This is a genomic window from Variovorax sp. Root434 (assembly GCF_001426595.1).
Lineage (GTDB): Bacteria > Pseudomonadota > Gammaproteobacteria > Burkholderiales > Burkholderiaceae_C > Variovorax.
The window spans coordinates 1-57,112 of the sequence record NZ_LMEK01000003.1; the positions used below are offsets into that span (position 1 = coordinate 1).

The 57,112-nt window shown below is 68.4% G+C and carries 46 protein-coding genes (1 of these 46 cut by a window edge); 22 read left to right on the forward strand and 24 right to left on the reverse strand.

Translation table 11 applies throughout. The features are described 5' to 3' along the window. Positions 1 to 191: 191 nt before the first annotated feature. From atpE to ASD05_RS04775, 7 genes are all read right to left on the reverse strand, one after another. Positions 192 to 431 (reverse strand): F0F1 ATP synthase subunit C, encoded by a 240-nt coding sequence (gene atpE, locus ASD05_RS04745; RefSeq protein ID WP_007835387.1) that lies wholly within the window; start codon positions 429 to 431, stop codon positions 192 to 194. 148 nt (positions 432 to 579) lie between these two features. Continuing rightward, positions 580 to 5,289 (reverse strand): Ig-like domain-containing protein, encoded by a 4,710-nt coding sequence (locus tag ASD05_RS04750; RefSeq protein ID WP_056588446.1) that lies wholly within the window; start codon positions 5,287 to 5,289, stop codon positions 580 to 582. Between the two features lie 120 nt (positions 5,290 to 5,409). After that, a complete protein-coding gene (locus ASD05_RS04755) occupies positions 5,410 to 6,264 on the reverse strand; it encodes a class I fructose-bisphosphate aldolase (protein WP_056588449.1) in 855 nt (284 codons plus the stop codon). Positions 6,265 to 6,298: 34 nt separating this feature from the next. Continuing rightward, complete coding sequence (locus ASD05_RS04760; RefSeq protein WP_082571956.1) at positions 6,299 to 7,306, reverse strand: aldo/keto reductase; 1,008 nt, start codon at positions 7,304 to 7,306, stop codon at positions 6,299 to 6,301. After that, positions 7,303 to 8,319 carry an ABC transporter permease gene (locus ASD05_RS04765; RefSeq protein ID WP_056588451.1) on the reverse strand — a complete coding sequence of 339 codons (1,017 nt, stop codon included), beginning with the start codon at positions 8,317 to 8,319 and terminating at the stop codon, positions 7,303 to 7,305. The genes ASD05_RS04760 and ASD05_RS04765 overlap by 4 nt, the downstream gene beginning before the upstream one ends. 309 nt (positions 8,320 to 8,628) lie before the next feature. Next, positions 8,629 to 10,140 carry a sugar ABC transporter ATP-binding protein gene (locus ASD05_RS04770; RefSeq protein ID WP_056588454.1) on the reverse strand — a complete coding sequence of 504 codons (1,512 nt, stop codon included), beginning with the start codon at positions 10,138 to 10,140 and terminating at the stop codon, positions 8,629 to 8,631. Further along, entirely contained in the window at positions 10,137 to 11,183 is a 1,047-nt protein-coding gene (locus tag ASD05_RS04775) for a substrate-binding domain-containing protein (protein ID WP_007836735.1), read from the reverse strand. The genes ASD05_RS04770 and ASD05_RS04775 overlap by 4 nt, the downstream gene beginning before the upstream one ends. A gap of 179 nt (positions 11,184 to 11,362) precedes the next feature. On the opposite strand from ASD05_RS04775, the gene ASD05_RS04780 reads away from it, so the two are divergent. From ASD05_RS04780 to ASD05_RS04790, 3 genes are all read left to right on the forward strand, one after another. Next, complete coding sequence (locus ASD05_RS04780) at positions 11,363 to 12,850, forward strand: FGGY family carbohydrate kinase (RefSeq protein WP_056588457.1); 1,488 nt, start codon at positions 11,363 to 11,365, stop codon at positions 12,848 to 12,850. Next, the gene (locus ASD05_RS04785) at positions 12,847 to 14,595 is read left to right on the forward strand and encodes a glycerol-3-phosphate dehydrogenase/oxidase (RefSeq protein WP_056588460.1); all 1,749 of its coding nucleotides are present in this window, start codon (positions 12,847 to 12,849) and stop codon (positions 14,593 to 14,595) included. Before ASD05_RS04780 ends, ASD05_RS04785 begins: the two co-directional genes overlap by 4 nt. A gap of 369 nt (positions 14,596 to 14,964) precedes the next feature. Further along, a complete protein-coding gene (locus ASD05_RS04790; protein WP_056588463.1) occupies positions 14,965 to 15,720 on the forward strand; it encodes a GntR family transcriptional regulator in 756 nt (251 codons plus the stop codon). Positions 15,721 to 15,737: 17 nt separating this feature from the next. On the opposite strand, the gene ASD05_RS04795 is transcribed toward ASD05_RS04790, so the two are convergent. Genes ASD05_RS04795 through ASD05_RS04805 form a run of 3 tightly spaced genes read right to left on the reverse strand, consistent with a single transcriptional unit; the run spans position 15,738 to position 21,135 of the window. Further along, a complete protein-coding gene (locus tag ASD05_RS04795; RefSeq protein ID WP_056588466.1) occupies positions 15,738 to 16,628 on the reverse strand; it encodes a DMT family transporter in 891 nt (296 codons plus the stop codon). A 12-nt stretch (positions 16,629 to 16,640) separates the two neighbouring features. Then, positions 16,641 to 19,727 (reverse strand): excinuclease ABC subunit UvrA, encoded by a 3,087-nt coding sequence (uvrA, locus tag ASD05_RS04800; RefSeq protein WP_056588470.1) that lies wholly within the window; start codon positions 19,725 to 19,727, stop codon positions 16,641 to 16,643. A 49-nt stretch (positions 19,728 to 19,776) separates the two neighbouring features. Further along, entirely contained in the window at positions 19,777 to 21,135 is a 1,359-nt protein-coding gene (locus tag ASD05_RS04805) for a chloride channel protein (RefSeq protein ID WP_056588473.1), read from the reverse strand. A gap of 108 nt (positions 21,136 to 21,243) precedes the next feature. On the opposite strand from ASD05_RS04805, the gene ssb reads away from it, so the two are divergent. The 4 genes from ssb to ASD05_RS04825 all read left to right on the forward strand — a co-directional run bounded on the left by ssb (position 21,244) and on the right by ASD05_RS04825 (position 28,729). After that, entirely contained in the window at positions 21,244 to 21,795 is a 552-nt protein-coding gene (gene ssb, locus ASD05_RS04810; RefSeq protein WP_056515253.1) for a single-stranded DNA-binding protein, read from the forward strand. A gap of 91 nt (positions 21,796 to 21,886) precedes the next feature. Next, positions 21,887 to 25,351 carry an EAL domain-containing protein gene (locus tag ASD05_RS04815; protein ID WP_235507849.1) on the forward strand — a complete coding sequence of 1,155 codons (3,465 nt, stop codon included), beginning with the start codon at positions 21,887 to 21,889 and terminating at the stop codon, positions 25,349 to 25,351. A 69-nt stretch (positions 25,352 to 25,420) separates the two neighbouring features. Next, positions 25,421 to 26,239, forward strand: coding sequence for a glycine-rich domain-containing protein (locus tag ASD05_RS04820; protein ID WP_235507850.1), 819 nt, complete (start codon positions 25,421 to 25,423; stop codon positions 26,237 to 26,239). 231 nt (positions 26,240 to 26,470) lie between these two features. Then, positions 26,471 to 28,729 carry a LamG-like jellyroll fold domain-containing protein gene (locus ASD05_RS04825; protein ID WP_082571957.1) on the forward strand — a complete coding sequence of 753 codons (2,259 nt, stop codon included), beginning with the start codon at positions 26,471 to 26,473 and terminating at the stop codon, positions 28,727 to 28,729. A gap of 10 nt (positions 28,730 to 28,739) precedes the next feature. Here ASD05_RS04825 and ASD05_RS04830 read toward each other — a convergent pair whose 3' ends face one another. The 8 genes from ASD05_RS04830 to ASD05_RS29905 all read right to left on the reverse strand — a co-directional run bounded on the left by ASD05_RS04830 (position 28,740) and on the right by ASD05_RS29905 (position 38,349). After that, the gene (locus ASD05_RS04830; protein WP_056588482.1) at positions 28,740 to 30,230 is read right to left on the reverse strand and encodes an NAD-dependent succinate-semialdehyde dehydrogenase; all 1,491 of its coding nucleotides are present in this window, start codon (positions 30,228 to 30,230) and stop codon (positions 28,740 to 28,742) included. Between the two features lie 23 nt (positions 30,231 to 30,253). Beyond that, positions 30,254 to 31,342, reverse strand: a complete 1,089-nt coding sequence (locus ASD05_RS04835) for a tartrate dehydrogenase (protein ID WP_056588485.1) — start codon at positions 31,340 to 31,342, stop codon at positions 30,254 to 30,256. An 11-nt stretch (positions 31,343 to 31,353) separates the two neighbouring features. Continuing rightward, entirely contained in the window at positions 31,354 to 32,979 is a 1,626-nt protein-coding gene (locus ASD05_RS04840) for an ABC transporter ATP-binding protein (RefSeq protein WP_056588487.1), read from the reverse strand. 117 nt (positions 32,980 to 33,096) lie between these two features. Further along, positions 33,097 to 34,011 (reverse strand): ABC transporter permease, encoded by a 915-nt coding sequence (locus ASD05_RS04845; RefSeq protein ID WP_056588490.1) that lies wholly within the window; start codon positions 34,009 to 34,011, stop codon positions 33,097 to 33,099. A gap of 10 nt (positions 34,012 to 34,021) precedes the next feature. Next, positions 34,022 to 34,978, reverse strand: a complete 957-nt coding sequence (locus ASD05_RS04850) for an ABC transporter permease (protein ID WP_056588493.1) — start codon at positions 34,976 to 34,978, stop codon at positions 34,022 to 34,024. A gap of 22 nt (positions 34,979 to 35,000) precedes the next feature. Then, positions 35,001 to 36,623 (reverse strand): ABC transporter substrate-binding protein, encoded by a 1,623-nt coding sequence (locus ASD05_RS04855; RefSeq protein WP_056588495.1) that lies wholly within the window; start codon positions 36,621 to 36,623, stop codon positions 35,001 to 35,003. 64 nt (positions 36,624 to 36,687) lie between these two features. After that, positions 36,688 to 37,980, reverse strand: a complete 1,293-nt coding sequence (locus ASD05_RS04860; RefSeq protein ID WP_056588497.1) for an NAD(P)/FAD-dependent oxidoreductase — start codon at positions 37,978 to 37,980, stop codon at positions 36,688 to 36,690. Positions 37,981 to 38,058: 78 nt separating this feature from the next. After that, entirely contained in the window at positions 38,059 to 38,349 is a 291-nt protein-coding gene (locus ASD05_RS29905; RefSeq protein WP_157609950.1) for a hypothetical protein, read from the reverse strand. A 231-nt stretch (positions 38,350 to 38,580) separates the two neighbouring features. On the opposite strand from ASD05_RS29905, the gene ASD05_RS04865 reads away from it, so the two are divergent. From ASD05_RS04865 to ASD05_RS04895, 7 genes are all read left to right on the forward strand, one after another. Next, a complete protein-coding gene (locus ASD05_RS04865; RefSeq protein WP_056588504.1) occupies positions 38,581 to 39,456 on the forward strand; it encodes a GNAT family N-acetyltransferase in 876 nt (291 codons plus the stop codon). A 298-nt stretch (positions 39,457 to 39,754) separates the two neighbouring features. Continuing rightward, positions 39,755 to 40,687 (forward strand): 2-hydroxyacid dehydrogenase, encoded by a 933-nt coding sequence (locus ASD05_RS04870; protein WP_056588514.1) that lies wholly within the window; start codon positions 39,755 to 39,757, stop codon positions 40,685 to 40,687. Between the two features lie 176 nt (positions 40,688 to 40,863). Next, the gene (locus tag ASD05_RS04875; RefSeq protein ID WP_056588517.1) at positions 40,864 to 42,267 is read left to right on the forward strand and encodes an aspartate aminotransferase family protein; all 1,404 of its coding nucleotides are present in this window, start codon (positions 40,864 to 40,866) and stop codon (positions 42,265 to 42,267) included. 76 nt (positions 42,268 to 42,343) lie between these two features. After that, positions 42,344 to 42,838 carry an Lrp/AsnC family transcriptional regulator gene (locus ASD05_RS04880; RefSeq protein ID WP_007828485.1) on the forward strand — a complete coding sequence of 165 codons (495 nt, stop codon included), beginning with the start codon at positions 42,344 to 42,346 and terminating at the stop codon, positions 42,836 to 42,838. A gap of 19 nt (positions 42,839 to 42,857) precedes the next feature. Then, the gene (locus tag ASD05_RS04885; RefSeq protein ID WP_056588520.1) at positions 42,858 to 43,238 is read left to right on the forward strand and encodes a (2Fe-2S)-binding protein; all 381 of its coding nucleotides are present in this window, start codon (positions 42,858 to 42,860) and stop codon (positions 43,236 to 43,238) included. A gap of 5 nt (positions 43,239 to 43,243) precedes the next feature. Next, entirely contained in the window at positions 43,244 to 44,644 is a 1,401-nt protein-coding gene (locus ASD05_RS04890) for an NAD(P)/FAD-dependent oxidoreductase (RefSeq protein WP_056588800.1), read from the forward strand. Continuing rightward, on the forward strand, positions 44,641 to 45,795 hold the full coding sequence (locus ASD05_RS04895) for an NAD(P)/FAD-dependent oxidoreductase (RefSeq protein ID WP_056588523.1): 1,155 nt from the start codon (positions 44,641 to 44,643) through the stop codon (positions 45,793 to 45,795). The genes ASD05_RS04890 and ASD05_RS04895 overlap by 4 nt, the downstream gene beginning before the upstream one ends. Positions 45,796 to 45,834: 39 nt before the next feature. Here ASD05_RS04895 and ASD05_RS04900 read toward each other — a convergent pair whose 3' ends face one another. From ASD05_RS04900 to ASD05_RS04915, 4 genes are all read right to left on the reverse strand, one after another. After that, the gene (locus ASD05_RS04900) at positions 45,835 to 46,506 is read right to left on the reverse strand and encodes a haloacid dehalogenase type II (RefSeq protein WP_056588526.1); all 672 of its coding nucleotides are present in this window, start codon (positions 46,504 to 46,506) and stop codon (positions 45,835 to 45,837) included. A gap of 112 nt (positions 46,507 to 46,618) precedes the next feature. After that, positions 46,619 to 47,317 (reverse strand): HAD-IA family hydrolase, encoded by a 699-nt coding sequence (locus ASD05_RS04905; protein WP_056588532.1) that lies wholly within the window; start codon positions 47,315 to 47,317, stop codon positions 46,619 to 46,621. Between the two features lie 136 nt (positions 47,318 to 47,453). Then, a complete protein-coding gene (locus ASD05_RS04910; RefSeq protein WP_056588534.1) occupies positions 47,454 to 47,852 on the reverse strand; it encodes a GFA family protein in 399 nt (132 codons plus the stop codon). 14 nt (positions 47,853 to 47,866) lie between these two features. Beyond that, on the reverse strand, positions 47,867 to 48,580 hold the full coding sequence (locus ASD05_RS04915) for a YebC/PmpR family DNA-binding transcriptional regulator (RefSeq protein ID WP_056588537.1): 714 nt from the start codon (positions 48,578 to 48,580) through the stop codon (positions 47,867 to 47,869). 108 nt (positions 48,581 to 48,688) lie between these two features. Between ASD05_RS04915 and ASD05_RS04920 the strand changes: the two genes are divergently transcribed. The 5 genes from ASD05_RS04920 (at position 48,689) to ASD05_RS04940 (ending at position 53,333) form a co-directional block, all read left to right on the forward strand. Beyond that, positions 48,689 to 50,398 (forward strand): M14 family zinc carboxypeptidase, encoded by a 1,710-nt coding sequence (locus ASD05_RS04920; RefSeq protein WP_056588541.1) that lies wholly within the window; start codon positions 48,689 to 48,691, stop codon positions 50,396 to 50,398. A 95-nt stretch (positions 50,399 to 50,493) separates the two neighbouring features. After that, on the forward strand, positions 50,494 to 51,333 hold the full coding sequence (locus ASD05_RS04925; protein WP_056588544.1) for an isocitrate lyase/PEP mutase family protein: 840 nt from the start codon (positions 50,494 to 50,496) through the stop codon (positions 51,331 to 51,333). A 42-nt stretch (positions 51,334 to 51,375) separates the two neighbouring features. After that, positions 51,376 to 52,122, forward strand: a complete 747-nt coding sequence (locus ASD05_RS04930) for an energy-coupling factor ABC transporter ATP-binding protein (protein WP_007828457.1) — start codon at positions 51,376 to 51,378, stop codon at positions 52,120 to 52,122. After that, a complete protein-coding gene (locus ASD05_RS04935; protein ID WP_056588546.1) occupies positions 52,115 to 52,708 on the forward strand; it encodes an energy-coupling factor transporter transmembrane component T family protein in 594 nt (197 codons plus the stop codon). The genes ASD05_RS04930 and ASD05_RS04935 overlap by 8 nt, the downstream gene beginning before the upstream one ends. Before the next feature lie 34 nt (positions 52,709 to 52,742). Continuing rightward, positions 52,743 to 53,333: a biotin transporter BioY gene (locus ASD05_RS04940; protein WP_056588549.1), complete on the forward strand. Its 591-nt coding sequence runs from the start codon at positions 52,743 to 52,745 to the stop codon at positions 53,331 to 53,333. 9 nt (positions 53,334 to 53,342) lie between these two features. Here the strand turns inward: ASD05_RS04940 and ASD05_RS04945 are convergent, their stop codons facing one another. Further along, entirely contained in the window at positions 53,343 to 53,828 is a 486-nt protein-coding gene (locus ASD05_RS04945; RefSeq protein WP_056588552.1) for a DUF6314 family protein, read from the reverse strand. A gap of 259 nt (positions 53,829 to 54,087) precedes the next feature. Between ASD05_RS04945 and ASD05_RS04950 the strand changes: the two genes are divergently transcribed. Next, positions 54,088 to 54,468, forward strand: coding sequence for a hypothetical protein (locus ASD05_RS04950; RefSeq protein WP_056588556.1), 381 nt, complete (start codon positions 54,088 to 54,090; stop codon positions 54,466 to 54,468). Positions 54,469 to 54,546: 78 nt separating this feature from the next. Here the strand turns inward: ASD05_RS04950 and ASD05_RS04955 are convergent, their stop codons facing one another. Further along, positions 54,547 to 55,269 carry a hypothetical protein gene (locus ASD05_RS04955; RefSeq protein WP_056588562.1) on the reverse strand — a complete coding sequence of 241 codons (723 nt, stop codon included), beginning with the start codon at positions 55,267 to 55,269 and terminating at the stop codon, positions 54,547 to 54,549. 217 nt (positions 55,270 to 55,486) lie between these two features. On the opposite strand from ASD05_RS04955, the gene ASD05_RS04960 reads away from it, so the two are divergent. Both ASD05_RS04960 and ASD05_RS04965 read left to right on the forward strand, forming a co-directional pair. Beyond that, positions 55,487 to 56,092 carry a DUF6891 domain-containing protein gene (locus ASD05_RS04960; protein ID WP_056588563.1) on the forward strand — a complete coding sequence of 202 codons (606 nt, stop codon included), beginning with the start codon at positions 55,487 to 55,489 and terminating at the stop codon, positions 56,090 to 56,092. A 72-nt stretch (positions 56,093 to 56,164) separates the two neighbouring features. Then, a protein-coding gene (locus ASD05_RS04965; RefSeq protein WP_056588565.1) for an LLM class flavin-dependent oxidoreductase crosses the window boundary here: on the forward strand, positions 56,165 to 57,112 show its 5' portion. It continues 45 nt past the right edge of the window; 948 of the gene's 993 nt are visible here — the first part of the coding sequence; it begins with the start codon at positions 56,165 to 56,167; its stop codon lies off the right edge, out of view.

The following is a 57,112-nucleotide window of genomic DNA, read 5'->3' on the forward strand; positions in this document are numbered from 1 at the left end:
CCAGCTCATCGAGCATCAGCGGAAACAGCGTCGCCTGCTCCCGGTCCTGTCCGTGCCGATGTCCCATTGATCGCTCTCCAATGAAAAATGCCCTCCAGACCAACGTCTGAAGGGCATTCAAGGCAGACTCAACGCCGACTATTTACACAGACTGCGGGGCGCCGCTTTGTGTTCGTGGCCGATCGGGCCGATCAGCCGAAGGGGTTGGCGGTCGCGAACCAGAGGGCGATGCCCGTCGCGATGATGAATGCGCCGTCGGTCACGCCCGCGATCAGGAAGAACTTGGTCTGCAGCGTGTCGACCAACTCGGGCTGGCGCGCGGTGCTTTCCAGGAACTTCTGGCCGACCAGTCCGATGCCGAGGCACGAGCCGAGCGCGGCGATGCCGATCAGCAGGGCGACTGCGAGGGGAAGGATGTTGAAGCCGGTCATGGTGTTTTCTCCTGGTGGTTGATTGATGGATCGATGGAGGTACTTTCCCAGAGCGGGTGCGCACGGTCCATGACGTGGGAGGTCATGGGCGGCATGAAAAAAGGCCGGCCGCATGAAGCGGCCGGCCTTTCATGGAACGCTGCTGGCGCTACGGAAGCTGTGTCCAGTTCTGGTTGTTCCCACCGTTGCAGGTCCAGGTGATCAGCGCCGTGTCCTGCGCCGTCGAGCTGTTCGGCACGTCCAGGCACGAACCCGAGGCGCGGTTGCGGATGCTCCCGCCGACCATGCTCCACTGCGCCGTGTTGCCCGCCGTGCACGCCAGCTGCACCACCGGCGCGTTCGTCGTCGCCGTGCCGTTCTGCGCCAGGCACAGCCCGCTGTGCTCGGCCACGAACTGCACGTAGCCGCCGGTGAGGCTCGTCACGGTGAACTTCTCGTTGCCTGCCGTACCGCACGGCCATTGCACCGCCGTCGCGCCGCTGGTGGTCGCCGCACCCTTGATGTTCACGCACAGGGTGGGGTTGAGGTCCGAGCGGATGCGCGAGATGACGGCCGGGGCCGTGTCCTGCGAACGCACGTACTCGCGGATCGCCACCACGTCGGCGGCCGGCAGGCTGTTGGCATTGCCGTGGCCGCTGCCGAGCACGTCCTGCAGCGTGGCCGCCTGGCCATTGTGGAAGAAGGCGGCGGTGTTCCAGGTGCCCGACAGCGTCGGCGTGTCGAAGCCGACGCCCGCGAGCGGCTGGTTCATGCCCTTGCCCGACGAGGCCTGGATCGTGCCCACGTCGTGCCGGATGCCGTCGCGGAAGGTGCCGCCCGCGTGGCAGGTCACGCACTGCGCCGAGGTGAACAGTGCCTGGCCCCGCGCCGCATCGACGCTCAGGCTGCCGTCGGCGTTGCGCGCCGGGCTGCGCATGTATTTGTTCAGCGAGCTCAGGTAGGCCGCGAGGTCGTCGAGCTGCGCGTTCTTGCCGGCCTTGGGCGCGCCGAGCGGGTCGGAGGTGGCCGCGAAGTCCGCATTCGTCAGGAAGCCGGTGCCGCCGAACTCGTTGCGGATGTCGTTCTCGAAGTCCTGCACCTCGTCGAAGTTGGCCGTCCAGTGCAGCTTGCCGTGGCCCAGCCCGCGCCGCCCCTGCAGGCTGATGGTGCGGCGCAGGCCTTCGCCGCGCTGGGTGAAGTCCCACACCATGCCGTCGTCGCCGGCGTCTGCGTGGCAGCTCGCGCAGGAGATGTAGTTGTCCTTGCTCATGCGCCGGTCGGAGGCGTTGTAGAACACCTGCTTGCCGCGCAGCGCCGCGGCCGCCATCGGTTCCTGCGCCACCGTCGCCACGTTCTGCAGGAAGATCGCGGCCGCCGTCTCGGACGACAGCACCGAAGCCACGTCGTGCACGGACACCGAGCGCGCCAGGAAGTTGTTGACGAACAGGCGCTTGCGCGTCGCGTCCAGGTACAGGCCATGCGGCGCGCTGCTGGTGTTGATCTCGCCGCGCACCGCGCGGCTGTACGGATCGACGATGGCCACGCGGTTGCCTTCCATCTGTGCCACGAAGAGGTAGTCGCCCGACGGCGAGAACAGTGCGGCGCGCGCCGGTGCGCGGTCGTCGAAGTCGATCTGCTCGGCGAACACTTCCGCGGCCGTCTGCAGGTTGACCTGCGAGAGGATGGAACGCACCGTCTTGTCGTGCTCCAGCGCAAGGCCGTCCCTGAACTTGCCGCGCACGATGTTGTCCTTCTTCGAGGGCAGCACCGCCCGCGTTCCGTCCGGCGAGATCACCACCTGGCTCAGGTAGTTGGCCACGCCGCGCGCGTGGCTCTCGGTGTCCACCGTGGTGGTGTCCACCGGCAGCGCGATGGTGGTCATGGCGCTCATGCTCTGCAGGTTGACCTTGTGCAATTGGCCGCCGGTCATCTTCGATTTGAAGCGCGTGACATAAGCCACCTGCGAGTCGGCGTTGACCGCGATGCCGCGCAGGTTGCCTTCGAGCGCGACCGCGCCGGTGGTGCTGCCGTTGCTCGGATCGAAGCTCATCAACACCGACTTGCTTTCCAGCGTGAGCAGGCCTTTCGCACCGTCCGGCGTGAAGGCCACGCCGTAGGGGCCGCTGCCGTAGGCCAGTGGCACGGTGGTCGAGAGGCTGCCGTCGGCCGCGCTCAGCGCGACCAGCTTGTCCTCGCCCTGCACCGTGACCCAGATGCGTCCGTCGGGGCCCACGGCCAGCGTCTTCGGCTCGTCGCCCACGCGCGTTTCCCAGCGCTTGGCCAGGGTCTGCGCATCGATGGCGGCGACGGTGCCGCTGTCGGGGTTCACCGAGTACACCGAATTCGCATCGCCCGCGATGTTGGTGGTGTGCGTCGGTGCCCGCGCCGTGACGGGGGCGATCACGGTGAGGTTGTAGGTGTAGAAGGTCTCGCGGCCGTTCACGTCCTTCACCGTCAGCGTCACCGTGAAGTGGCCGGGGCGGTTGTAGGTGTAGGTGTAGTTCGGCTGGTTCGAGTACGCCGTCTGCGTGCCGTCGCCGAAGTTCCAGCGGAACTGTGCGCCGCTGCTGCCGAGCGTGCCCGGGTTGAACACCAGCTGGCCGTTGACCAGCTTCGGACCGCCGCCGATGCCGGGGTCGCCGATGATGGCCTGGCCGCGCAGCGTGTTGACCTCGGTGTCGCTCAGCACGCGGCTGTAGACGCGCACCTCTGCCAGCGTGCCCTTGAAGAGTGCGGCATTGCCCTGGATCTGCCCCAGCACGCTGAACTTGTTCGCGAGGCCCTTGTTGCCCGTGGGGCCGGTGGAGGTGGTCTTCACGCCGTCCACGTACACGGCCTGGGCGCCGGAGGCCGCGTCGCGCGTCAGCACCACGTGGTGCCAGGTGCCGTCGTTCACTGCCGCGGTGGAGGTGGTGCCGGCGTCGTTGCCAGCCGACAGCTTGATGCGCCCGCCGTTGTCGAGCCAGCCCCAGAACACGTCGTCCGTGCCGCTCGCCTGGTCGCGCCCGAAGATGCCGGGCGCGGTCCACGAGTTCGCACCGCCCGTCTGCGTGGTCTTCATGTAGAAGCTCAGCGACGCGGTGCCGCCGAGCACGGTGGCCACGAAGTCGTTCTTCAGCGGCACACCGGCGGTGCGGTTCGCGAAGTTCAGGCCGATGCTCTCGAACGCGTCGCCCGAGACCGGCGTGCCGTTGTTGCTGCCGATCTGGTCGGACAGGTTGCCCGCCAGCGTCCAGTAGTGCATCAGGTTGATGTCGGTCGCGTTGCCGGTGTTGAAGGTCGACTTGTAGTCGACCCCAATGGCATTGCCCGCATAGTCCTTCACGCCGTTGGCCGGCAGGAACACTTCATAGCTGGTGCCGGGTTGCAGCGGCTGGTCGGGCGAGAAGTTGATGATGCCCAGCTGCACGCTGTAGGTGCCCGCCAGCGTGTTGCCGCCCACCGGCCGCACGATGAAGGTGTTGGAGTTCACGCTCTCGGGCCGGATGTTGTCCGTCATGCCCAGGCCGATGCGCGAGGTCAGCGCCTGCTGCTTCGCGCCGCTGGCCGGCGAGACCTGCTTGACTTCAGGCTTGGTGGTGTCGGGGTCCACTGCATGCACGATGAAGCCGCTGCCCGAGCCGTGGTCGTTGCCCACGAAGACCAGGTTGCCGAACATCGCGACCTGGCCGTTGTCCGAATGCGAGAAGTTCGGGTCGTCCTCGCGCAGGATGCTGCCGCGGCCCACCTCCACGTGATTGAGCGGATTGCTCACGTCCACCTTGTGGATGCGCGTTTGCGCGCCCTGGATCACGTAGTTGTCCTGCGTGGCGCAGTACAGCTGTTCGTCGATGACGAGCCGGTTGTCCTCGGCTACGAAGCGCGAGCGGTCGCTCAGGTCGTAGCTGTACATCCTGGCGCCGCTGTTGCGCGCGGAGGCGTGCAGGTTCCTGCCGTCGAAGCAGGTGGCGTAGTAGAAGGGCGTGGTGCCCACGATGGAATCGAGCACCTTGGGGTTGAGCGGATCGGAGATGTCCAGGCTCGCGAAGCCGCCGTTGCTTTCCATCGCGGTCAGCACCATGTGGTTGCCCATCGTGAAGATCGGGCCAATGCGGAAACCGCCGAGCTCGCCGGTGGGCACCGGATTGGGCTTGCCCGCACCGCGGTTCGCGATCACGGCGTTCGCGGGGTCCCTGGCATCGACGATGAAGATGCCCCGGCCGGCCGACGCCACGTACAGATAGGGCGCCTGCCACCAGAGCTGCCAGGCGACGTCCTCGTAGTCGCCTCCGTTGACGCCTGGCAGTGCCAGCTTCTTCACCTGCTTGATGTCGTTGATGTCGGTGAAGTCCCAGAACTCGATGCCGTTGATGCTGGGCAGGACGACATACGTCTTGCCGCCGATCTTCGCGGTGCCGAAGGAATGGGTCTCGCGGAACTCCTTGGTGCGGGCCTCGGGCTCGTAGATCTTCTTGACGAGCTGGATCTGGCGCGGGTTCGACACGTCGTACAGCAGGAAGCCGCCCGGCCCGAGGCCGCTGTCCGGCGCGAAGGAGGTGAGGAAGTAGCCGTTGATCATGATGCCCGCGTTCATGCCGTAGTCCTTGCGGCCCGGGTAGGTGGCGGGCACCTCGCGCGACTCGTAGGCGCTGCTGTGCGCCGGATCGAGCGGGTGCGCCGCGCTGGTGATCATGGACACCGGCTTGAACAGTTCCGCCGAGGTGTAGGTGAGGTTGCCCAGGCCCGGACCCTGCAACGGGAGCGGGTCGGCGACAGCTTCGGAAACCGCCGCCGCCATGTTGCCCAGGGTCGTCATCGGACTGACCCCGGTGATTGCCGCGTGCGTCAGCAGTGTGACGAACGGCACCATCAAAGCCATCAGGTAATACCGGATCTTCATCGTCGCCTCCAAGTTGTGGTGTTCACTCGCGAAAGCGCGCGCGCAGGGCGCACCCCGGCCGGCGACGAGTGCGCCGCCTGCCGTACAGCCTCTCCCTCTCTTTTTTTCGACGGCGCAGCGTTACTTCTTCGTGCCGCCCGATTCGTAGATGCCCCACGCCTCCTCGGCGCTTGCGCCGCGGTGGATCATGGCCATCAACGCATTCACCACCGCCGACGGGTTGGCATGCTGGTACACGTTGCGCCCGTACACCATGCCGACCGCGCCCTGGTCCAGCAGCACGCGCGAGCGCGCGAACACCTGTTGCAGGTCTTCGCGCCCGCCGCCGCGCACGAGCACGGGACAGCGCGCGGCCTGCACCACGCGGTGGAACTCGGCGGGATCGGTGGTGGGGTCGGCCTTGACGATGTCGGCGCCCATCTCGCGTGCCAGGCGCACCAGCGTGACGATTTTTTCGGCGTCGCCATCGACCATGTAGCCGCCCTGCTCGCTGTGCGGGCGCATCACCAGCGGCTCGATCATCAGTGGCATGCCGTAGCGGTCGCAGTCGGCGCGCACACGCGCGATGTTCTGCACGCACTGGCGGAACAGGTCGGGCTCGTTCGGCAGCATGAACAGATTGACGACCACGCAGGCAGCGTCGCGCTGCACTGCCGGCAGTACCGGGTCGTGCTCGTTCTGCAGCACGGCCCACATCACGCGATGGGCGGTGGCGTTGTAGGGGTTGCCCATGTCGATGCGCTGCACCAGCGCGGGCTTGTCTCGGCCCGGGCGGTCCTGCAGCAGATCGGCCTGGCCGTAGTTGAGCTGGATGGCGTCGGGACCGGCGGCCACGAGCTTGTCGATCACCTGCGGCATGTCTTCCAGCCCGTTGAGGAAGGAGGGCTCGTTGCACACGCCGTGGTCGAGCGCGATGTCCAGGCAGCGCCCGTTGTTCAGCAGCCGGTTCAGGCGTGCGGTCTTGTCCTTCGACATACGAAAGAGGTCCTTGTATTGAAAGTGGAGAGGGTCAGGCCAGCGCGTTCAGGTGCTTGGCCGCAACGGCGTCGATGAGTTGCAGTGCGTCGTCGCGCAGGCGCACCGAGCCGGCCGCCGCGTTCTCGACCGCCTGCTTGCTCACGCGCGCGCCGCACAGCGCCACCGAGACGCTGCCGCGCGCCAGCGTCCACGCGATCATCAATTGGCCGAACGAGCATTCGAGCTGCTTGCGCAGCGGCTCCAGCTCGTCGAAGAAGGCCTTGAGCTTCGCGCGGTTCTGCGCACTGAAACGCGGGTTGCTCGCGCGCTGGTCGTCGCCGGTGAACTTGCGCCTGGGGTCGATCGGGCCGGCCAGCAGGCCCAGCGCCAGCGACGAATAGCCCAGCACCGCCACGTCGTGCTCGCTGCACAGTGGCACGAGCGCCTGCTCGATCTCGCGGTCGATCAGGCTGTAGCGTTCCTGCGCCGCATCGACCGGGCCATGGCGCAGGTATTCGGCGAGCGTTTCGGGGCTCACGTTGCTCACGCCGATGGCGCGGATCTTTCCCTGCTTCTTGAGCTCCAGCAGCGCGTCCATCGTTTCCTCGACCGGCGTGGTGCTGTCCTGCCAGTGCGTGATGTAGAGATCGATGTAGTCGGTCTGCAGGCGCTTGAGGCTCTCTTCGCACTCATGGACGATCGACTCGCGCCCGAGGTAGCGATGCACCGGGTGGCCGTCTTCTTCGAAGAAGTGCGTTCCCTTTTGCGTGTGCCATACCAGCCCGCATTTGGTGGCGATGACGGCCTCGTGGCGGCGGCCCTTCAGCGCGGTGCCCACGATGCTCTCGGAGCGGCCGAGCCCGTACGCCGGCGCGGTGTCGATCAGATTCACGCCCGCGTCGAGCGAGGCCTGGATGGCCAGCACGGCGGCTGCGTTGTCCCCGCCGCCCCACATCCAGCCGCCCATCGCCCAGGTGCCCAGGCCGATGGCCGAGCATTCGATGCCCGAGGGGCCGAGGGTGGTCTTCTTCATCATCGATGCGTTGTTGCTGCTGTTCATCGCTTGGTCTTTCTCGTGTTCAGGATGTGGTCGATGGTCACGGCCGCGAGCAGGATCAGGCCCTTGATCACGTCCTGCCAGTAGGGCGACACGTCGAGCAGGATCAGTGAGCTGGTCACCACCGACAGCAGCGCAAGCCCGAGCACCGCGCCCAGCACGGTGCCCGAGCCGCCTTTGAGGCTGGCGCCGCCGATCACCGCCGCGGCGATCACGTTGAGCTCCATGCCCATGCCGAAGGTCGGCGTGGCGGCGCCGAAGCGCGCGGTGTAGATCACGCCCGCCAGGCCCGCCGAGGCCGCGCACAGCACCGTGACCCAGAACTTCACGCGGCCCACGCGGATGCCGGAGTAGAGCGCGGCCTTCTCGTTGCTGCCGGTGTAGAACACGCGGCGCAGCAGGGTGGAGCGGCGCAGCAGGAAGTCGCTCACCACCACGATCGCCAGGAAGATCAGGATCACGGCCGGAATGCCGAACAGCGTGCCCTGGCCGATGAACTTGAACTCCGCCGGCAGCGAGAACAGCGACTGCGGCGTGCCCTGCGTGAGCGCGAGGCACAGGCCGCGCACGATGACCATGAAGGCCAGCGAGGCGATGAAGTGGTTCAGGCCGATGCGCGTGACGCAGCCGCCGATCATCGCGCCGATCATGGCGCTCGCCGCAATGGCGATGAGTCCGGCGGTCCACGGGTCGAAGCCCATGAGGAAGAGCTTGCCCGTGATCACCATGGCGAAGCACACCACCGAGCCCACCGACAGGTCGATGCCGCCGACGATCAGCAGGATCGTCATGCCGACGACCACGATGCCTTCGATGGAGAACGACAGCAGCATGGCGCGCACGTTGTCCCAGGTCAGGAAGTAGGGCGACGCGAAGCTCATGCCCACGCACAGCGCGGCGATGATGAGCAGCAAGCCCATCTCGCGCATGCTGCCGAGCTTGCTGGCGGGTTTTGCGGGGGGTCTTCCTTGCTGTCTTGGTGGAAGGCCTGCGTCGAGTTGGGCCGGGTAGTTCATGTCGGATGCTCCACTGCGCGTTGTCTTGCTTGTCGGGTGTGTTCTTGATGTTTGTGTTCTTGGCGCTCTTGCCGCCTTCGGCTCCTCCTTTATTTCGCTGCGGGGAGCACCCGGTGCCCTGTGCACAACGAGCGCTGCTCTTGTGCTGGCCGATCAACAAGTGCTCTGAACGATCACGCTGGCGGGGTGCCTTGCGCAGCGAAATAAAGGAGGAGGCCGCAGGCCGGGGGACATTCGCGGAGCAAGGCACCCCGTCGGCGTGATCGCCCCCCGAACCGACCGAGCCGCCGCACGAACCCCGTAGGTCTTTCATGCCGCTTCCTGTTCGCAGAGTCCGGAGGCGAGCCGCAACAGTGCTTCCTCCGTCATCTCGTTCGATGCCAGTTCGCCCGCGAGCCGGCCATCGCGGATCACCAGCGCGCGGTCGCACAGTCCGATGATCTCGGGCAGCTCCGACGAGATCACGATCACGCCCACGCCCTGGCCGGCCAGCTCGCGCAGGATGTGGTGGATCTCCGACTTGGCGCCGACGTCCACGCCGCGCGTGGGCTCGTCCATCAGTAGCACCGACGGGTTGGTGGCCAGCAGCTTGGCGATGGCCACCTTCTGCTGGTTGCCGCCCGACAGGCTCGCCACCTCGATGGCCACGCCGTCGGACTTGAGCTTGAGCTTGGCACCGAGGTCGACCGCCAGCCTGTGCTCGGCCGCGCGCTGCAGCAGCCCGAAGCGCGAGCTGACGCGCGCGAGCGCCATCGAGGCGATGTTCTGCGCAATGGGCAAGTCGAGGTACACGCCAGCCGCCTTGCGGTCTTCGCTGAGGTAGGCGATGCCTTCGCGCAGCGCGTCCCCGTACTTGCGGATCGCCAGCGCCTTGCCACGCAGGCGCACGGTGCCGCTGCGCGCGGGGCGCAGGCCGCACACGGTCTCTGCGAGTTCGCTGCGGCCGGCGCCCATCAGGCCCGCGATGCCGAGGATCTCCCCGCGCTTCAGCGTGAAGGACACGCCGTGCACGCGCTCGCCGTCGGCGATGTCGGTCACTTCGAGCACGTGTTCCTCCGATGCAGGCGCTTGCTGCTTCGGCGGGTAGTAGTTGCCCAGGTCGCGCCCGACCATGCGGCGCACCAGCCCGTCGGCGTCCAGTTCGGCCAGCGGCCCGCAATGCACGTTGCGCCCGTCGCGCAGCACGGTGACGCGGTCGCAGTGCGCAAAGATCTCGGCCATGCGGTGGCTGATGTAGACGATGCCGATGCCCTGTGCCTTCAGGTCGTGCAGCACCCTGAAGAGCGCGGCCGATTCGTTGTCGGTGAGCGCGGCGGTGGGCTCGTCGAGGATCAGCACCTTGCAGTCCAGCGTGAGCGCCTTGGCGATCTCGATCAGCTGCTGCGTGGAAATGCTCAGGTCCTTCACCAGCGCAGCCGGGTCGACGTCCTGCCCCAGCCGCTGCAGCACCTTGGCGGCACGCTCGTCGAGGCTCGCGTAGTCCATCCACGCGTGCCTGCCGGCGTTGATCTCCGGCATGAAGATGTTCTCGGCCACGGTGGCGTCGGCGCACAGGGCGATCTCCTGGTGCACCAGGCCGATGCCCAGGCGCATGGCGTGCGCGGGGCCGTCGATGACCACCTTCCGGCCATCGAGCGAGATCTCGCCCTCGTCCGGCTGGTGGATGCCGTCGATGATGTTCATTAGCGTGGACTTGCCCGCGCCGTTCTCGCCGCACAGGGCGTGGATCTCGCCGCGATGCAGCGAGAAGTCCACGCCCGAGAGCGCGCGCGAAGCGCCGAAGCGCTTGCCGATGCCGCGCAGTTCGAGCAGGTGGCTCACTCGCCGATTCCCTTGGTGCCGCGGCGGGCGAGGTACTTGTCCCAGTAGAAGTCGTCGGCGTTGGCCTTGCTGACCACCGCCAGGCCGTTGTCCAGGAAGGGCACGGCCATCGGGTTGGTGCCGTTGCGTTTGGCGTCGTTCATCGGGTCGATGAGCGTGGGGTTCCTGGCCAGGAACAGCATCATCATGCCCATGTAGCCCTGCATGCCCTGGTTCGGGTTGATGGCGCCGAACACGTCGCCCGACTTGATCATGTCGAGGATCTTGGCGTTCACGTCGCAGCACATCACCTTGATGTTCTTCTTGGTCTCCACCTTGGCCTGCGCCGCGCCGAGGGCCGAGTTGGCCTCGGGCATGAACAGCGCGCCCAGGTTCGGGTTGGCCTGCGCGAGGCTCAGCACCGCTTGGTAGGCCTTGTTCGGGTCCTGGTTGCTGGCCGCGCGGCCCACCAGCTTCATGCCCGGGTGCTTGGCCTTCATGCGGTTCACGAAGGCGGCGATGCGGCGGTCGTGGTTGTCCTGGCCCGGGTTCTCCAGCACGGCGTATTCGCCCTTGCCGTTGAGCGAGGCCGCGATGGCGTCGGCGGCCTGCGTGCCTTCGCGGTCGTTGTCGGACGTGACGAACGATGTGCGCTTGGAGTTCGGCGAGTCGGCCGCGAAGGTGACGACCGGGATGCCCATCGCCGCGGCGCGGTTGATCGGCTCGATGAACGGGTCGGGGTTCATCGGGTGCAGCAGGATGCCCGCAGGCTTGCGCGCCAGCTCCTGCTCGAAGGACGCGAGCTGCTTGTTCACGTCGTACTCCGGCGTGCCGGTGTAGCGCGTGCGCACGCCCAGCGTGCGGCCGAGCTGCTTCATCATTTCGTAGACCGGAAACCAGTACTCCACGCCCGACACCATCACGTTCATCACGTAGACGTCGCTCGGGTTGCCGCGCAGTCCGCCACCCGCAGCGGGGGCCGCTGCCTGCTGCTGCGCCAATGCGCTGGCGCCGGCCAGGCCGATGCCGGCTGCCGCGGCGGACTTCAGGAAATTACGCCTCATTTTTGTCTCCTCACGTTGGGGGGGCACAGCTTGCGATGCTGCTTTTCAGGGCAGCGTCTTGACCTTCGGTGTCACGTCACTTGTTATGACAGGTAGAATGTACGCGCTGGACGTTTGACGGGATAACTAGGGGAAACGCTACTGGCAAGGCGCTTTTATTCCACCGAAGCTGTTATGACATGAAGCCAAACATACTGATCGGTATCGACATGGGATCGAGCAGCCTGAAGGCCCTGGCCCTCGAAGCCGGGAGCGGCCGCTCCATCGCCCTGTCACGCATGCCGCTGCCGCACGACCGGCTGCCCGCAGGGGGATGCGAAGTGGGCGCGACTGCGATCCGCGCGGCACTGACCCACGTGCTGCGCGATGTCGCCCACCAGCTCGGCGAGCGCGTGACCGAGGTTCGCGCCATCGGCTGCACGGGCCATGGCGCGGGGCTCTATGCGCTCGATGCGCGCAACGAACTCGTGGGCGGAAGGGCGGTTGCCTCGACCGACCAGCGCGCCGATGCACGGGCGCGCTCGCTGTCGCTCGGCCATGGCGAGGCGCTGTTCGCTGACGTCGGCTGTAGGCCGTGGCCGGGGCAGCCCACCGTGATCGCCGCCGAGCTGCTCGGCACCGATGCCGTGCAGCGCGGCGCGGTGCACCGGCTGCTGTTCGCGAAGGACTACCTCGGCTTTCTGCTGACCGGCGAGATCGCCACCGACGCGAGCGATGCGAGCACCGCGGGCCTGGTGTCGATCGCCACGGGCACGTGGTCGCAGGCGGCCTTCGATGCCTCGGGCATCGCGGAGCTCGGGCCGCACGTCTTCGGGCCGCTGGTGCCGAGCGGCGAAGTGATCGGCAGGCTGCGGCCTTCCGAGGCCGCGCTGTGCGGCCTGCCTGCCGGCATTCCGGTTGCGATGGGCGCGATCGACCTGCTCGCCTCGATGACTGCGATCTGCGCGGAAGGGCGCGGGCGCGCGGTGTCGGTCTTCGGCACGTGGTGCGTGAACGCGGTGATCGGCCCGGTGATCGAGCCCAGGCCCGCCGTGGCGGCCGTCGTGAACTTCGGCCGCGACGACAAGCGGCTCTACATGGAGAACAGCCCCTCGTCGATGGCCAACATCGCGTGGCTGGCCGGCGTGCTCGGCCTGCCCGATGCGCGCGCGGTGGTCGATCTGGCGATGTCGGTGCCGCTGGGTGCGGGCGGCCTGCGCTTCCTGCCGTTCGTCAATGGCGGTGGCGGCGTGACGGCGGGCTTCGTCGGCCTCAAGAGCCATCACACGCGGGGCGACATGGCACGCGCGGTGGTCGATGCGGTCGCGGCTTTGCATGCGCGACACACAGCACGCCTCGCAGCCTGCGGCCTGCCTGTGTCCGCATCGACCGTGCTCGGCGGGGGTGCGAGCGATACGCGCCTCGTACGCCTGCTCGCCTCCTTCCTCGGTCATCCGGTCGAACGCTGCGCCGACGACGAAACCGGCGCGCGCGGCGCCGCGATCTACGCCGCCATGTCGCAGGGCATCGGCCACGCCGGGCAGGGCAGCGCCTTGCTCGCGCCCTGCGACACGGTCGAGCCCGATGCCGCGCAGGCCCGTGCCCATGCCGACTTCAACGCCGGCTTCAACGAACTGATCGACACCATGTCTCCTGTGCTTTCCCATCTGTCGGGAGGCTCGAGATGAGCGCCTGGCAGCTGCCCTTCGTGCGTCCGGCCTCGCTGGCCGATCGTCATTTCTCTACCGTGATCGTCGGCGCCGGCATCAACGGCGTGGGCGTGTTCCGCGATCTCTGCCTGCAGCGCGTCGACTGCCTCATCGTCGACAAGGGCGACTTCAGCGCGGGCGCCAGCAGCGCGCCGTCGCGCATGATCCACGGCGGCCTGCGCTACCTGGAGAACGGCAGCTTCTCTCTGGTGGCCGAGGCCACGCGCGAACGCAACCTGCTGCTGCGCAACGCGCCGCACCTGGTGCAGCCGCTGAAGACGGTGGTGCCGCTGTCGAGCTTCTTCGGCGGCCTGATGAGCAGCGCGCTCAAGTTCTTCGGCCGCACGCCACCGCAGCGCACGCGCGGGCTGCTTGCCGTGGCCGCGGGCCTGCGCCTGTACGACCTGCTGGGCCGCCGCCAGCGCGTGATGCCCAACCACCGAATCAGCCGCGTGCCGCAGAACGACCGCCGCTTGTTCCGCGCCGCCGTGCGCTGGACCGCCACCTTCTTCGACGCGTGGATCAGCCACCCCGAATGGCTGATCCTCGAACTGATCGGCGACGCCTGCCGCGACCAGCCGCGCTCGGCCGCGGCCAACTACTGCCGCGTGACGGGCTGCGCGGGCAACATCCTCACGCTGCGCGACGAGATCACCGGCGCGCTGGTGCGCGTGACCGCCGACACCGTGGTGAACGCGAGCGGCGCGTGGCTCGACCGCAGCACGGCCGTGCTCGGCGGCGCGGGCTCGCGCGTGATGGGCACCAAGGGTTCGCACCTCGTGCTCGACCATCCCGCGCTGCGCGATGCGCTCGAGTGCCGCATGGCCTACTTCGAGGCGGTCGATGGGCGCGTGTGCATCGTCTATCCCTTTCTCGACCGCGTGCTGGTGGGCTCCACCGACATCCCGGTGGACGACCCCGACCAGATCGGCACCGAGCCGGCCGAGGTCGACTACCTGCTCGACGTGCTGGCCGAGGTGTTCCCCAACCTGCGCTTCGGCCGCGGCGACGTGGTCTACACCTACGTCGGCGTGCGGCCGCTCGCGCGCTCCGACGCCGACAAGCCGGGGCAGATCTCGCGCGACCACTCGGTGGTGCTCGACCCACCCAACGCCACGCGCGACATTCCCATCGTCGGCCTCGTGGGCGGCAAGTGGACGACCTTCCGCGCGCTCGCGCAAGAAGCGGCCGACGCGGTGCTGAAGCAGCTGGGCCGCCCGCGCACCGCATCCACCGAACTGCTGCCCATCGGCGGCGGCGCTGAGCTGCCGACCGATGCACAGGCGACGGAGCGCTTTCTCGATCGCATGGTCACGGCCTCCGGCCTGGGTCGTCCACGTGCGCATGCATTGCTGCGCCGCTATGGCTCGAAGGCGCTGCCGCTGGCGCAGCGCCTCGCCGCCTCGGGCGACGTGCCGCTGCGGCACGCACCCGACTACTCGGCCGCCGAACTCTCGTACCTGTGCCTCGAAACCGGCGTGGTCCATCTCGACGACCTCGTGATCCGCCGCACGCTGCTGGCCATCCGCGGGCTGGTCACCGATGCCGCGCTGGCCGAGATGGCGGGCATCGCGGCCGAGGCGCTGGGCTGGGACGCTGCTCACGCGCACAGGGAACTGCAAGCCTGCGCCACGGCCTTGCGCGAGCGGCATGGCGTGCGCTTGTCTCCGGTGGCGCCTGAAGCTGCATCCCCTTTCGATGCATCATTGACGACCCTGTCTTGAAATGAAAACTTGCCTTGCTGTTTGCTGCGTTGCGTTTGGGGGGCGTCAATCGGGGCGCGCTCACGCCGACGGGGTACCTTGCTCCGCGAATGTCCCCCGGCCTGCGGCCTCCTCCTTTATTTCGCTGCGCAAGGCACCCCGCCGGCGTGATCGATCAGAGCATTTGTTGATCGGCCAGCACGACGGCAGCGCCCATCGTGCACAGGGCACCGGGTGCTCCCCGCAGCGAAATAAAGGAGGAGCCGAAGGCGGGGGACATTCGCGGAGGGGAGCACCCGGTGGCCTGTGCACGCACCCCGAACAGCACCGCCAGAAAAAAACTCCATGGTGCGCCCCAATAAATCCACGACAGCGTGGTGAAGCATTGACATGAACTCTCCGACCGAAATCTCGACCGTCCTCGACCGCGACTCCGAGTCGCCCCTGTGGGCCCAGTTCCGCGACGCGCTTCGCATGCAGATCCTGCAGGGCGTGCTGCCCATCGGCGCCAAGCTGCCGTCCGAGGCCGAGCTCGGCGAGCAGTTCGGCATCTCGCGCATCGTGGTGCGCGAGGCGCTGGCCGACCTCGTGCGCAACAACCTCATCTACAAGATCAAGGGCCGCGGCGCCTTCGTGTCGGCCCGCGAGCGCGACGAGGATTTCGTCTCCACCGTGCTCGGCTTTTCCGACGAGATGGAGCGCAAGGGCCGCTCGGTGCGCACGCAGATCCTCACGCAGGAACTGCGCGCGCCCACCGAGCAGGAAGCCGCTTCGCTGGGGCTCACCGACGACACCCAGGTGGTCGCGCTCAAGCGCCTGCGCAGCGTCGACGGCGAGCTGCGCCTGCTGGTGGAAACCGTGGTGCCCGCCGACCTCGCGCCGGGTTTGCACCGCACGCGCCTGGACGATCGATCGCTGTACGACGTGCTGCGCCGCCAGTACGGGCTGCGCCTCGTGCGCGCCGAACGCTGGATCGACGCGGTGCTGCCCGACGCCGAGACCTGCCAACTGCTCAACCTGCCGCAGCCCGAGCCGCTGCTGCGCATCGAGTCGATCGCCTACGGCGCGAACGGCAGGCCGCTGGAGCACTATCGTGCGCTGCACCGCTGCAAGAGCAGTCGGCTGCATGTACAGACGACGACCTGAAAAAGAAGAAGGCGCGCTCAGGCCTTCGCTGCGTTGCGCGAGGGCCAGAGCACAGAGGCGATGGCGACCATCATCAGCGCCACCGCCACCCAGTCCTGCCAGTGCACGACTTCGCCCAGCCACACCGCGCCGCTGAAAACGCCGAGCACCGGGATGAACATCACGCTCAGTGTCGATGCAATGGGCGGCAGGCCGCGCGCGAGGTAGAACCAGGCGGCGTGCGCGAAGCCGAAGATCAGCACGGCGTTGTAGCCGATCGAAGCCCAGGTCACGCGGCCCGGCCAGTACATCTGGCCGCGCTCGAACAGCAGCGAGAGCACCGTCATCACCACCGCGGCCAGCGCCGTCATCCAGAACGACAGCGTGAGCGTCGGCAGCCCGATGCGCGTGTGCCGCAGCAACTGCGTGCCCAGCGCCCATGTGGCGGCCGCCACCAGCGCCAGCGCCACGTAGCCGGGCCGCCCCGCGAAGTCGGTGAGCTCATGCCACAGCAGCAGCCCCACGCCGACCGCGCAGGCGCCCACGCCCAGCCACGCGCGCCGCGTGAGCACCGCGGAAAACAGAACCGCGCCGATGACGGCGGAGAACACCGGCATCGTGTAGCCCAGGATCGCCGCGCGCCCGCCCGAGAGCGCCTTCACCGCGAGGATGATGCAGGCGTGCCAGACGAACATGTTGGTCGCGCCCAGCCACAGCAGCTCGGGCCACGCGCTGCGCGGCACGCGGAACGGCACCTTCATCCATACCAGCGCGAGGGCCAGCACCGGCACGCCGAGCCAGATCGAGATCGCGCGAAAGGCGAGAGGTGGATAGTCTGCGACGCCCAGTTTCATCACGGGCCAGTTGAACCCCCATGCAAGGGTCAGGAGAACGAGCAGTACGAGCTGGCGCGGGGTGAAGGAAGGCATGGGCCGCGCCGGCTACAGCAGCCGCTTCAGATACCGCCCCGTGTGGCTCGCCTCGTTCGCCGCGATGTCTTCAGGCGTGCCTTCGCCCACCACCGTGCCGCCGCCCGCACCGCCCTCAGGGCCCATGTCGATCAGCCAGTCGGCCGTCTTGATGACGTCCAGGTTGTGCTCGATCACGACGATGGTGTTGCCCGCGTCGCGCAGCTGGTGCAGCACCTTCAGCAGCAGCTCGATGTCGGCGAAGTGCAGGCCGGTGGTCGGCTCGTCGAGGATGTAGAGCGTGCGGCCGGTGTCGCGCTTGCTGAGCTCCAGCGCGAGCTTCACGCGCTGCGCCTCGCCGCCCGACAGCGTGGTGGCCGACTGGCCCAGCTTGATGTAGCTCAGGCCCACGTCGAGCAGCGTGCGCAGCTTGCGCTCGATGGTCGGCACGGCCTTCAGGAACTCGTGTGCGGTCTCGACCGTCATCTCGAGGATCTGCGCGATGTTCCTGCCCTTGTAGAGCACCTCGAGCGTTTCGCGGTTGTAGCGTTGGCCGTGGCAGACCTCGCAGGGCACGTACACGTCGGGCAGGAAGTGCATCTCGACCTTCACCACGCCGTCGCCCTGGCAGGCCTCGCAGCGACCACCAGCCACGTTGAAGCTGAAGCGGCCGGGGCCGTAGCCGCGTTCGCGCGCGGTGTTGGTCTCGGCCATCAGTTCGCGGATCGGCGTGAACAGGCCCGTGTAGGTGGCCGGATTGCTGCGCGGCGTGCGGCCGATGGGGCTCTGATCGACGTTGATGACCTTGTCGAAATACTCGATGCCCTCGACCGATTCATGCGCGGCCGGCTCTTCGTGCGCGCGGTACAGCGTGCGCGCCACGGCGGTGTAGAGCGTGTCGTTCACCAGCGTCGACTTGCCCGAGCCCGAGACGCCGGTCACGCAGGTCAGCAGGCCGACCGGGAAGGCGACGCTCACGTTCTTCAGGTTGTTGCCGGTGGCGCCGACCACGCGAATTTCCTGCAGGTCGGTCTGCGTGGCGAGGTGGGCCGCCTCGCGCGCGGCGCGGCGTTCGGCCGCGGGGCTCTGCGGAAAGCGCGAGGGCTTCTTGCCCTCGTTGAAGGCCGGCTTCTTCACGACCGGCAGCCACGCGGTGCGGTGCTTCGGCACTTCGATCTTCCTGGTGCCCGAGAGGTACTGGCCCGTGAGCGAATCGGGGTTGGACGACACCTCGGCATACGTGCCCTGCGCCATCACGCGCCCGCCGTGCACACCGGCGCCGGGGCCCATGTCGATCACGTGGTCGGCGGCGTGGATCATGTCCTCGTCGTGCTCCACCACGATCACGCTGTTGCCGATGTCGCGCAGATGCTTCAGCGTGCCGATCAGGCGGTCGTTGTCGCGCTGGTGCAGGCCGATGCTGGGCTCGTCGAGCACGTACATCACGCCGGTGAGGCCCGAACCGATCTGCGAGGCCAGGCGAATGCGCTGCGCCTCGCCGCCCGAGAGCGTCTCGGCGCTGCGGTCCAGGCTCAGGTAGTTGAGGCCCACGTCGTTCAGGAACTTCAGCCGCAGGCCGATCTCGCGCACCACCTTGTCGGCGATGTCGGCCTTGGCGCCGCGCAGCTTGAGCGTCTGGAACCACGCGAGCGAGTCGCGCAGCGTGAGATGGCTCAGTTCGAAGATCGCCATGCGCGGCGGCTCGCTGCCGTCGGCCGGGCGGTTCGATTCGTCCACCAGGAACACATTGCGCGCTTCGGGCCGCAGCCGCGAGCCGCCGCAGTCGGGGCAGGGCTGCAGGTTGCGAAAGCGCGCGAGGTCTTCGCGCACCATCACCGAATCGGTCTCGCGGTAGCGCCGCGCCATGTTCGGGATGATCCCCTCGAAGGGATGCTTCTTCGTGAGCTTCTTGCCCGCGAAGTTGCCCGACTCCATGGTGTAGTTGAACTTGATCTCCTCGGCCGCCGAGCCGTTCAGCAGCACTTGTTGCACCGAGGCGGGCAGCGACTCGAAGGGCGCATCGACGTCGAACTTGTAGTGCTTCGCGACGCTCTCGATCATGCTGAAGTAGTAGCCGTTGCGGCGGTCCCAGCCCTTGATGGCGCCGCTGGCGAGCGAGAGCGAGGGGAAGGCCACCACGCGCGCCGGGTCGAACACCTCGCGGTGGCCCAGCCCGTCGCAGCTCGGGCAGGCGCCCACGGGCGAGTTGAACGAGAACAGGCGCGGCTCCAGCTCCGACAGCGAGTAGTGGCAGATCGGGCAGGCGAACTTGGCGTTGAACAGGTGTTCCTTGTCGGGCGCACCTTCGACGCCCAGCTCCAGCGCGATGGCGCGGCCCTCGGCCAGGCGCAGCGCGGCCTCGAAGCTCTCGGCCAGGCGCTGCTGCATGTCGGGGCGCGCGCGCAGGCGGTCGATCACCACGTCGATGTCGTGCTTCTCGGTCTTCTTGAGCTTGGGCAGGTCGTTGTATTCGTAGGTCTGGCCGTCGACGCGAAAGCGCACGTAGCCGGCCGCCTGCATCTCGGCGAAGAGCTCGAGGAACTCGCCCTTCTTCTCGCGCGCCACGGGTGCCAGGATCATGAGGCGCGGTTCGTCGGGAATCGCGAGCGTCGCATCGACCATCTGCGACACCGTCTGCGCCTGCAGCGGCAGGTGGTGGTCGGGGCAGTAGGGCGTGCCGGCGCGGGCGTACAGCAGGCGCAGGTAGTCATGGATCTCGGTCACCGTGCCCACGGTGGAGCGCGGGTTGTGGCTGGTGGCCTTCTGCTCGATGCTGATCGCAGGCGAGAGCCCTTCGATCACGTCGACGTCGGGCTTGTCCATGAGCTGCAGGAACTGCCGCGCATAGGCCGACAGGCTCTCGACGTAGCGCCGCTGCCCTTCGGCATACAGCGTGTCGAAGGCCAGGCTCGACTTGCCCGAGCCCGACAGGCCGGTGATGACCACCAGCTTGTTGCGCGGGATGTCGAGATCGACGTTCTTCAGGTTGTGGGTGCGCGCACCGCGGATGCTAATGCGCTGCTGCGCCAGCACGGCGCCGAGGTAGGTGTTTCGCTCGAGTTCCGCGTCGCGTGCGCTTTCCTCGTCGGCGGCGGCGTATTCAGTGGCTTTTGAATTCAAAGGGGGCGATCGTCCGAGGGCAACCGGACATGATAGACCGCCGCGCATTTCATGGCGAGGTGCCGGGTTGCGGCGCAGATGGATGCACCGGCTCCGAACTGCCGATGGCCCGTCCCACCATATGCTCGGCCAGCGTGTCGTACAGCGGGCGGCTGATCATCCGCGAGACCAGGCTGGCCAGCATGGCCGCGGCCATCAGGCTCAGCACCATCGAGTGGCCGTCGACCATCTCCATCACGATGATGAAGGCGGTGAGCGGTGCCTGCGTCACCGCGGCCAGGAAGCCCGCCATGCCCATGGCAATGAGCGCGGGGCCGAGGTCGCTGCCGGCCAGCCGCGCCACCGCGTTGCCGATGCCCGCGCCGATGGACAGCGACGGCGCGAAGATGCCGCCCGGCACGCCGCACCAGGCCGTCAGCCAGGTGGCGATGAACTTGAGCACGGTGTAGATCGGCGTCAATTCGTCATGCCCCTGCAGCATCTGCTTGACCGCCTCGGAGCCCGCGCCGAAGGTGACGCCGCCCGTCACCAGCCCGATGACGGCCACCGCCAGTGCGCCGCAGGCCGCGAAACGCACCGGAAAGCGCGCCCGCCATCGGTTGAGGCGCCCCGGCGCGCCGGTGAGCGAGGCGGTCAGCAGCCGCGCGAACAGCCCGCCGGCCGCGCCGCTCAGCAGGGTGACCAGCAGCCCCGGCCCGAGTGCGTCCCAGCCCAGCCGGGGCACGCGGATCACGCCGAAGTAACTGGTATTGCCGAAGGCCGACACCGCCACCAGGCCCGCCAGCACGATGGCCGTGATGATCAGGCCGCTGGAGCGCGCCTCGAGCCGGCCCGACAGCTCCTCGATGGCGAACACCACGCCCGCCAGCGGCGCATTGAAGGCCGCCGCGATGCCGGCCGCGCCGCCCGCCACCAGCAGCGCGCGTCCGTCGATGGCCGTGTTGGGCGACAGCCAGCGGCGCGCATGCTGCATCACCCCGGCCGCCACCTGCACCGAAGGCCCCTCGCGCCCGATCGACAGCCCGGCCGCGAAGCCTGCTGCGCCCAGCCCGATCTTGGCGAGCGTGAGCCGCAGCGAGGCGAAGGCGAAGCGCCGCTCTTCGGGCAGGGCCGGATGCAGCGCCGCCTTGATCTGCGGAATGCCCGAGCCGCCCGCGCCGGGAAAGAAACGCAACGTGAACCAGACGATGCCGGCCGTGATTAGCGGCGTCGTCAGCAGCACCGCCCAGGGCCAGCTGCGGTAGAAACTGTGGAACTGGCCGAAGACCCAGTCGCTTGCCATGGTGAAGCCCACCACGAAGAGACCGGCCGCAATGGCGTAGCCGAGCACGATCGCCCGGTCGAGCCAGATGCGGCCGCCGCGCAATTCAGCGCGCAGATGCTCGAAAAAGTCGGGTTCTCTGTTCATCGGGAAGGCCCATTCTGGCATCCCCCGGGCATGCCGCCGACAGCCTTGGGGCACAATCGAGGGTTCCTCTCAACCTTCTCCTCCATCTACTTATCAGGGGCAGTGCATATGGCATCGGTCAATAAAGTCATCGTCGTCGGCAACCTGGGGCGCGACCCCGAAATGCGGACCTTCCCGAGCGGCGATCAGGTCGCGAACGTCACCGTGGCCACCACCGATCGCTGGAAAGACAAGCAAAGCGGCGAAATGCGCGAAGCCACCGAATGGCACCGCATCGTCTTCAACGGCCGCCTGGCCGAAATCGCCGGCCAGTACCTGCGCAAGGGCTCGCAGGTGTACGTCGAAGGCAGCCTGCGCACGCGCAAGTGGACCGACAAGGACGGCATCGAAAAGTACACCACCGAAATCCGCGCCGACCAGATGCAGATGCTCGGCAGCCGCCAGGGCCAGGGCGGCCCGTCGGGTGGCCCCGGCGATGACGACGGCGGCTACTCGCAAGGCGGTGGCGGCGGTGGTTATTCGCAGGGTGGTGGCGGTGGCGGCGGGTACGCCCCGCGTGCGCCCGCGGCGGCACCGCGCGCTCCGGCGCCGGCTCCGCGCCAGGCTCCGGCCAAGTCGTCCTCGGGCTTCGACGACATGGATGACGACATTCCGTTCTGAACGGGACTTTTTTCCTTTGTGAACAAGAGCCAGGCGTTGCGAAACGCCTGGCTCTTTGCAATTGGGGGGATGACAGGGCCGGGCTAATACTTTGATTTTCAAAATTAGGCAAAAATCATTTGTAACGCCCTTACATCCCCTGTATGTTGTTCCAAAATGCAACCGTTGCCCTCTCTGCCGTGCCACACTGTTACCCACGGAGCTACCCGGCTCGTACAAGCGACAGGATCAACCCATGTCTTTGTCCGTCTGGGCCAGGATTCGCCTGCCGCTGGTAATTTTGATCCTCGGCGCGGCGCTATCGATCGCCCTCAGCATTTCGGCGCGCCAGGAGATCGGGCGCAGCGCCCAGGCGCGCTTCGACGCAACCGCGTTCGATCTGGCACGCAAGGTCGAGGCTCGCTTCGACGATTACATTGCCGTCCTCATCGGCCTGCGTGCGCGATTCAACACCTCCGAGGCCGTGACGCGAAGCGATTTCAGGGACTACGTCGCGGGGCTGAACCTGGCGACCGCGTACCCCGGTTTCCAGGCCGTCACCTATGCGCCCCGCGTTGCGGCGGGCGACAAGCAGTTCTTCGAGGCACGGGTCCGCGGCGATGCCAGTCTCGACGCCAGCGTTGCCTCCCGCTTCGCCATCAAGCCGCCCGGCGAGCGCGACACCTACTACCCGCTGGTCTACATCGAGCCGCAGGCCGGCAACGAGAAGCTGCTCGGCAACGACCTGGGCGCGATGCCCGACAGGGGAGACGCGCTCGAGCAGGGGCGTGACACCGGCGGGCTCGTCTCGTCCGGGCGCAAGGTGCGCATCCCGGGCCGCGAGTCCGACATCGGATTGGCGATGCGGCTGCCGGTCTATCGCGTGGGGCAGCCGCTCGATACGCTCGAGCAGCGGCGCAGCGCCTACATGGGTTCGGTCGGCGCGGGCTTCAGCATTGCAGGCATGCTGCGCGACATGGTGGGCGACGATGCCTCAAGGACGCTGCGGCTGCGCCTGATCGATGCCGGGCCGGGCCAGGGTGCGGTCGGCACGCGCGTCGAGACCCGGTTCGTGAAGCCGACCCCCTTCGGCGAGCGGCAACTGCTGTTCGATAGCGCGGCCTTGTCGAAGTCGGCCGTCGCACCGGCACGCAGCCTCGAGCGTGTGCTCGGCTTCGAGCTGGGCGGCCACTCCTGGCTGGTCGAGGTCGGCCAGGACGAGAGCCAGGTCTTCGGTCCGCTCGACAAGGCCATTCCCTGGTACATCATCCTCGGCGGCCTGGCCACCAGCATGCTGATTGCCGGCATCGTCTTTTCGCTGACCACTTCACGCAGCCGAGCCCAGGTCCTGGCGACCGAGATGACCAGCCACCTGCGCACCAGCGAACGACAGTTGGAGGACGCGCAGCACCTGGCGAGCCTGGGCAGCTGGATCCTCGATCCCGAAACCGGAGCCCTGCAATGCTCCGAGGAAGCCCGGCGCATCCTGGGTTTCGAGGCCGACCTCTTGCGGCCAGACCTGCCGGCGCTGCTCTCGCGAATTCCGGACTCGGAACGCTCCGAGGTCGAACGACAGATCGCGCAGGCCTCCCGGTCCCTGGAACGCAGCGAATTCGAGCACCGCCTGTGCCTGCCCGATGGCACAGAACGTTGGCTCCATGTCATCGCGCAGTCGGCCGAGGAAGACGGAAAGACGCTGGTGCGCGGCACCGTGCGCGATGCCACGCGGCGCCGCAAGGATGCGTTGCGCCAGAAGCTCGAGTACGAGATCGCCCGGCTGCTTGCCGGCGATGGCCCGGCCGAGACGGTGATCACGCAGGCGCTGGAGGCGGTATGCACCGAGTTGCGCTGGGACTGCGGCATGTTGTGGCGCGTCGGCGACGACGGCCTGGTTCGCTGCGCCGCCGCCTGGCATGCCGACAGCAGCCCGGCGGTGCGGCAATTCGTCAGCGACAGCCGCTCGCTCGAATACCGGCCTGGCGAAGGCTCGCTGGGCCGCGCCTGGGGGACGGGTGGCGTCGTGCAGATCGACACGCGGGCAGCCCCAAGCGACTTTGCGCGCGATGCGATGGCGGGGCAGGCCGGACTGGCTGGTGGCCTCGTCGTGCCGATGGTCACCACCGGTGTGACCACCGCGCTGGAGCTTTTTGCCCGCAATCCGTACGTGGACGACGCCGAGACGCTGGAGTCGCTGCGTGTGATCGCCTTGCAGATTGCCCAGTACGAGCAACGCAAGCTGGCCGAGCGCAATCTTCGTTTCATGGCCAGTCACGACGAACTGACCGGGTTGTTCAACCGCGCCGCGCTGCAACACGAGCTCGATCGCGCCATCAAGCGCAGCAACCGCCACCAGAAGCAGTTCGCGGTGATGTTCGTCGACCTGGATCGCTTCAAGCACATCAACGACACGCTCGGCCACGGCGTGGGCGACGAGATGATCAAGATCTGCGGCGAGCGCCTCACGGCGTTGCTGCGCGAGGACGACGTCGTGGCGCGTTTCGGTGGCGACGAGTTCGTTCTGCTCCTGGAGAACCTGTCCAGCGCGAACGATGCCGCGGTGCTCGCCGAAAAGGTGCTGGCCTGCTGCGCCGAGCCTTTCGTCATCGAGGGGCGCGAACTGCACGTCAGCGCCAGCGTCGGCGTGAGCGTCTATCCGGACAACGGCGGCGACGCCGAAGCGTTGCTGAAGAACGCCGACACCGCGATGTACCGGGCCAAGGAAAGAGGCCGCAACACCTTCCGGTTCTACGCGGCGAAGATGAATGCACAGAGTACCGAACGGCTGATCTTGGAGAGCGCACTGCGCCATGCCGTGGAACGCGGCGAACTGGAGATGCACTATCAGCCGAAGATGAATCTGAAGACCCAGCGCATCGTCGGTGTCGAAGCACTGATGCGCTGGCACCATCCGGTTCTGGGCATGATCCCGCCCGTGCAATTCATTCCGATCGCCGAAGAGATCGGCTTGATCGTGTCCATGGGCCGGTGGGCGCTGGAAAGGGCCTGTGCCGATGCGCGCTCGTGGCGGAACTACGGTCTGCCGGACGTGTTGATGAGCGTCAACCTGTCGCCGCGCCAGTTCGAAAGCCAGACGCTCGTTGCCGACATAGGGGCCATCCTGGAAGCCTCGGGCCTGGAGCCGGCGCTGCTCGAGCTGGAAGTTACCGAAGGTGCGGTGATGGAGAACCCCGAATACGCGGCCAATTTGCTCCGGACGATTCGGGACATGGGCGTCGGCCTCGCCATCGACGATTTCGGAACGGGCTATTCCTCGCTCTCCTACTTGAAGCATTTCCCGCTGTCGACCGTCAAGATCGATCGTTCCTTCGTCAACGATCTCTCGCAGGACGCCGACGCCCGGGCGCTCATCGACGGCATCATCACCCTGGCCCACGGGCTGCGAATGAAGGTGGTGGCCGAGGGCGTGGAGACCGAAGCACAACTTAACTACTTGCGCATCCGCGGATGCGACGAGATCCAGGGCTACTGGCTGTGCAAGCCCGTGCCCGCCGAAGATGCACGCAATTTCATGGCGCATCACCTGCGCAACCAGTTTGCTTCGTCGGTAGCGGCCTGACGGCCGGACCTTCGGGCAATCGTCACCGGGCACGTTGCTCGGACCTACTCGCAACTTCAAGGAGCATTCATGATCGATTCCACCCAAGGCAAGACGCTCGAGCAGACGATCGCCGCCATCCAGGCCCTCGACCTCACGCTGATCAAGTTCAAGGCCACCCGCAAAGAGGATGGCTACGGCTGGTCGGCCGGCTACGCGGACCAGATGGAGGTGGCCTACAAGCGCTACCTGATACTGCACGCCAAGCACCCCGAGCTGACGCTTGCTCCCGAGCAGGACGTCGACCGCTTCTGGCACATGCACATCCTCGACACGAGAAAGTACGCAGCCGATTGCGACGCCACCTTCGGCCATTTCCTGCACCACTTCCCGTACCTTGGCCTGCGCGGCGAGGATGACGCCAAGGCGCTGCAGGAGGCCTTCCTGGAAATGCAGCGCCTGTCTGCCGAGGAGTTCGGCGAGTCGGCGCCTCGTCGCGAGCCGGGCAAGGATTCAGCCGCATGGTGCTCGCTGGAGGCAGGCAAGCCTTCGGCGGCATGGTGCTCGCTCGAGGCGGGCAAGCCTTCGGCCGCGTGGTGTTCGCTCGAAGCGGGCAAGCCTTCGGCCGCGTGGTGCTCGCTCGAGGCGGGCAAGCCTTCGGCCGCGTGGTGCTCGCTCGAAGCGGGCAAGCCTTCGGCGGCGTGGTGTTCGCTCGAGGCAGGCAAGCCTTCAGCCGCGTGGTGTTCGCTCGAAGCGGGCAAGCCTTCAGCCGCGTGGTGTTCGCTCGAGGCGGGCAAGCCTTCGGCCGCATGGTGTTCGCTCGAGGCGCGCGCCACAGCAGGAGCTTCGGCGAAGGCTGCTGCGTATGAGTCGACAGCTTCGCGTGCGGGTTCGAATCTGCGCGAATAAATGAAGGAATAGCGGCGCCACCGCGAAGGCGGTGCTGGCGCCGCATCCCGGCTCGCTGACATTCCTGGCTTCGCCGGAGGCCTCGCGTGACAACGAATGTCATCCGGAATGCGCGCATCGCCGATGCAGCGGCGCCCATGTATCCATCGGTGTTACCGGCAGTGCCAGTTCGCCCGGAGCCGGCGAGTGGCATGCATGTTGCTGAATCATTTTTTTACAATGTATTCGGCAATGACGCATTCGTTGGATGACGGGAGCGGTGTCTCCCTGGACCGCCGTGTTTTCTTTCTCGGCGCGGCAAGCGCCCTCGCGCTGGGAACGACAGCCTGCGGAGGAGGTGGTGGTGGAGGCGGTGGCGCGGGGTGGCTCGCCGGCGCTTCGGGCGCCGTGCCGCAACAGGCGGCTGTCGCCGCTTCGGACGATGCGGTGGTTGCCGACACCGACACCGACCCGGTCGTCCCAGGGGCGACCGACCCGGTGCCCTCGTCGCAGGCGCGCAAGTTCGTCCACCCCGGCCTGCTGCACACCGAGGCCGACTTCGAACGCATGCGCCAGAAGGTCGGGGCCCAGGCGCAACCCTGGCTCAGTGGCTGGAACGCGCTGACTTCCAACGGCCGCTCGCAGCTGGGCGCCACGCCCCGCCCGCTGGCGACGGTGATCCGCGGCGGAGACGGCCAGAACTTCGCGCAGATGTACATCGACATCGCGCGCGCCTATCAGCTGGCGCTGCGCTGGAAGGTCTCGCAGGACAAGCGCTATGCCGACCTTGCCGTCGTCTTCCTGAACGAATGGTCGTCCACGATGACCACGCTCACCGGCAACTCCGACCGCTTCCTCGCGGCGGGCATCTACGGCTACCAGTTCGCCAACGCGGGCGAGATCATGCGCACCTACGAGGGCTGGGCCGCGAGCGACTTCGCGCGCTTCCAGAACATGATGCTCACGCTGTTCTACCCGCTCAACCACAGCTTCCTGATCGACCACAACGGCTCGGAGATCACCAACTACTGGGCCAACTGGGACCTGTGCAACATCGCCTCGATGCTCGCCATCGGCGTGCTGTGCGACCGGACCGACATCTACGACGAGGCGATGAGCTACTTCAAAGCCGGCCAGGGCAACGGCGCGGGCCTGCAGGCGGTCTACCACGTGCATCCCGGCTACCTCGGCCAGTGGCAGGAAAGCGGCCGCGACCAGGGCCACAGCACCCTGGGCATCGGCCTGGCGGGCGCGTTCCACGAAATGGCGTGGAACCAGGGCGACGACACGTACGGCTACGAGAACAACCGCTTCCTCGCGGGCGCCGAGTACGTCGCCAAGTCCAACCTGACCGACGGCGCCGGCAATTTCTACACAGTGCCCTTCCTCACCAACATCAACAGGCAGGGCACGCAGTCGGTGCTGTCGACGGCGGGCCAGGGGCACCGGCGCGGCATCTGGGAAAGCGTCTACAACCACTATGCGAACCGCCTCGGCGTGGCCGCGCCCTACGCCGCGCTGCAGGCCCTGCAGATGCGGCCCGAGTCGGACGGCGGCAACGGCGACCAGCTGGGCTTCGGCACGCTGACCTTCACGCGCGATCCGCTCGCGGCGCAGGGCAAGCCGAGCGGGCTCACGGCGCGGGTGCGCGGCACGCAGGTGGTGCTGTCGTGGTGGGGCTGCCCCGACGCGCAGAGCTACACCGTCAGGCGCGCAAGCACTTCGGGCGGGCCCTACGCCGACATCTCATCGGGCATCACCGACACGCTGACCTTCACCGATACCAGCGTCGTGGCGGGAGACGTCTGGTACTACGTGGTCGTCGCGGTCGGGGCATCGGGCGAGAGCGCCGCCTCCAACGAGGAGCGCGCGGCGATCAAGGCCGAACTGCTGCTGCAGCTCAAGTTCGACGAATCCACCGGCACCCAGGCAGCAGATGCCACCGGCAAGTTCGCGGCCAGCGCGCTGCAGGGTGGCGCGACCTGGATCGCCGGACACCAGGGCAACGCCGTCGGCCTCGGCGCCGCGAGCGGCTACGTCGCGCTGCCGGCGGGCGTGGTGAAGAGCCTTGCCGACTTCAGCATCAGCGCCTGGCTCTACATCGACAGCCTCACGACATGGTCGCGGGTCTTCGACTTCGGCTCAGGCACGCGCCGCTACATGATGCTGACGGTGCGCAACGGCAGCGGTGTGCCGCGCTTCTCCATCACCACCGAGCACGGCTACAACGATCAGGTGATCGATGGGTCGGCGGCGCTGCTCACCGGCCGGTGGGTGCACATCGCGGTGACCGTGTCGGGCACGCTCGGTACCCTGTACGTCGATGGCCTGGAGGCCGGCTCCAATACGCAGATGAGCCTCGCACCAATCGACCTCGGCGCAACCACGCAGAACTGGCTGGGCCGTTCGCAGTATTCGAGCGACCCGTACCTGAAGGGCCGCATCGACGAATTCCGGATCTACGGCGGCGCGCTGGGCAGCGCGGAGGTGGCGGCGCTGGCTGCCGCGTAGCGCGCTTCTTCTAGACCGGCCCCGCCAGCTGGCCCTGGCAGATGTACTTGGTATGCATGTAGTCGTCCAGGCCATGCACCGAGCCTTCGCGGCCGTAGCCCGATTCCTTCACACCGCCGAAGGGCGCCGCTTCGGCCGCCAGCGCGCCTTCGTTGATGCCGACGATGCCCGACTCCAGCGCGTCGGCCACGCGCCAGATGCGGCGCACGTCGCGCGAGTAGAAGTACGCCGCGAGCCCGAAGGGCGTGTCGTTGGCGGCGGCGATCACCTCGGCCTCGCTCTCGAAGCGCGTGATCGGCACCACGGGCCCGAAGGTTTCCTCGCAGCTGCAGGCCATCGTCGCGTCGGCGTTCACCAGCACGGTGGGCGCGTAGTAGTTGGGGCCGTCGCAGCGCGCGGAGCGCAGCCGTTCGCCGCCGACCACGATGCGCGCGCCCCTGGTCACGGCGTCGCGCACGTGGCGCTCGATCTTCTCCACGGCGCGCGCATTGATCATCGGGCCGATCTGCGAGCCGGGCTCGGTGGCGGGGCCGACTTCGAGTGCGCCGACCCGCGCAGCCAGCTTGTCGACGAATGCGTCGTGCACGCGGGCCTGCACGAACACCCGGTTCGGGCTCACGCAGGTCTGGCCGCCGTTGCGGAACTTGGCGGCCATCAGACCCTCCACGGCGGCATCGACGTCGGCGTCGTCGAACACGATGAAGGGCGCATTGCCGCCGAGCTCCAGCGACAGCTTCTTGAGCGTGTCGGCCGAACGCCTTGCGAGGTGCTTGCCGACCGGCGTCGAGCCGGTGAACGTGACCTTGCGCACGCGCGCATCGTCGAGCCAGGCATCGACCACCTCAGGCGTGCGCTCGCGCGAGGCCGTCACGATGTTGAGCACGCCCGGCGGCACGCCGGCTTCTTCAGCCAATGCCACCAGCGCGAGCGAGGTCAGCGGTGTGTCTTCCGCCGGCTTGCACACCACGGTGCAGCCTGCCGCGAGCGCCGGTGCGATCTTGCGCGCGATCATGGCCGCCGGAAAGTTCCACGGCGTGATCGCCGCGATCACGCCCACGGGTTCCTTCAGCGCGAACATGCGCCGGCCCGGCACGGGCGCCGGGATGATGTCGCCGTTGGCACGCGTGGCCTCCTCGGCGAACCATTCGATGTAGCTGGCCGCATAGGCGACTTCGCCGCGGCCCTCGGCCAGCGGCTTGCCCTGCTCGCGCGAGATGAGGCGGCTCAGGTCTTCCTGGTGCGCGATCACGAGGTCGTTCCAGCGCTTGAGGATCTGCGCGCGCTGCTTGGCCGGCACCGCACGCCATGCGGGAAACGCGGCGTGCGCGGCATCGACGGCGGTGCGTGCATCGGTGGCCGTGCCGTCGGGCACGCTCGCGAAGACGTCGTCGGTGGCGGGATTGCTGACGTCGAGGCGGCGCGAATCGCTCGCATCGCGCCATTCGCCGCCGATGAGCTGGCGTCCGGGCATCAGGTTCTTGTATTCGGGTTCGAGTGTCATGGTCGGAGGGTCTTTCTCTTCATTCAGGATGCTGTTACGCGCTCGGCGATTGCGATGCCCACCTCGGTGGTGCTGGCCGAGCCGCCGAGGTCGGGTGTGTGCGGTCCCTCGCGCAGCACCGCCTCGATGGCGCCCAAGATCGCGTCGTGCGCGGCGCGGCCCGCGCCCTGGCCCTGCGTGAGGAAGTCCAGCATCAGCGCGCCGGACCAGATCATCGCGATGGGGTTGGCGATGTTCTGGCCATGGATGTCGGGCGCGGAGCCGTGCACCGGCTCGAACAGCGACGGGAACTTGCGCTCCGGGTTGAGGTTGGCCGAAGGCGCGAGGCCGATGGTGCCGGTGGTCGCGGGCCCGAGGTCGGAGAGGATGTCTCCGAACAGGTTGCTCGCCACCACCACGTCGAAGCGCGTGGGCTGCAGCACGAAGCGCGCCGACAGGATGTCGATGTGCTGCTTGTCGACCGTCACCTCGGGGTAGTCGAGCCCGACCGCGTCGGCGCGCCCGTCCCACCACGGCATGCTGATCGCGATGCCGTTGCTCTTGGTCGCCACCGTCAGGTGCTTGCGCTTGCGCGCCCGCGCGGTCTCGTAGGCGTACCGCAGCACGCGGTCGGCGCCGTGGCGCGAGAAGACCGACTCCTGGATCACGATCTCGCGCTCCGTGCCCTCGTACATCACGCCACCGAGCGAGGTGTATTCGCCCTCGGTGTTCTCGCGCACCACGAGGTAGTCGATGTCCCCGGGCTTGCGGCCGGCGAGCGGGCAGGGCACGCCCTCGAACAGGCGCACCGGGCGCAGGTTGATGTACTGGTCGAACTCGCGGCGGAACTTCAGCAGCGAACCCCAGAGCGACACATGGTCGGGCACGGTGGCGGGCCAGCCGACGGCGCCGAAGTACAGCGCGTCGACGCCCTTGAGCTGCTCCTTCCAGTCGTCCGGCATCATCTGGCCGTGCTGCGCGTAGTAGTCGCAGCTGGCCCAGTCGATGGTGCGGCAGTCGAGCTCGAAGCCGAAGCGCTCCGCGGCGGCCTGCACCACGCGCAGGCCCTCGGGCATCACTTCCTTGCCGATGCCGTCGCCGGCGATCAGCGCGATGCGGAAGGTGGGTGTCATATCGGTCTTTCTCATGATGCGTGGACGGCCGCGCGGTCCATCTCGTCGAGCCAGCCGCGGCGCAGCTCGGGCACCGAGCGCGCCAGCAGTTCGTAGTAGGGGTGGTGCGGGCCGCGGTCGTAGTCGGCGCGCGCCACCTGCGCGAGCTTGCGGCCGTGCTGCATGACGACGATCTCGTCGCACACCGCACGCACCGTGTGCAGGTCGTGGCTGATGAAGAGATACGACACGCCGAGTTCGCGCCGCAACTCGGCGATCAGGTCGAGCACCGCTGCGCCGACCACGGTGTCCAGCGCCGACGTGACTTCGTCGCACAGGATCAGGTCCGGGTCGGCCGCCAGCGCGCGCGCGAGGTTCACGCGCTGCTTCTGCCCGCCCGAGAGGCCGCCCGGCAGCCGCCCCGCCACGGTCTGCGGCAGCTGCACCAGGTCGAGCAGCTCGCGGATGCGCCGTTGCAGCGGCTCGCCGCGCAGGCCCTTGTAGAACTGCAGCGGCCGCGCCAGGATGCGCTCGATGGTCTGCGACGGGTTCAGCGCCGTGTCGGCCATCTGGAACACGATCTGGATCTGGCGCAGCTCTTCCCGGTCGCGCTGCGCCAGCGTCGGCTGGAGTGCGCGGCCGTTGAACAGCACGCTGCCGCGGCACGGCTTGAGCAGGCCGGCGACGGCGCGCGCCAGCGTGGTCTTGCCCGAGCCCGACTCGCCGATCACGCCGATGGCCTGGCCCCGGTGGAGCTTGAGATCGATGTTCTCGAGGATCATCTTGGCCGGCCGTCCCTGTGCGTCGACAGGGCCGTAGCCGGCGGAAAGATCGCGCACCTCGAGCAGCAGCTCGGCGCCGCCCGGGGTCGCGCCGGATTCGCGCGGCGCCGGGCGGGCGGCGGCCAGCAGGCACTTCGTGTACTCGTGGGCCGGCGTCGCGAGAATCTGCTCGGTGGCATTCACCTCCTGCATGCGGCCGTTGCGCAGCACCAGGATGTGGTCGGCCATCTGCGCCACCACCGCGAGGTCGTGGCTCACGTACACCGCGGTCGCGCGGCGCTCGCGCACCACGCGGCGGAAGGCGCGCAGCACCTCGATCTGCGTCGTCACGTCGAGCGCGGTGGTCGGCTCGTCGAGGATCACGAGATCGGGGTCGGCGATCAGCGCCATGGCGGCCATCAGCCGCTGCAGCTGGCCGCCCGACACCTGGTGCGGGTAGCGCGCGCCGATGGTCTCCGGCTCGGGCAGCGCGAGCTCGCGGAACAGCTGGATCGCCTTCGCCTCGGCCTCGGCGCGCGTGCACAGGCCATGGATGCGGCACGGCTCGACCACCTGGTCCATGATCGTGCGCGAGGGATTGAAGGAGGCCGCCGCGCTCTGCGCGATGTAGGTGACCGTGCGTCCGCGCAGCGCGCGCTGCCGGGCTGCATCGAGCGCCAGCACGTCGGTGTCGCCGATGCGCACGCTGCCTGCCGAGATGCGGCAGCCCTGGCGCGCGAAGCCCATCAGCGCGAGCGCCGTGGTGGTCTTGCCGGAGCCCGATTCGCCGATCAGCGCCAGCACCTCGCCGGGCTGCACGGAGAAGCTCAGGTTGTCGACCAGCGTGCTCGCGCCGGCCGTGATGCTCAAGTCGTTGACGATCAGTGTTGCGCCCATGTCAGTGGCTCCCGTTTGCGCCGGGAACACCGCGGAGCCGGCTTTGCCGGGCCGCTGGTGTTGCCCCCGGAGAGGGGGTGGGAGGCCACACGAAGTGGGCAAGCCTGGGGGTGAGCTTCATCTTGCTCCTCGTTCGCGGGCGGCGCGGCCCGGCAGGTTGTCGATGACGAGGTTGACCGAGATGGTCAGGCTCGCGATGGCCAGCGCCGGCACGATCACCGAGGCGCCGCCCATGGCCAGTGCGCCGATGTTCTCTCGCACCAGCGAGCCCCAGTCGGCCGCCGGCGGCTGGATGCCGAGGCCGAGGAAGCTCAGGCTCGCCAGCAGCAGCACGGTGTAGACGAAGCGCAGGCCGAGGTCGGCCAGCATCGGCCCGAGGATGTTGGGCAGGATCTCGCGCAGCATGATGTAGAGCGTGCCCTCGCCGCGCGTGCGCGCCACGGTCACGTAGTCGAGCGCGTTGATGTTGACGGCCAGCGAGCGTGCGATGCGATAGGCGCCCGGCACGTAGATGATGGCCGCCGTCACGACCAGCATCGGCACCGAGGAGCCGAAGCCCGCCACCATGATGAGCGCGAACATCTTGCTCGGTATCGCGGTCAGCGTGTCGAGGCAGCGGCTGAGCAGCGTGTCGGTCCAGCGACCGCTGGCCGCGGCCAGCAGCGCCAGCGTGGTGCCGGTGCCGCTGGCCAGCAGCGTGGCGAGCAGCGCGACGCCGACCGTGTAGCGCGCGCCTTCGACGATCAGTGCCAGCATGTCGCGTCCGAGGTAGTCGGTGCCCAGCCAGTGCGCCGCGCTCATGGGCGCGAAGACGCTGTTGCCGCCCATGTTGCCCGACGAGTGCGACAGCAGCCAGGGCCCGAGCGCGGCCGCGAGCAGCCAGAACAGCAGCACTGCGAGGCCCAGCAGGCCGGAGACACCGAAGCCGCGAAGCCAGCGCAGCGGATGCCGCCCGCGTTGCTCGCTCGGCGCTGCGACGGCGGTGGCCGTGGCCGGGGCGCTCATGGCCGATGAGGAGGTGGAGGTTTCCATGGGGCTCGCCTCAGCGGTGGCGCAGTCGGGGGTTGGCGACGATGCCGCAGATGTCGGCTGCCGTCACGAGGATCAGGTAGCCGGCGCAGAAGATCATGGCGCAGGTCTGCACCAGCGGCATGTCGCGCTGCGAGACGCCGTCGACCATCAGCTTGGCGATGCCGGGATAGTTGAAGATCGTCTCGACGATGATGACGCCGCCCAGCAGGTACGACAGGCTCAGCGCCACCGCGTTCGCGATCGGGCCGACCGCGTTGGGCAGCGCATGCGCCAGCACCATGCGCATCGGCGAGGCGCCCTTGAGCCGCACCATCTCGATGTAGGGCGCCTCGAGCTGGTCGATCACCGCGGCGCGCGTCATGCGCATCATCTGCGCGACGATCACGCAGCACAGCACCAGCACCGGCATTGCGAAGGCGCGCAGCAACTGGCCGACCGACTCGATCTCGTTCACGAAAGAGAGCGCCGGCAGCCAGCGCAGCTTGACCGCGAACACCAGCACCGCGAGCGTCGCGACCAGGAACTCCGGCACCGACACCACCGCCACCGCCGACGTGGAAGCCGCGCGGTCGAACCAGGAGCCGCGCCACACGGCCGAGGCGATGCCGAGCGCCAGCGCGATCGGAACCGAGAACAGGGCCGTCACGGCCGCAAGCAGCAGCGAGTTGGGCAGGCGGCTTGCCACCAGCTCCGACACCGGCATCTGCGTGGTGGCCGAGCGGCCGAGGTCGCCCTTGGCCATGCCGAGCAGCCATCGCGCGTAGCGCTGCGGTGCCGGCACGTCCAGCCCCATCTGCGTGCGCAGGGCGGCCAGCGCCTCGGGCGTGGCTTCCTGGCCGAGCTGCTCCTGGGCTGCATCGCCCGGCAGCACGGCGGTGATCGAGAACACGATCACCGACACCGCCAGGAGCGACAGCAGCGCCAGCGCGATGCGCTGGACGAGGAGCTTGAGGATCACGTGGTTCATGAAGAATGTTCCGGCGCGCGGATCAGGCTTCCAGCCACACGTTCTCGGCGAAGTTGTAGCCCATCAGCCCGCCCAGCGGAATCGGCGACAGCCCCTTGAGCTTGGAGGTATGGCCGTCGATGCTGGCAAGGAACAGCGGGATGCCGATGCCGGCGTCCTGGTGGATCATGGTCTGCATGTCGGCGTACATCTGCTTGCGCTTGGCCAGGTCGGTCTCGGCGCGCGAGGCCAGCAGCAGCTGGTCGAACTTCTCGCTCTTCCAGCGCGACTCGTTCCAGGCCGCACCCGACTGGAAGAACTGCGTCAGCAGCACGTCGGCGCTCGGGCGCGGGTTGACGTTGCCGAAGCCCACCGGGCTGTTGAGCCAGTGGTTCGACCAGTAGCCGTCGGCCGGCATGCGCTTGATGTCGATCTCCAGGCCCGCGCGCTGCGCGGTCTGCTGCAGCATCAGCGCCATCTCCACCGAGTAGAGCGCCGCCGGCGAAGCCACCATCGGCACCTTGCCGGTGACGCCGGACTTCTGCAGGTGGAACTTGGCCTTGTCGAGGTCGAACGGGCGCTGCGGCAGGCCCGCGAAGTAGAAGCGGTTGGTCGGATCGATCGGCTGGTCGTTGCCGAGCACGGCGTAGTCGAGCGCAATGGTCTTCTTCATCTGGGCGCGGTCGAACATGTACTTCATCGCGAGCACGAAATCCGGGTTGGCGCCGGGGCCCGTGTCCTTGCGCATGATGAGGTCGGAGTACTGGCCCGACTGCGTGACGAAGATGCCGTACCCGGGCGTGCCCTTCACGCGCTCCACCGAGCGCGGATTGACCGAGCCCACGAGGTCCATGCCGCCGGACAGCAGCGCGTTGACGCGCGCGCTCTCGTCGCCGATGCCCACGAACTCGATCTCGTCGAGGTACGGCTTGCCGGGCTTCCAGTAGGCATCGTTGCGCACCATCAGAGAACGCACACCGGGCTTGAATTCCTTGAGCTTGTACGGGCCGGTGCCGATGCCGGCGTTGAAGTCGGTGGTGCCTTCCTTGACGATCTGGAAGTGGAAGGTGCCCAGGATCACCGGCAGGTCGGCGTTCGGCGCGCTGAGCACCATCGTCACCTCGTTCGGGCCGCTGGCCTTCACGCTCTCGATCTGGTCGGCGAGCACCTTGGCCTTGGAGGCGGTGGCGGGGTCCTTGTGGCGCATCACCGAGAACACGACGTCGGCGGGCGCGAGCGCCTTGCCGTCGTGGAAGCTCACGCCGCGGCGCAATGTGAACACCCAGGTCTTCGCGTCCTTGGTGGTGAACGATTCGGCCAGCGCGGGCTGCGGCGTGAGGCTGCCGTCGAGCGAGGTGAGGCCGTTGTAGATCATGTTGCAGCGCGAGTAGTCGGTCTGGTTCGACTGCTTGGCCGGATCGAGCGTGTCGGTCGCCGCGGCGGTGGCGCCGGCCACCCGCAGGCGGCCGCCCTTCCTGGGCGTCTGCGCATGGGCGGACATCGCCGCGCCCGCCAGGCTGCCGGCCAGCGTGGCCTGCATGCCGCCGGCCATCAGCATCGAAAGGATGTCGCGCCGCGTGGCGCCGCGCTTGAGCGACTCCATCATGCGCAGGCTTTCGCCGGGGCCGACGAGGCTGTCGAAACTCTTGTTGCTGCTGTCGCTCATGATGAAGTGCTCCTGGGACCGTGGGTTGGAAAAAATCGAACGCGTGTTGCGGGACTGCGGGCCCTCAGGCCAGCCTGTCCTTGAGCCGGTAATAAAAGCCCACCGCCGGCAGGAACCACGGCGGGCCGAAGTGGCCGGGAATGGCGGGCCAGTCGCGGCCCTGCCAGGGGTTGGCGGCCGCGTCGCCGTTCATCACGGCGGCCATGCGTTCGCCCATGTGGACCGACATCTGCGTGCCGTGTCCGCTGTAGCCCATCGCGTAGTAGAGGCCGTTGCGCTCGCCGGCATGCGGCAGGCGGTCCTGCGTCATGTCGACGAGGCCGCCCCAGCAATAGTCGAGCCGCACCGCGCCGAGCTGCGGAAAGGTCTCGGCCAGTCCCGCGCGCAGGATGTCACCGCTCGCGGCATCCGACTGCGGGCTGGAAATCGCGAAGCGCGCGCGCCCGCCGAACACCAGCCGGTGATCGGCCGTGAGCCTGAAGTAGTGGTGGATGTTCGCGATGGTCGTGTAGGTGCGCCGGGCTGCGAGCAGCGCCTGCGCGCGCTCCGCGCCGAGCGGTTCGGTCACCACGATGAAGCTGCCGATCGGCACGATGCGCCGGCGCAGCCAGCCGAAGCTGCCGTAGCCGCCATGGCGCGTCGCACCCGTGGCCAGCAGAACCTGCTGCGCCGTGACCACGCCGCGCGCGGTGTGCAGCCGGTGGGCATGGCCCTGGCCCAGGCGTTCGATGCGCCGCACTTCCGTGCCCGTGTGGATCGCGGCGCCATTGCGCTGCGCGGCCGCTGCCAGCCCATGCGCGAAGCGGCCCATGTGCATCTGGGCGCTGCGCTTGTAGAGCAGGCCGCCGTGGAAGCGCTCGCTCTGCACCTCGGCGCGCACGCGCGATGCGTCGAGGATCTCGACGTCGCTGTCCACGCCATCGTCGATCAGGCGTTGCACGCTGCGTTCGAGCGCGGCCATCTGGTTGGCGCGCGTGGCGAGCTTGAGCTTGCCGTGGCGCATGAAGTCGCAGTCGATGGCCTCGTCGCGCACCAGCCGCGCCACCGTGTCGACCGCGTCGTCGTAGGCGTTGTACCAGCCGCGCGCCCGCTCGACGCCGACCTTGGCCGCCACATCGGCGTAGTCGACCGCGAGGCCGTTGTTGACATGCCCGCCATTGCGCCCCGAGGCTTCGGCCGCCACGCGCGGGCCGGCTTCCAGCACCGCGACCCGGGCGCCGCGCCTGGCCATTGCCAGCGCGGCCGAAAGGCCGGTGAAGCCGCCGCCGACGATCGCGACATCGACCTGCGCCGGCAGCTCCTGCGGCGCGGCCAGAAACGCGGGGGCCGAATCGGTCCAGTAGGAGTCGAGCTTCATGGCATCCGGCCCACGCAGGAGCGAGCCGGCATGCCGTGGCGATCGAGGGCGATTTGCCTGGGGCGGGGGCTCATGGTTTCAGGTTCCTTGGACGACAAATGCGACAAGCTCATGACGAAGTGATTGCAGCACGCAGCCGTGCCGCAGGTATAGGGAAATACGGCATCCGGCGCATGAAAGCTGCGGTTTGGAGGGGGTGCGGCGGCATGCCGTGCGGTCTGCCCCTGGCGCGTGCGGCCATGCACCTCGGTGCGTCGCGGCGAAGTCGATCGGCACGCTTTTGAAGCGCAGGCCGGCATCGGGGACGAGGCGTCCGCCGATGAACTGCCCCGAAGGCACGTGGATCTCGAGCGGGTCGAAGACTTGCATGGGAAGAATGGAAGGAGGCCGCGATGGCACCGGAGGAAGGACGGACGATGCTAGGCAGGTCGGCGCGGCATTTGTGTGCGTAAGCGAACCCGTGGCGGCAGCGAATTGCAAACCCCGGGCCCTTGGCAGGCGAAGCTTGCGAGTTGCGCCGGCAGGCGATTTCGGTCTGGCATCGGGCGCCGATGTCGTCCAAGATGCAAGGGACATCCCCTTCGCTACAGAGACCTTTCCATGCCCGATCAGACCCCGAATGCACCCGACGACGGCGTGGTGCTCCGACCGATGACGTCCGCCGACTTGCCCTCCACGCACGCGTTGTCGGCCCAGTTGCGCTGGCCGCACCGGCTGGCCGACTGGGCGCAGGTGTTCGCGCATGCCGAGGGCATCGTGGCCGAGCGCGACGGCGAGATCGTCGCCACCGCACAGCGCTGGCACTGGGGCGAGCGCCATGCCAGCATCGGCCTCGTGATCGTGACGCCGGCCTGCCAGGGCCGGCGCATCGGGCACAGGCTGATGAGCGCGATGCTCGAAGGCCTGGAGGAACATACGGTGCTGCTGCATGCCACCGCCGAAGGGCGCGGCCTGTACGAGCGGCTGGGCTTCGTGCGCACGGGTGAACTGAGGCAGCACCAGGGCATCGCGCAGCCGGCGCCGCTGGTTGCGCTGCAGCCGGGCTGGCGCCTGCGGCCCGCCGGCCTGAACGAGACGGCCACCCTGCAGGCGCTCGACGCTGCGGCGCGCGGCATGCCGCGCGATGCGCTGATCGCCGACCTGCTGGCCAACGCCGATGCCTGCGTGGTGCTCGACCACGACAACGAAGCGCGCGGCTTCGCGATGCTGCGCCGCTTCGGGCGCGGGCATGTCATCGGGCCTGTGGTTGCACCCGACCTCGACGGCGCGAAGGCGCTGATCGCGCATCTCGCCAGCGTCAACGCCGGGCACTTCACGCGCATCGACATCGACTTCGACAGCGGGCTGGCCGAGTGCCTGGAGAGCATCGGGCTGCTGCGCGTCGATGCGCCTACGACGATGGTGCGTGGTGTGCCGCTGGTTACGCCGGCTGGCGGGCCTTCGCTCTTTGCTGTTGTTACCCAGGCTGTTGGGTGAAGGCTTGCTTTTCGGTGGGGCGATCACGCCGACGGGGTACCTTGCTCCGCGAATGTCCCCCGGCCTTCGGCCTCCTCCTTTATTTCGCTGCGCAAGGCACCCCGCCAGCGTGATCGTTCAGAGCCGTGGTTGATCGAGCGGCACAACAGCAGCGTGCCCTCGTGCACAGGGCGTCGGGTGCTCCCCGCAGCGAAATAAAGGAGGAGCGAAGCGGGGGACATTCGCGGAGGGGAGTACCCGGCGGCCTGTGCACGCACCCCGAATACAGCGCCCGAAAACGCACCCACAAACAAAACCCATGACCACCACCTTCCTCTACAAATCCGACCCCGTGCGAGGCCGCCTGTGGGCCGAAGTGTTCCGCCGCCGCGCACCCGATATCGACTTCCGCATCTGGCCCGACATCGGCGATCCCGCGCAGGTGCGCTTTCTCGCCGCCTGGGAGCCGCCGGACGATCTGGCGGTGCGCTTTCCGAATCTCGAAGTGCTGTTCTCCTCGGGCGCGGGCGTCGACCAGTTCGACTTCGCCGCGCTGCCGCCCGCGCTGCCCGTGGTGCGCATGGTGGAGCCCGGCATCGTGGGCGGCATGGTCGAGTACGTGACGCATGCGGTGCTCGGCCTGCATCGCGACATGCCGCAATACAGGCGCCAGCAGCAGGAAGGGCAGTGGAAGCCGCTGCCGGTGCGGCCCGCGGGTGAACGGCGCGTCGGCGTGCTCGGGCTCGGCTCGCTCGGGCAGGCCGTGCTGGCGCAACTCGTCGGCATGGGTTTCGATTGCGCGGGATGGAGCCGCTCGCGGCACGCGGTCGACGGTGTGCAATGCCATGCCGGTGCCGACGAGCTGCCGGCCTTTCTTGCGCGCACCGACATCCTCGTGTGCCTGCTGCCGCTGACCGATTCGACGCGCGGCTTTCTCGACGCGCGGCTGTTCTCGATGCTGCCTGCCGGCGCGGGCCTGGTGCATGTGGGCCGCGGCCCGCAGCTCGTCGACACCGACCTGCTGGCCGCGCTCGCCAGTGGCCAGATCGGCGATGCCGTGCTCGACGTGACCGACCCCGAACCGCTGCCGCCGGCGCATGCCTTCTGGCGCCATCCGCATGTGCAGCTCACGCCGCACATCGCGAGCATGACGCAGCCGCTCAGTGCCGCCGAAGCGGTGCTCGACAACGTGCAGCGCTTCGCCGCGGGCGAGCCCATGGTCGGGCTGGTCGATCGCCAGAAGGGGTACTGAGCGCGAGTTGCCGGAGGCAGGCCGCATGAGCCGCCGCACGATCTGCTGTCGCGGCACGCACAACGGCAGCGTGCTTCGTGCAGAGGCCTCAAAGCAGCACCAAGCCGAGGGTTGCGCGTCCTAAGCTGAGGGCATCGAAAGCCTCCTTCGCCACCAGCTTCCTCCGGACACAGCCCATGACGCATCCCACCGCATTGCCTCACCAAGCCGCGCTCGACGCGATCGATCGTGCGCACCTGATCCACCCCGTCTCGCCCTGGCGCGTGCACGAGCAGCGCGGCCCCACCGTGCTGGCCTCGGGCCGCGGCGCCTGGCTGACCGACAGCAATGGCCACGAGCTGCTCGATGCCTTCGCCGGCCTGTGGTGCGTGAACGTGGGCTATGGACAGGAGAGCGTGGTGCAGGCCGCGGCCGAGCAGATGCGCCGGCTGCCCTACGCGACCGGCTACTTTCATTTCAGCAGCGAGCCGGCGATCCGCCTTGCCGAAAAGCTGGTGCAGATCACGCCCGCATCGCTGACCCGCGTGTACCTCACGCTGGGCGGCTCCGAGGCGGTCGATGCCGCCGTGCGCTTCATCGTGCAGTACTACAACGCGACCGGCCGGCCGTCGAAGAAGCATTTCATCGCGCTGGAGCGCGGCTACCACGGCTCGTCGTCCACCGGCGCGGGCCTGACCGCGTTGCCGGCTTTCCACCGCGGCTTCGACCTGCCGCTGCCCACGCAGCATTACATTCCTTCGCCGAATCCGTACCGCCAGCCGGACGGGGCCGATACACAGTCATTGATCGCCGCATCGGTCGAGTCGCTGCGCGCCAAGGTCGCCGAGCTGGGCGCGGACAACGTGGCCGCGTTCTTCTGCGAGCCGATCCAGGGCTCGGGCGGCGTCATCGTGCCGCCCAAGGGCTGGCTCAAGGCCATGCGCGAGGCGGCGCGCGAGCTCGACATCCTCTTCGTGGTGGACGAGGTCATCACCGGCTTCGGCCGCACCGGCCCGATGTTCGCGTGCGAGGCCGAAGGCGTGGAGCCCGATCTCATGACCATGGCCAAGGGCCTGACCGCCGGCTACGTGCCGATGGGCGCCACGATGATGTCGGAGAAGGTCTATGCCGGCATCGCCGACGGCGTGCCCGAAGGCGCCCTGGTCGGGCATGGCGCGACCTATTCGGCGCACCCGGTCAGCGCCGCGGTCGCGCTCGAGGTGCTGCGGCTCTACGAAGAGGGCGGCGTGCTCGCCAACGGCCAGCGCGGTGAGGCGCACTTTGCGGCCGGACTCGACGCGCTGCGTGCGCATCCGCTGGTGGGCGATGCCCGCCACCGCGGCCTGCTGGGCGCGCTGGAACTGGTGAGCGACAAGGCGAGCAAGCGCGGCTTCGACGCATCGCTCGGACTGCCCGAGCGCATCTTCGCCGCCGCCTACCGCAACGGCCTGGTGTTCCGTTCCTTCGGCGACCACATCCTCGGCTTCGCGCCCGCGCTCACCTTCACCGAGGACGAGTTCGCGCAGCTGTTCGCGCGGCTGAGGAAGACGCTCGACGAAGTGCTCGACGCGCCCGACGTGCGCGCCGCGCTGGCGGCCTGAACAAACCGGCGCACAAAAGCCCCGCAAGACCGGGCGGCGACGCAGAATCAGACTTTCCTTCTCTCCAGGCACCGCGATGTCAGAAGCTTTCAAGATCGACCGACTCGACCTGCGCATCCTGGCCCAGCTGCAGAAGAACGGGCGCATGACCAACGTCGACCTGGCCGATGCGGTCGGGTTGTCGCCCAGCCCCTGCCTGATCCGCGTGAAGCGGCTGGAGCAAGCCGGCTACATCGCGGGCTACGGCGCGCACCTGCGGCTCGAAAAGCTCGGCGACACGCTGACCGTGTTCACCGAGGTCACGCTGTCGGATCACCACCGCGAGGACTTCGTGCGCTTCGAGGCCGCGATCCGCGAGGTCGACGAGGTGCTCGAATGCCACCTCGTCAGCGGCGGCTACGACTACCTGCTGCGCTTCCTCACGCGCGGCGTGAATCACTACCAGGAAGTGATCGAGGGGCTGCTCGAACGCAACATCGGCATCGCGAAGTACTTCAGCTACATCGTCATCAAGTCGCCGTTCATCAAGACGCACTGTCCGATCGAACGGCTTTTTCCCCACGAGCGCTGACCGGCGCCTTCATCCATCCATGCCCGAAACCCATCCTCCCTCTGCTTTGCCCGCCCGCTTCGTGCGGCTCGCGGAGACCGACCGGCCCGCGTTGACCCTGCACATCGACGGCGAGGCCCGCACCGCGCTGGCCGGCGACACGCTGCTGGTGGCGCTGCTGAGCAACGGACGGCGCGTGCGCGACAGCGAGTTCGGCGACGGACCGCGCGCCGGCTTCTGCCTGATGGGCGCCTGCCAGGATTGCTGGGTGTGGACGCCGGCGGGCGAGCGGCTGCGCGCCTGCTCGACGCCCGTCGAGGCGGGGATGTCGGTGCTCACGCGGCCGCCCGCGGCCCATTGGCCCGCCACGCCCGACCTGCAGCAGCTGCTGGCGCGCGGCGCCGCGGCGGCCGTGCGGTGAGCGCGATGCCGCCAGCTTCGCCTTTGCCACGCATCGTCGTGGTCGGCACCGGCCCCGCGGGCGTGCGCGCCGCGCAGGCGCTGGTGCGCGCCGGCGTACGGCCCGTGGTGGTGGACGAAGGCCGGCGCGACGGCGGACAGATCTACCGCCGCCAGCCCGAAGGCTTCAAGCGGCCCTACGCCAAGCTCTACGGCACCGAAGCCGCGAAGGCACAGGCGCTGCACCACGACTTCGACGCGCTGCGCGCCCACATCGACTACCGCGGCGAGACGCTGGCCTGGAACGTGAGCGAGGGCGCGCTGCACGTCGTGCATGCCGGCGAGCCGCAGGTGCTGCCGTTCGATGCCTTGCTGGTCTGCAGCGGCGCAACCGACCGCCTGATGCCCGTGGCGGGCTGGCACCGCGCCGGCTGCTACAGCCTGGGCGCTTCGCAGATCGCGCTGAAGGCGCAGGCCTGCGCCATCGGTTCGCGCGTGGTCTTCATGGGCAGCGGCCCGCTGCTGTATCTCGTGGCGTCGCAGTACGTGCAGGCCGGCGCGCAGGTGGCGGCGGTGCTCGACACCGCGCCGGCCGCCAAGTCCTGGAGTGCCGTGCGCGGGCTGCTCGCGCGGCCGCGGCTGGCGTTGCGCGGGCTCGCGCTGATCCGCGGGCTGCGCAGTGCGGGCGTGCCGGTGCTGCAGGGCGTGGTGCCGCTCGCCATCGATGGCGACGACAGCCTCGGCGTGCAGGCCGTGGCCGTGCGCGATGCCCAGGGGCGCGAGCAGCGCTTCGCGTGCGATGCCGTCGGCCTTGGCTGGCACCTGCGCGCCGAGACGCAGCTGGCCGATCTCGCGCGCTGCGAGTTCGACTTCGAACCCGTGAGCCGGCAGTGGCTGCCGCGCATCGATGCCGACGGCCGCAGCAGCACGCGCGGCGTGTACCTGGCTGGTGACGGCGTCCGCATCCTCGGTGCCGACGGCGCCGAGGCCGCCGGCCGGCTGGCCGCGCTTGCGGCGCTGGCCGACCTCGGCCATGCGACGGGCCGCGCGCTCTACGACGCGGAGTCCGCCGCGCTGCGCCGCACGCTGGCGCAGATGAACCGCTTCCGCGAAGGACTGGCGCGCGCCTTTCCGTGGCCGCATGCGCAGGCCGCAGCATTGCCCGACGAGGCGGTCGTGTGCCGCTGCGAAGCCGTGACGGCGGGCGAACTGCGCCGCTGCGTCAACGAGATGGACAGCCACGAAGTCAATCGCGCCAAGGCCTTCAGCCGTGTCGGCATGGGGCGCTGCCAGGGCCGCTTCTGCGGCCATGCGTCGGCGGAGATCGTGGCGCAGGCCAGCGGCGTGCCGGTGCAGCTGGTGGGCCGCCTGCGTTCGCAGGCGCCGGTCAAGCCATTGATGATGAATACGCGCGAGGTGAGTCCATGAGCGAAACCACCCACACCGACGTGCTGGTGCTCGGCGGTGGCCTGATGGGCACCACCGCCGCCTTCTTCCTGCGCCGCCAGCACGGCCTGTCGGTCACGCTGCTCGAGCGCGAACTGGTCGGCCGCCAGGCCAGCGGCACCAACTTCGGCAACGTGCGCCGCCAGGGCCGCGTGCTGGCGCAGATGCCGCTGGCCAACCGCGCGCGCGCCGTCTGGGGCCGCGTGAACGAACTGCTCGGCGAGGACCTGGAGTTCGTGCCCTACGGCCACCTGCGCGTCTGCTACACCGAGCAGCAGGCCGCGGTGCTCGAGCAGCACGCGAGAGACGTGAAGCCGCTGGGCCTCGACCTGGAGCTCTTCAGCGCCGCGCAGCTGCGCAAGCGCTGGGGCATCTTCGCGCCCGAGGTGGTGAGCGGTTCGCTGTCGCCGAACGACGGCCATGCCAATCCGCGCCTGGCCGGACCGGCCTTCGCGCGGGCGGCGCGGCGCGCGGGCGCGAATATCGTCGAGCATGCCGAGGTGATGAAGGTCGAGCGTGACGGCGGGGGCTTCGCGGCGCACACCGCGGACGGCCGGCGCTTTCGCGCGCCGCAGCTGCTCGTGGCCTGCGGCGCCTGGTCGAACCGCATGGCCGAGCAGTTCGGCGAGCCCGTGCCGATGGAGGCGCGCGGACCGCAGATGGGCGTGACCGAGCCGCTGCCCTATGCGATCGGTCCGTCGATCGGCGTCTCCTCGCCGATCGAGCAGGAGGGGATGTACTTCCGCCAGATCTCGCGCGGCAACATCGTCTTCGGCGGCGGCTTCAAGGGGCCGGCGCACGCCGACCGTATCCGCGCCTACGTCAAGCCCGACAACGTGCTGCGCCAGATGCGCGAACTGCGCCGCGTGGTGCCGGCGTTCGAACACGTGCAGCTGATCCGCGTGTGGAGCGGCATCGAGGGCTACATGGCCGACTGGCAGCCGGTGATGGGCCTCAGCGCCCGCGTGCCTGGCCTGCACTACGCCTTCGGCTTCTGCGGCGAGGGCTTCGCGATCAGCCCCGGCGTGGGCGAGACCATGGCCGAGCTGATCGCCACCGGCCGCACGTCGACGCCGATCGAGAGCTTCTCCATCGGGCGCTTTGCGGCGGATTCGCAGAAACGGGCGGCTTGAAAGAAGCGATCGCCGGCATGACCGGCGATCGCGCCAGACTCAGAGACCGACCAGCGCCGGCAGGCCACCGATGTCGGAGATCTCGGTCGTGCCGTAGGCTGGAACACCGGGTTCGTGCTTGCGATTGACGAAAGCCTTGTCCTTGATGCCCACGTCGCGCGCCGACATGTGGTCGTAGCGCATCGACGACGACACGTGCAGGAAGTCTTCCGGCTTCGCATTCAACGAGTCGATCATGTATTCGAAGGCGCGCAGGCGGGGCTTGTAGGCCTTGGCCTGCTGCGCCGTATAGACCCGGTGGAAGGGCACGCCGAGCAGCTTCACGTTGTGCACGAGCTGCGCGTCCATGGCGTTCGAGATGATCACCAGCGGGATCTTGTCGGCGATCCTGGCCAAGCCTGCCGTCACGTCCGGGTGCGGGCCCCAGGTGGGCACGGCGTTGTAGATCTCCGAGACGTCGGCCTCGCGAAACGGCACGCCCCAGCGGTTGCAGGTGCGCAGGACCGAGTTGTAGACGACGTCGTAGTAAGGCTGCCAGTCGCCCAGCACTTCGTCGAGCCGGTAAGCGGCGAAGTCCTGGCAGAACTGTTCGATGTTTTCCGGGCTGACGCGGTCGGCGAAGAGCCTGCGCGCCATCGGCGCCATCTGGAAGTTGGTGAGGGTGCCGTAGCAATCGAAGCTGATGTACTTGGGGCGGAAGACAGTGGTCATGGAAGCTCCTTGTGAATATTCGAATCGCGATATGGGAATGGATCGATGGCAGGCAGGGTGCCCCTGGGCGGCCATCGCGAGGAAGGCGTTGCGATGGCGATGCCCGCCGTGCTCAGCGCCCTGCTTCCACGGCGTCGGCCAGTTCGGCCAGCGTATGGAAGTGATGGTCGGGCACGGTGTGCTTCGACTCGATGGTCCCGCCGGAGCCCTTCTGCGCGTGGCGGCGCTCGATCCAGCAGGTGGCGATGCCGAGCTGCTTCGCGATGCCGATGTCGTGGTACTGGCTTTGCGCCACGTGCAGGTTGTCGGCCTGCTTGAACCCCCACGCGCCTTCGAAGCGGCCGCGGGCGTAGGCGAAGTAGCGCGCGTCGGGCTTCTCGCACAGTGCATCGTCGCAGCTCAGCAGCATGTCGAAGGGCGAGCCCAGGGTCTTGTCGAAATGCGCCAGCGCCCAGGCCTGCGCATTGGTCATCGTCACCAGCTTGAAGCGCTTGCCGAGCCGCTTCAGCGCCTCGACCGAATCGGGGAACGCCGGCCACTCGGCAACCGAGTCGCGCAGGCCCTTCGCAATGGCATCCGTGTCGGGCAGGCCCAGCGCGGGAGCGATGGCGTGCCAGCAGCGCTCGAGGTCGTCGGGATACCAGCCGGCGCTGCCATCGGCGCGGGCTCGCCGGTAGGCGGCGAGGAAGTCGTCATCGCCCACATCGGCATTGGGCGCCGCGCTGCGCAGGTAGGCGAGCATGCCGCCCTCGAAGTCGATCAGCGTGCCGACGACATCGAAGGTGAGGACCTTGAAATCTTGCAGTGACATGGGAAAGCTCCAGGGATGAAGAGAGAGTTCATCGAGCATAGGAGCGCTCCCTGCCTGCGCAGGCCCGAACTGGGGCCGCGCTACGGCACAGGATGTCGTTGTCGGCGCCGGGCCGGCATCTTCTTGCGCGGGCGGTTCAGTTCCCGCCGGCGTGGCCCTTGTGTTGCGGCAGGTCGTCCGTGATCGTGAACCACGGCGCCTTCGAGCCGACGAAGATGTGCGCGCTCGGCCGGACGGTGGGCGTGTCGACCAGCGTGCCCAGTGTGACGTGCACGAACTGCCCGTCGCGCACGACCGAGCACAGCAGCGAGCCGCACTTGGCGCAGTGCAGGTCGCCCGCGTCAGGCTTGCCGTAGACCGTGATGCCGTCCTCGCCCTGCGTGATGGCGAACTTGCCGCGCTCGATGCCCGCGAAGGGCTTGAACGCCGAGCCGGTCGCGCGCCGGCAGTCGGAGCAATGGCAGTTCAGTGCGTAGGCAAATTCATCCGCCACCGCGTAGTGGACCGCGCCGCACAGGCATCTGCCGGCGAGCATGCGCGGCCGGGAGTTCAACCCGCCAGGCCCACGAACACGTTCTGCACGTCGTCGTTCGCGTCGATGGCCGCCAGGAAGGTTTCGACTTCTTCCAGCGCCTCGGCGCTCAGGCTCGCCGGATCGATCGGGTTCTTGGGCTTGTAGCCCAGCTTGGCTGACAGCACGGTGAAGCCCTGGGCGGGCAGGGCGCGGCTCACGAGGTCCAGATCGGTGGGGTCGGTGAGGAAGACAGCGGGGTGGTCCTCGCCGGCCGGTTCGAAGTCTTGCGCGCCGGCTTCGATGGCGGCCACCTCGGGGTCGGCGTCGGGCCTGGCGGGTTCGGCTTCGATCATGCCGACGTGGTCGAAGTCCCATGACACCGAGCCCGAGGTGCCGAGTTGGCCCTTGCGGAACAGCACGCGCATTTCAGGCGCGGTGCGGTTCACGTTGTCGGTGAGGCATTCGACCATCACCGCCACGCGGTGCGGCGCGAAGCCTTCGTAGATCACGTGCTCGTAGTGAACAGACTCGCCCGTGAGGCCCGCGCCTTTCTTGATGGCGCGGTCGAGCGTGTCCTTGGGCATCGAGACCTTGCGGGCCTGCTCCACCACCAGCCGCAGGCGCGCGTTGGAGGCCGGGTCGGCACCGCTGCGCGCGGCCACCAGGATTTCCTTGACGAGCTTGCTGAACAGCCGGCCCTTGGCGTTGGCTGCCAGATCCTTGTGCTTCGCTTTCCATTGAGCGCCCATGTCTGTTTCCTTGAATGTGTGTTGCGGCCGTGTCTGGCAGGCTCTTGGCTCTTTGCAGAAAGAAGGGCTGGATGACCGGATCGGGGCGACTACTGTAGCCTTCTTCCCATGACCTCTTCACGAGCCACACCGTACTCCACGCCGTTCGAGTCAGGCAACGGCAACCAGACCACCACCTGGGCGGAATGCATCGCCTTCTACGAGCAGCTGGCCAGGGATTTCCCCGGCGTGCTGCACTGGGGCGAGATCGGCACTTCGGACACCGGCGCTCCGCTCCATGCGGGCGTGGTCACGGCCGACGGCGTGTTCGACCGCGAAACGCTCAAGCGGCAGGGCCGCCCGGTGTTCTTCAACAACAACGGCATCCATCCCGGGGAGCCCGAGGGCATCGACACCTGCATGGCGCTGGTGCGCGATTTCTGCACGCAGCCTGAGAGGCTGGCCGCGCTGGGCAAGACGGTGTTCCTCTTCATCCCGGTCTACAACGTGGACGGCTGCATCAACCGCCAGGACACCTCGCGCGTGAACCAGCTCGGCCCCGAGTCGTTCGGTTTCCGCGGCAACGGCCGGCATCTCGACCTGAACCGCGATTTCATCAAGTGCGACAGCCTCGCCGCGCAGGTGTTCAACAAGTTCTTCACCGCGTGGGACCCGGACGTGATGGTCGACACCCACACCTCCAACGGCGCGGACTACAGCTACACCATGACGCTGATCCCGACCCAGCCAGACAAGCTGGGCGGCGGGCTGGGACAGTTCCTGCGCGAGAGCATGCTGCCGGCGATCTACGGCGGCATGGACCGGCGCGGCTGGCCCACCTGCCCGTACGTGAACCTGCTGGCCGAGACGCCGGACGACGGCATCGAGGATTTCCTCGACCTGCCGCGCTTTTCCACCGGCTATGCCGCGCTGCACCACACCATCGGCTTCATGCCCGAGACCCACATGCTCAAGCCCTTTGCCGACCGCGTGGCTGCCATGCGGACGCTGGTCGAGGTGGTGCTGGAGTTCACCGTGGGGCATGCGGCGCGCATTCAGGAACTGCGCCGCGAGGCCCGGGCCGCCGCGGCGCAACAGGCGCGCTGGCCGCTGGCATGGCGCAACGACCGCAGCCGGCCGGCGAGCCTGCGCTTCAAGGGCTATCGCGCGGTTCGCACGCCCAGCCAGCTGGGTACCTATGAGCGCCTGGCCTACGACCGCGGCCAGCCTTGGGAGAAGGACATCGTGCACTTCGACCGCTGCGTCGAAGTCGCGTCCGTGGCCGCGCCCAAGGCCTATCTCGTGCCCCGGGCCTGGCGCGAAGTGATCGAGCGGCTGGCGTGGAATGGCGTCGAGTTGCAGCGTCTCGAAGCGGACCGGCTGTTCGATGCGGCGCGCGTGTATCGCATCCAGAGCGTGGCCTCCCGCGCGAACGCCTACGAAGGGCACATGTTCCATGACGAGGTGGTGCTCGCTGCGCACACCGAGCCCTTTCAGGCGCATGCGGGCGACGTGTGGGTACCGCTGGACCAGGCCAACGCCCGCTACGTGGTCGAGACGCTGGAGCCCGAAGCCCACGACAGCTTCTTCCGCTGGGGCTTCTTCAACAGCGTGCTGGAGAAGAAGGAGAACTTCTCGGCCTACGTCTTCGAGGACACCGCGCTTCGGATGCTGGAGGAAGAACCCGCGCTGAAGCGGCAGTTCGAGCAATGGAAGGTCGCTCACCCCGACAAGCTGTCCGATCCGCAGGCGGTACTGGGTTTTCTCTTCGCCCATGGACAGCGCCATGCGGAGCCCGGGTGGCGGCGCTATCCCGTAGTGGCGTTGATGGCTTCCTGAGCGGCACAGAGCGCGCAGGAGCAAGTTTTTCCAAGTCCTGGATGCGGGACGCCCTTACGCTGCAGTCATTCCACAACGCCTTCGGGCCATCGCACATGCATTCCTCCGAATCGTCACGGCAGCAAGCCGACATCTTTCATCGCCTGCACGCCGGGCCCGACCCCTTGGTGCTGGTGAACGCCTGGGACGCCGCCAGCGCCCGCATCGTCGAGCGCGCCGGGGCCACGGCCATCGGCACCACCAGCGCGGGCATGGCCTGGTCGCTCGGCTACGCGGACGGCGAGCGCATGCCGGCCAGCGAGTTGCTCGCGGCCTGTGCGCGCATCTGCCGCGTGGCGGGCGTGCCGGTGAGCGTCGACATCGAAAGCGGCTTCGGCGACAGCGCTCAGGGGGTGTGCGACGTGGCGGGCGCGCTGATCGACATGGGCGCGGCCGGCATCAACATCGAGGACGGCACGCGGCCGGGCACGCGCGAGCTGGCGCCGCCGGAGGTGCTGTGCGAGCGCATCGTCGCCATCCGCAAGCTGGACGCGCGCTTCTTCATCAACGCGCGCACCGACGCCTACTTCGTGCCCTGGGACGACCCGGCGGCGCGCTTCGAGGAGGCGAAGCGCCGCGCGCGGCTGTATGCGGCGGCGGGCGCCGACGGCATCTTCGTGCCAGGCATGTCCAGCCTCGAAGAGATCGCCGGCATGGCCGGTGCGGTGAGCCTGCCCGTGAACGTGTACGCGGGCTATGCCGGTGCGCCGCCGGCCGAGGGCTTTGCGCGTGCCGGCGCGCGGCGCATCAGCCTGGGCTGTGGCCCGCTGCAGTCGGCGCTGGGGCTGGTCGGCCGCATCGCCAGAGAAGCCTTCGAGCATGGCCGCTTCGGTGCGATGGGCGAGGGCATGCTGTCCGTCGGTGAGATCAACGGGCTCTTCGCCGCCACGCCCTGAGCCCGGCGCCGCAAGGGCGCGTTCGGGTACAGTGGGCGCCCCTTGCCGCAGCCGACCCCGCCCGAACCCGATTCCCCGCACAGCATCCGCCTCGAAGCGGTGACGCTGGTGCGCGGCAGCCAGCATGTCTTCGAGGGGCTGACGCTCCACCTGCAGGAGGCGCGCATCGGCCTGATCGGCGACAACGGGGCGGGCAAGAGCAGCCTGTTCCGCCTGATCAGCGGGCTCGACCAGCCGCAGCAGGGCCGGGTGGTGGTGCATGGCTGCGACACGCAGGCCGACCGCAGGCAGCTGTCGAAGCACGTGGGGCTGATGTTCCAGAACCCCGACGACCAGATCATCTTTCCGACCGTGGCCGAGGAGCTGGCCTTCAGCCTCACCGCGCGCGGCGAAACGCGGCAGGCTGCGCGGCAGCAGGCGCGCGACTTTCTTGCTCGGCGCGGGCTCGAGGCCTGGGCCGCTCGCGCCGTGGGCGAGCTGAGCCAGGGGCAGCGCCAGCAGGTGTGCCTGTTGGCCTTGCAGATCAGCGAGCCCGCCACGCTGCTGCTCGACGAGCCCTTCGCCAGCCTCGACCTGCTTAGCCAGGCGCGGCTGGCCGCGCAGCTCGACGCCAGCGATCACCAGATCCTCGTGTCCACGCACCTGCTCGAACACGTCTACGACTTCGAGCGCGTGCTGTGGCTCGAACAGGGCAGGGTGCGCGCCGACGGGCCGGGCCGCGAGGTGTGCGAGGCCTATGCCGAGAACGTGCGCGAGCGCGCCGCATCGGAGCGGGGCCGCCGTGCGTAGCCTGTATTCGGAGCAGCCGACGTGGATGCATGCGATCGCGGCGTGGGTCAAGCTCGCGCTGCTGTCGGTGTGCGGCACGCTGCTGGTGCTGGTCGAACGGCCGGTGCACCTGGCCGTCGCATGTGCGGTGGTGCTGCTGATCTTCGCCTCGCTCGGGCCGCCCGCGTGGCGCCGCGTGCGCATGCTGCTCGGCGTGGCGATCGCCGGCGGGATGATCGTCGGCTTCCACTGGGCGATGGGCACGACCCCGCTCGGCGTGGCCAGCGCGCTGCGCCTTGCCAGCGCGGCCACGCTCGCGCTGATGCTGACCTGGACCACGCGCTTCGAAGACCTGCTGGCGGTGCTCGAGGCCGTGTTGCATCCGCTGCAGCGCTTCGGCGTGCCGACCGAGCGGATCGCGCTCGGGCTTGGCCTGATGCTGCGCTTCGCCGAGAATTTCTATGTGCAGTGGCAGCGCCTCGACGATGCCTACCGCGCGCGTTCCGGCCACGGCGGCGGCCTGCGGCTGCTGGCGCCGCTGACCATCCGCACGCTGCAGACGGCGGAGCGCGTGGCCGATGCGCTGGCCGCGCGGCTCGGGCGCTGACCTTCTTCTTTCCTTTCGATTGCGATTGACTGCCATGACCACCACCGGCGCCCTTACTTCGTCCCGTTCCCTGTCGTACATCGCGCTGTTCGCGGCGCTGATGGCGGTGTTCGGCCTGATTCCGAAGATCGACCTGCCGTTCGGCGTGCCGATCACGCTGCAGTCGCTGGGCGTGATGCTGGCGGGCTGCCTGCTGGGGCCGCGCCGCGGCTTCCTGGCCATCGCGCTGTTCCTGCTCGCGGTGGCGCTGGGCCTGCCGCTGCTGCCCGGCGGCCGAGGCGGCCTGAGCGTGTTCGTGGGGCCGACGTCGGGCTTCCTGTTCGGCTGGATGTTCGGCGCCTTCGCCTGCGGCCTGCTGATGCGCCTGGCGGTGCGCCGCATGGCCGGCGCCACCGGCCTGCCCCTGCTGGCGGCGGCCTTCCTGTCGTCGGTGGTCGGCGGCATCTTCGTGATCTATGCCTTCGGCATCGTCGGGCTGTCGTTGGTGGCCCACATGCCGCTGCCAAAAGCGGCGCTGGCCATGCTGGTCTTCATTCCCGGCGACCTGATCAAGTGCGGCCTCTGCGCGATGCTCGTGCAGACCGTGATGCGCGGCATGCCGGGCTGGCGGCTCGACCGCGACTGACCGGTCGATCTAGCCGCCGCGCCGCTTGAAGACAGTGGCCGAGAGATAGTCCTTGCGCGGGCCGCGCACCGCGTGGCGGATCGTGAAGGAGCCGTCCGGCAGAAAGCGGTAGCCGCTGTCGTAGGTGTCGGGCGTGCACAGGTGAGTGGCCGACCCCGCGAGCACATCGCCGTCGCACACGATGCCGACGGCATGGAACAGGCGCGGCGGGCTCTCGGCAAAGTGCACCGCGAATCCCCCGGGAACGCGCTCGAAGAAGTATTCGCGATGCCCGTCGAACTCCTTGCCGTCGGCCAGCCGGATCCGGCCCTCTTCGCGGTACTTCAGCATTCCCGTCTCGAGCGGCGTGAACACCGCGACGCCGCTCATGGAGGCCTGGCCCTCGATGGTCCGCTCCAGGTCCCACGCGCCTGCCAGCCTGTCGAAGACGGTGTCCGCAGTGCCCCAGGCCGACAGGGGCGGGAGGGGTGGAAGAGGGGAGGCGGGCTCGCGCATGCAAAGACTCTACGGCAAGCCGCGATCTCCTCCGGAAACGGGAGATTGTTTCCAACGTGTGAACACCGTGGTTCCGTTTGCTAAGGGTTTTTACTTAGATAACGGCGCACAATTCATCTCACAGACCGGCCCCCAAGCTGATCTGGGTGAACAGGGCCCCGAGCGAGGTGGCCGCCCCCCGAAGGGACGGTGACCCACCCAAGACCGGTTCGAAATCATCCAAGTGCAAAAGAACTGAAACGAATTGAAGGACATCCAAATGACCGCCTCGAAGCTCCTCTCCGCTATCTCCATCGCCCTGCTGGCCGCTGCCGGCGCCGCCCACGCTGAATCGTACGAAGGCGTGCACCAGCTGACCTCGGCCGCCAGCCGCGCCGACGTCGCCGGCCAGGCCGTGGTTGCTGCCCACAGCGCCAACCCCTACGCCACCGGCGCCGATGCCGGCCCGGCCCGCGTGATCGTCTCGACCGTCAGCCGCGCCGCCGTTCGCGCCGATGCCGTGGCCGCCGCGCACAGTGCCGATCCGTATGCCGAAGGCGCTTCCGCCGTTGCTGCACCGGTCTTGGCCAGCACGGTGGACCGCGCCGCGGTGCGTGCCGCTGCCCGCGCTGCAGCCCGCGGCGACAGCCTGCCGCTGTAATCCGCCGCGACAGCCTTCCGCCAGGCAAAAGACAGAAACCGGGCCATGCAAACGCATGGCCCGGTTTTTTTGGCCGGCTCAAGCCGAAGGCAGTTCCCGCAGCGCCGCCACGAGGAAGGGCGGGCCGCCGGGCAGCGCCGCGTCGTGCAGCGTGATGAACCATTGCGTCGCGCCTTCGTGCGCCGGGCCCGCGCGCAGCGTCCACGCATAGACCCGCCGGCTGCCGTGCGCATCGTCGGCGGCTTCGCAGTGCGCCACCGTTTCGTCGCGGCATTCGTCCACCAGCACGGCGTGGCCGTCGGGGTCGTGGCGGATCGCGCGCTGCATCAGGCGCACGCCGATGCGCTCCGGCGCCGCGGTGCGTTCGCCGTCCCGCGCGGGCGGCACCGTCGCGCGCAGGCGCTGGTCCAGCGGCATGTCCGCGCGGAAGCCTTCGCCGCGTTCAAGCGACATGTTTTCGAGTGCCACGCGCACGCGGCGGCGCTCGCGCAGCGTGGTCACGAGGAACATCACCGTCGACACCGAGAAGATGCCGAAGAACGGCAGCCCCACCAGCAGCCAGAGCCATTGCCAGCCGCCGCGCAGCGACCACGTGATGGCCTGGAAGCCGAACACGGCCATGAAAGCCAGCACCGCCAGCGCGACCAGCCATGCGATCCAGTCGGAGAACGGCTTCTGCATGCGCTCGGTGGCCTGCGGCGCGTCGGAGCACCATTCGGTGGGCACGTGCTCGTCGAAAGGCGGCAGCTCGGCCACGCGAGGGTGGGCGATCAGGTCGATGGAAGGATGGCGCTGCGGCATGAAGAGCCGCCGAGCATAGCCAGCCGCAGGGGCCGCGTTGCATTGCCTTGTCCTGGCGCATCCTTCATGATGGCGCGGCGCGGAAGGGGTGGCCGCAGGGGCTCATGCTTTCGCATTACTGCGCCGTCCTGATGCGGTGGGCGAAAATAAACCGCTCCCGCCAGCAGACAAACAAGAAAGCACGATTCGTCGCCGCCGATGCGGCAACCCAACACGCATGGCCCTCACTCTCGATCCTGAAGACACACGCGGACGCATCCACGATCTCGTGTGGAGCGGCTTCCATCCCGATGCCGACGTCGAATGGATGATCACCGACGAGTACCTCGATCCGGACGAGCTCTCCGCCGAGGACCGTGCCTGGGTGAAGGCCGAGGCCGCACGCGCCTGCGCCGCCAAGCGCGCGGCCGAATCCGGGTGGCCCGCGCAGACCGAATACGACCGGCTCGAAGCGGTTTTCGCGCAGCTGCGCGGCGAGAAGATCATTGCGCTGCATCGCGCGGGCAACACGCTGGCCGACGGCCACGACGACGTGCGCGAGCAGTGGCGCGCCGCGGGGCGGCTGGCCTCGGGCATTCGCGGCTGCTGCTTCTATCACTCGCAGGACCTCGACACCGCGGTGCGCACCGGCCGCCTGCGCCTGGCCTTCAGTGGCGGCATGATCCCCGAGATCGAACAGCGCGAAGCCAACACCGTGGTGGTGGGCCACCGCATCGTGGAGCTGCTGCGCGCGGCCGGCTTTGGCGCGCATTGGAGCGGCAACGTCGACGAGCGCATCGAAGCCGACCTCGGCCAATGGCGCAAGCGGAGCCCCGGCGCGTGAGCGTGATGACGCCATACCCAACTGAATAGCCCCTCGCGCGACGGCTTTGGCGGTTCGCGCCATGATCGCGCCATGATTCCGTTATCGATCCTCGACCTTTCCCCGATCACCGAAGGCAGCGACGCCGCGCAGTCGTTCCGCAACTCGCTCTCGCTGGCGCAGCATGGCGAGAAGCTGGGCTACACGCGCTACTGGCTGGCCGAGCACCACGGCATGCCGGGCATCGCGAGCGCAGCCACTGCGGTGCTGCTGTCGTACGTGGGGGCAGGCACGTCGACCATCCGCATCGGCGCCGGCGGCGTGATGCTGCCGAACCATTCGCCGCTCGTGATCGCCGAGCAGTTCGGCACGCTGGAGTCGCTGTACCCGGGGCGCATCGACCTCGGCCTCGGGCGCGCGCCGGGCTCCGACCAGCGCACCGCGCGGGCCTTGCGGCGCAACCTCGAATCGGACGCGGACCAGTTTCCGCAGGACGTGATCGAGCTGATGGACTTCATGTCGAAGACGCCGCAGCAGCCGGTGCATGCCGTGCCCGGCGCGGGGCTCGAAGTGCCGGTGTGGATCCTCGGGTCGAGCACCTTCGGCGCGCAGCTCGCGGCGCACCTGGGCCTGCCCTATGCCTTTGCCTCGCACTTCGCGCCGCAGCAGATCATGCAGGCCATCCAGATCTACCGCGAGACCTTCAAGCCGTCGGCGCAGCTGCAGAAGCCGTACGTGATGCTGGGCTTCAACGTGTTCGCGGCGGACATCGATGCCGAAGCCGAGTTCCGCGCCACCTCGTGGCAGCAGGCTTTCGTGAACCTGCGCAGCGGCCGGCCGGGGCGCCTGCCGCCGCCGGTGGAAAACTACCGCCAGAAGGTCGGGCCGGCGGAGAACGCATTGCTCGACTCCGTGCTGTCGTGCTCCGCGGTGGGTTCGGTCGACACGGTGAAGAAGGGCGTCGAGGCCTTCGTGGCGCGCACCGGTGCCGACGAACTCATGATCACCTCGCAGGTGTTCGACCACGCGGCCCGGCTGCGC

Bases quoted from the DNA above. Each gene is read 5' to 3' on its own strand.
- atpE (WP_007835387.1), bottom strand. From the start codon at position 431: ATGACCGGCTTCAACATCCTTCCCCTCGCAGTCGCCCTGCTGATCGGC.
- ASD05_RS04750 (WP_056588446.1), bottom strand. From the start codon at position 5,289: ATGAAGATCCGGTATTACCTGATGGCTTTGATGGTGCCGTTCGTCACA.
- ASD05_RS04755 (WP_056588449.1), bottom strand. From the start codon at position 6,264: ATGTCGAAGGACAAGACCGCACGCCTGAACCGGCTGCTGAACAACGGG.
- ASD05_RS04760 (WP_082571956.1), bottom strand. From the start codon at position 7,306: ATGAACAGCAGCAACAACGCATCGATGATGAAGAAGACCACCCTCGGC.
- ASD05_RS04765 (WP_056588451.1), bottom strand. From the start codon at position 8,319: ATGAACTACCCGGCCCAACTCGACGCAGGCCTTCCACCAAGACAGCAA.
- ASD05_RS04775 (WP_007836735.1), bottom strand. From the start codon at position 11,183: ATGAGGCGTAATTTCCTGAAGTCCGCCGCGGCAGCCGGCATCGGCCTG.
- ASD05_RS04780 (WP_056588457.1), top strand. From the start codon at position 11,363: ATGAAGCCAAACATACTGATCGGTATCGACATGGGATCGAGCAGCCTG.
- ASD05_RS04785 (WP_056588460.1), top strand. From the start codon at position 12,847: ATGAGCGCCTGGCAGCTGCCCTTCGTGCGTCCGGCCTCGCTGGCCGAT.
- ASD05_RS04790 (WP_056588463.1), top strand. From the start codon at position 14,965: ATGAACTCTCCGACCGAAATCTCGACCGTCCTCGACCGCGACTCCGAG.
- ASD05_RS04795 (WP_056588466.1), bottom strand. From the start codon at position 16,628: ATGCCTTCCTTCACCCCGCGCCAGCTCGTACTGCTCGTTCTCCTGACC.
- ASD05_RS04805 (WP_056588473.1), bottom strand. From the start codon at position 21,135: ATGAACAGAGAACCCGACTTTTTCGAGCATCTGCGCGCTGAATTGCGC.
- ssb (WP_056515253.1), top strand. From the start codon at position 21,244: ATGGCATCGGTCAATAAAGTCATCGTCGTCGGCAACCTGGGGCGCGAC.
- ASD05_RS04820 (WP_235507850.1), top strand. From the start codon at position 25,421: ATGATCGATTCCACCCAAGGCAAGACGCTCGAGCAGACGATCGCCGCC.
- ASD05_RS04825 (WP_082571957.1), top strand. From the start codon at position 26,471: ATGACGCATTCGTTGGATGACGGGAGCGGTGTCTCCCTGGACCGCCGT.
- ASD05_RS04830 (WP_056588482.1), bottom strand. From the start codon at position 30,230: ATGACACTCGAACCCGAATACAAGAACCTGATGCCCGGACGCCAGCTC.
- ASD05_RS04835 (WP_056588485.1), bottom strand. From the start codon at position 31,342: ATGACACCCACCTTCCGCATCGCGCTGATCGCCGGCGACGGCATCGGC.
- ASD05_RS04840 (WP_056588487.1), bottom strand. From the start codon at position 32,979: ATGGGCGCAACACTGATCGTCAACGACTTGAGCATCACGGCCGGCGCG.
- ASD05_RS04845 (WP_056588490.1), bottom strand. From the start codon at position 34,011: ATGGAAACCTCCACCTCCTCATCGGCCATGAGCGCCCCGGCCACGGCC.
- ASD05_RS04850 (WP_056588493.1), bottom strand. From the start codon at position 34,978: ATGAACCACGTGATCCTCAAGCTCCTCGTCCAGCGCATCGCGCTGGCG.
- ASD05_RS04855 (WP_056588495.1), bottom strand. From the start codon at position 36,623: ATGAGCGACAGCAGCAACAAGAGTTTCGACAGCCTCGTCGGCCCCGGC.
- ASD05_RS04860 (WP_056588497.1), bottom strand. From the start codon at position 37,980: ATGAAGCTCGACTCCTACTGGACCGATTCGGCCCCCGCGTTTCTGGCC.
- ASD05_RS29905 (WP_157609950.1), bottom strand. From the start codon at position 38,349: ATGCAAGTCTTCGACCCGCTCGAGATCCACGTGCCTTCGGGGCAGTTC.
- ASD05_RS04865 (WP_056588504.1), top strand. From the start codon at position 38,581: ATGCCCGATCAGACCCCGAATGCACCCGACGACGGCGTGGTGCTCCGA.
- ASD05_RS04870 (WP_056588514.1), top strand. From the start codon at position 39,755: ATGACCACCACCTTCCTCTACAAATCCGACCCCGTGCGAGGCCGCCTG.
- ASD05_RS04875 (WP_056588517.1), top strand. From the start codon at position 40,864: ATGACGCATCCCACCGCATTGCCTCACCAAGCCGCGCTCGACGCGATC.
- ASD05_RS04880 (WP_007828485.1), top strand. From the start codon at position 42,344: ATGTCAGAAGCTTTCAAGATCGACCGACTCGACCTGCGCATCCTGGCC.
- ASD05_RS04885 (WP_056588520.1), top strand. From the start codon at position 42,858: ATGCCCGAAACCCATCCTCCCTCTGCTTTGCCCGCCCGCTTCGTGCGG.
- ASD05_RS04890 (WP_056588800.1), top strand. From the start codon at position 43,244: ATGCCGCCAGCTTCGCCTTTGCCACGCATCGTCGTGGTCGGCACCGGC.
- ASD05_RS04895 (WP_056588523.1), top strand. From the start codon at position 44,641: ATGAGCGAAACCACCCACACCGACGTGCTGGTGCTCGGCGGTGGCCTG.
- ASD05_RS04900 (WP_056588526.1), bottom strand. From the start codon at position 46,506: ATGACCACTGTCTTCCGCCCCAAGTACATCAGCTTCGATTGCTACGGC.
- ASD05_RS04905 (WP_056588532.1), bottom strand. From the start codon at position 47,317: ATGTCACTGCAAGATTTCAAGGTCCTCACCTTCGATGTCGTCGGCACG.
- ASD05_RS04910 (WP_056588534.1), bottom strand. From the start codon at position 47,852: ATGCTCGCCGGCAGATGCCTGTGCGGCGCGGTCCACTACGCGGTGGCG.
- ASD05_RS04915 (WP_056588537.1), bottom strand. From the start codon at position 48,580: ATGGGCGCTCAATGGAAAGCGAAGCACAAGGATCTGGCAGCCAACGCC.
- ASD05_RS04920 (WP_056588541.1), top strand. From the start codon at position 48,689: ATGACCTCTTCACGAGCCACACCGTACTCCACGCCGTTCGAGTCAGGC.
- ASD05_RS04925 (WP_056588544.1), top strand. From the start codon at position 50,494: ATGCATTCCTCCGAATCGTCACGGCAGCAAGCCGACATCTTTCATCGC.
- ASD05_RS04940 (WP_056588549.1), top strand. From the start codon at position 52,743: ATGACCACCACCGGCGCCCTTACTTCGTCCCGTTCCCTGTCGTACATC.
- ASD05_RS04945 (WP_056588552.1), bottom strand. From the start codon at position 53,828: ATGCGCGAGCCCGCCTCCCCTCTTCCACCCCTCCCGCCCCTGTCGGCC.
- ASD05_RS04950 (WP_056588556.1), top strand. From the start codon at position 54,088: ATGACCGCCTCGAAGCTCCTCTCCGCTATCTCCATCGCCCTGCTGGCC.
- ASD05_RS04955 (WP_056588562.1), bottom strand. From the start codon at position 55,269: ATGCCGCAGCGCCATCCTTCCATCGACCTGATCGCCCACCCTCGCGTG.
- ASD05_RS04960 (WP_056588563.1), top strand. From the start codon at position 55,487: ATGGCCCTCACTCTCGATCCTGAAGACACACGCGGACGCATCCACGAT.